We start from the raw sequence: 57,671 nt of genomic DNA, 5'->3' as shown, positions 1-57,671 counted from the left end.
TGGGTATAGGTAATCGCTCAGTCAACCTGGTAGCCAACTTCCTCACACTCACCGCACGATTGACAACCTCACGTAAATTTTGGGCGAGATCCTGAGGATTAAGCAGACTGGGTAAGACATCTGCAACCACAAACTTAAAACTAGAGTCGGAGATAATGATGTAATCCTTGGTGAGGGCCATTTGGTGGGCCGATTGCAAGATGGGGATGGGCCACCCCCGTTCATCCACGATTTCCCATTTATCTGAGGCTTGAATTTCGGTCTGCTGTCCTCGCCAGCGGTAGAGAAATAACCCATCTTTCCCGCCGATACCAAACGCACTCAAAATAGAAATAAAACAGTGCGCGATCCACAACACCAACCTTAAGAGACCTGCCAATAAACGGTCTAGAAGAGAGGGGTGAGGATCGGTTTGCTTTGCCTTTGCCAGTAGGTCCGCCCAGGTGGATACATCAGCGCGTTCTGCCTCGTGTTCTGCCTGCAGTAAGTCCAGAAACTGCAAAAACCCCTGAATAAAATAGGGAATAAGTCGTGGAATCTGGAGCATACTCTTCAAGGATTTCGTCCCATTCACCAGATAGACTGCATCCTCATGCTGATCATAAACAGGATGAGCCGTGGCCAGAATCATCGGAAACACTTGGGACAAGATCGGGAAGCCATCGGGCAGACTGGTCATATCAAAAACGGGTTTCCAGTCTTTATTCAAACCAACTGGCGCTAGTAATCCCAAAGAACACGGATCAATTTCATAGGGACGACCCGCATCCCAAGTTGCGAGCAGACGCTCACTCTCTCCTTGTTTAGGCTTTAAAGGGAGCCAAGCCGTGTTGAGATAATTGCGGCCCCCCAACTTCAAAGATAAACGGGTGAGGGCAGCATCTTTAAACATCACTTGCGTATAGTCCGGCCAGGCTTGATATTTGAGCTTTGTTTCTAGTGCTTCATCAGCATAATAATCAGGGGTTTTAACCAATCGGGTTGCTAAATGTGCCCACCCGGGTCTGTGGAGCGGGAGATAAGCGTTTTGACCAGAAACCGCACCTGTATGCTTGGCATGGCGGAGAGAGGTGTGAAAATCTAGACGGTACATCATGCCATCGCCGGAGTAAATATGCTGCCAGCCCTCTTGGTTGGGGTAATAAATTTTCTCAGACTTGTTGACCGGATGAGAGTCAAAAGAAGCAGCAGTACCGATGATAAAAACATGGCCTTTTAATGCCGGGGGCAGCGGTCCTTGATCCTCTGATTCCTGGGGGGAATGTCGCTGCCAATACTTAGGATCGAGGAAAGCAGAACTACTGGGATCAACGTTATCTGCTTGCAGCGCATCATTCTTTCTGGAAAAGATATTAAGACCCAGCGGTTGCTGATAATGTTCTTGGCGGCTAACCGATAAGAGGGCTCTAGGGAAATAAGGCCCTGCTGTGGTTTCGGTCGAAGCTAAAGGTTCACTCACACTAACGTCCCCTTGCACTGATGGGATGAATACTGCCGTTGAATGATTTAGGCAGGTACACTTTTCTATCGATACTTTGAGTTAGTTTTTCTAGTCTGAAATCAAAGCACTCAATGTTGTTTATGCTAATTTTTGACTGAATTAGAGTGAGTGGATGACCCTATTTTTTTTAACTTTGCGACAAAAATATGGGTTGGTTGAGCCAGCCATTCTTAATCCAAACTAATATGGGACCCCCAGGCATCTTGAGGCAGAAAGGTGCGATCGCACGCAATAGACGCTACCGGCTCCGTTAAGGTAAAGGTCCCCAACTCAATCCACTGCTTCAGTTCCAGCGCTACCTGCCGAGCCAGGGCCATACTGGCTAAGGGGGCAGACCGAACTTTAGTATTCTCTACCTTAATTTTTCCAGACTTCAGTTGGGCATAGCTGACTAAGCCAAAGGTAGGGCGTACGCGACGGGGAATTGAAAAATCAATAATGGGGGCCACTAAGTCCTCATCCGTGACTGCACAGCAGCGGACGACTTCTTCATCAATCACAGGTAAAGGAATGCCGACCCCCAGCATCAAGGAGGGGCCATACTGCTTGAAATAGCAGCCCCGCACCCATCGCGGCTCCATCTGCTTGGCATCTCCAATCAGTGCCAGGGTCGCCGCTGGGCCAATGGGAGTCTCGTTGGGCAACCGCTTTTGGAGTGGAAAATGCTGGGTGCCTTCCCAAGTGACATAGCCCACTCCCCCACCTAAAAAAATGCGAGTGCCTACGCCAATCAGCCGTAATTTGGGGTCATTGAGAAGGGGCGATAAGGCCCCCGGATTGGAGTAGATGGCATTCCCCAGGCGGGGTTGCAACGGCCCTAAATAGGTATACAGCAGATGATCACCGCCATTCACCCCCACAATAAAGTTTTGGTAAAGATTGCGGGGATTAAACAGATAAAACTGATTGATAGTCTCCTTGGTAATCATCGTGTCCAAGGTGGCCCGAGGATAGCAATCAGTCATTTGCCCCAACGCCCGTAGATGCACCGCTTTCCCAGCAATCAAATCCTCAATCACATGGCCGCCCCCTTGCATTTGGATATCTTCCGTTTCAAATAGCTCGGAGGGCTGCTTGCGATCCGGGGCTTGGGAAGCCCCTAAGTAAAGATCAACGGCCCCAAATCCTGAGTAGGCAGCCACTCCATCCAACCAGCATTGGCGAATTTTGATCGGTGGATCCGTATGTCCCAAGTTAAGAATGGCCCCAGAGGATTCCATCGGTTCAAAAGTACCCGTGGTAATCACATCAACAGCTTTGGCAGCTTTGGCAATCCCTATATCGGCCACTTTGGCTTTTAGTTCTTCTACCGTCCAAACCACGGCTTTGCCCGCCTCGATTTTGTCGTTAATCTCAGCAATCGTGCGCATAGGGGAGAGGGGAAGTCACGGACGGTTACAGCCTATCACTGCGGCTGAAGATTGGAGACTCACGCTAGGCTAAAGGCAGGCGGCGTTTCAAGAGGTTTTAACGATGGCTCAGATACAGAAAAGGCGATCGCAAAACGTTACGGGTGATGTGTACGTTGATAGTACTTGCATTGACTGTGATACCTGCCGATGGATGGCCCCCAATATTTTTCATCGGGATGGTAGTCAGTCCGCAGTCTTTGCCCAGCCCACGCACGAGAAAGCGCGATTGCATGCCTTACAAGCGTTACTCGCTTGCCCCACAGCTTCAATTGGCACTGTAGATAGACCCACGGAGATTCGACAGGTCCACCAAAGCCTACCCATTTTAATTGCCGAGAATGTCTATCACTGTGGCTACCATTCTGAAAAATCCTTTGGCGCTACCAGCTATTTTATTCAACGGGATCAGGGCAATGTTCTAGTGGATTCACCTCGATTTTCACCGCCCTTGGTGAAACAGCTAGAAGCGATGGGAGGTATCAAGTATATGTATCTCACCCATCGGGATGATGTGGCCGACCATGCCCAGTTCCAATCCCATTTTGGCTGTACGCGGATCTTGCACCAAGACGACATATCCACCGGAACCCAAGATGTGGAATTACAGATTGAAGGAACTGAACCTTATCCTTTGGCTCCAGACCTGCTAATTATTCCCGTACCGGGTCATAGCAAAGGCCATACGGTATTACTGCATAAAAACTTTCTATTTACAGGAGACCATTTGGCTTGGTCGGCAGGGGCTAAGCGCCTAGTGGGTTTTCGGCGCTATTGTTGGCACTCCTGGGATGAACAAATTCAATCGATGCGCAAACTCCTCAATTACAACTTTGAATGGATTTTGCCGGGGCATGGACGTCGATATCATGCCAGTTTGGATGAAATGCCTCAGCGGCTTCAGGATTGTATTGCCGAAATGCAAGCAGCTGCGTAAGCCATGGCCCTCACCCCCAGCCCCTCTCCCAGATTTGGGAGAGGGGAGCAAGAAATCACAAACATGCTGCATTGCTCCCCCTCGCCCAAGGTTGGGAGAGGGGGCCGGGGGGTGAGGGCCAAAATATCCTGCACCACTCATCACCCTTGACTTGATATATAGTGACAAATCGCCGCTCAAACCTCTTGAAGACTGGTTTCCACTGCAGCATTCTTAAAGTGGAGTACGGTAAGCTCATACTTCTCCAAATGCTCTGTTCTAGCCAAATCATAGTCCTGTTGCTGCTGATGAATTTCGCCATCAACCTCTACCACCAACCGGCAGGACGGACAATAAAAATCGACGATAAAGTGGCCAATAGGATGTTGTCGTCGCCAGCGAAGCCCCTTGAGCTGACGATTGCGCAAGGCCTTCCATAACAATGCTTCTGCTTCAGTTAGATGGTGACGAAGTTGGCGAGCCGCTCGCTCAACCTTAGGGATAGTACCTCGAATTCGGTTATTAGCCTTCGCCATCCACTGTCACGCTAAAAGCATCTTGCAACATTCTGTTCTCTAAAATCCCACTCAAACCCAGAAGAGAAGCATCAGAATCTTAGTTCCCCTATCTTATCCTTGCGCCCAAGGGCAGAACAGATTCAGTGAGATCGTTCCTGTTCAGTTTTTTTCAATTCAGCAATCAACCACCGAAAAGGGGCAGCCGTCCCTTGGGGATGCAACGTCACACTGGCCCCGAAAGAAATCAATGGAATTGCAGAGGTAAACCCGTGGGCGTTAATCTGATGACTGCGTAAATCCTGAACAAACGGTTGGAGCTGCTGCTTCAGTTGACCTCGATTCCGCTCTGTTGGCAATAAATCAAACTTGGTGAGGATAACGGCTAAAGGATAATGAGGGCGATTCGACTGGGACTGGGGCAGGAATTGCGCCAATTGCGCCATTACCGTTTCTACCTTTTTTTGATAGGAACGCTCCCTAACAAAGGCTGGGGCATCAATCAGTAAACAGCAAGCATGGGAACTCAATAGCAATAATTGCAAATCAGCATTATTGGGCTGGTAAAATTCCCCCGGCATATCCCACCAATGCAAATGGCAACGCGTTTTCATCCCGCATAACGTTCGAGTTTTAACACTAAAATTAAAATCTGTAATTTTCAGAGTTGGCGGTGGATACTGTTGGGTTTGAGAAATATGGTGCAACAATCGATCCATCTTCTCCTGAGACGCAGGATCTTGGCACTCCAGCCATTCTTGGTGCAGTCGGGCCTGTTTACGGTTGAAGTGCAAAGAGGTATAGCTCCCTGCCAGAAAAACAGTTTTCCCAGCCCCCCGAAACCCAATACTCAAGATGTTGTAAGTAGGAGGGGGTTGCCTCGAAAAAAATTGGGCTAAGCGTTGCATTGTTGAGGCTAGGTCAGTGTCGCCAATATAGTGTTCCAGTCAAGGGTGCTAGGTCGAGGCCCCTCACTCATTATTTCAAAAATTTTATTATCCATGAGAGAATTTTGCAGACAGGCTACACAGGCAGCAGCCAAATCAATCCGACTGGTTTCTCCTGACAGCTGATCTCCTGTACCCACAACAATACCCAATTGACTTTCCGTCTTGGCTTTTAGCAGCGTATTCAAATCATAGGAGGTATAGGGGCCATCAATTAGGCGACCAGGACGCACAATCGTATAGGGCAAGCCCGAATTACGAAGAGCCGTTTCACCCACCAGCTTGGCATCCAACACCCCAAAAGTATTAAGAATACTGAAGGGCAGCTTATCTTTGCGCTCAATGCCACAGGCAGACACCAGCAGAAACCGCTTCAGATCCTGAGGCGCAGCATCAACCAAATTCTGTCCCCCCACTGCGTCTACTTTCTCCGGGCTATTGTCTGCCTGGGCTCGGCAATAACTGGGTCGGGCATATCGCTTAAACCATTCCCACCGAGTTGAGGCTGCTCGAAATTCCCACCGAGCCGTGGGGAAAGCCGTGCTACCCGTGCAGGAAATAATATGAGTTACACCGGGCATCGCCGCTGGTAAGGTGTCTGCTTCTCGGGTGTCTCCCACCACAACATCGACTTGCTCGGCAAACATCTGCCGAGCCTTGTCTTCACTGCGGGCTAGGATACGCACCTTGATGTTTTGAGCCAGAAGCTCTCCCACCGTCAACTGCCCCACACCGCCTGTGGCACCCACCACTAAAACCAGATCAGAATCAGGATTTAATTCACCAGAATGCGACATGCTAGGGCCAAACCAATCAAGACATCCCCTTCAGCATAGCGTTGCTCCACTCTCCCTCAGCTAATTTAGGCAGCTAAGTCGGGGAAGACTTGCTGAACGGCAGGGTGAACCAAACGCTGTTGATAAACATTCAATCCCTTTTGCAAAGCAACATCCTGCTCTAGGGCCTGTAAGCCATCCTTTGCCAGCTTGGCAACAAACGGGAAGGTACTGTGATTTAAGGCTTGGGTCGCTGTCCACGGCACTGCCCCTGGCATATTGGGAACGCCATAATGGAGAACTCCTTCGGCTTCATAAACGGGATCGGTGTGGGAGGTCGTGTGTAGGGTTTCAATGCAGCCACCCTGATCGACGGCCACATCCACAATCACCGAACCCGGCATCATTGTTTGGACCAGTGAACGGGAGACTAATATGGGTGCCCGCTTACCCGGGACTAATACCGCTCCGACTAACAAATCCGCCGTGGGCAGCACCTGTTCTAAATGCCGAGGATTGCTGTAGAGCAACTCTACCCGAGAGCCAAACAGGGTCTCTAAATAAGACAACCGCTCCACATTAATATCCAAAATCGTGACTTGAGCCCCCATGCCCACGGCGATGCGAGCCGCTTCGGTGCCCACGACTCCGCCGCCCAGAATCACCACTTTGCCAGGTTTAACCCCGGGAATTCCCCCGAGTAAGACACCTCGTCCGCCTTGCTGCCGCTCTAGAAACCGTGCGCCAAATTGAATGGAGAGGCGACCCGCGATTACACTCATGGGGGTGAGTAAGGGGAGGGAAATCCGATCGGGCAAGGTCACTTCTACGGTTTCATAGGCGATCGCACTGACATTGGCTTGCATTAACTGCTCCGTCAAGGTGCGATCGGCCGCCAAGTGCAGATAGGTAAATAGGAGTTGCCCCGACTGCAGCAAACCATATTCTGCGGGCAAAGGCTCTTTAACTTTGACGACTAACTCACGGCTCCAAGCTTGCTCGGCGCTGGTGACGATCTTGGCCCCTGCTTGCAGGTAATCTTGATCGGGGAAGCCTGCCCCTATCCCAGCGCTGGTCTCGACAAAAACTTGATGACCTTGTTGACTTAACGCTTGCACGCTAGCGGGGCTCAGACCAACCCGAAATTCTTGATCTTTGATTTCCTTCGGCACACCAACTTCCATTCCCCACCTCATTAACCGCCTATCTAAAGGGTAGACGATGCAACTGGGAAAAACAGCTGTTTAAACACCGAGAATCGCGAACAATCCCAATAATCAATATGGCTACAGACTAAGCCAGCCTCGTTGAGCTTCAGTTCGCTACGCCCCGTAATGGCCATCTGTGGTTTCCAGGGGAAGGGCGCTTGCCAATACAAGGTCCAACGGGTGTTAATCTCGTTGTCTTGTTGCTCAATCCCATGCACTTCCATGCGGGTGTTGATAAACCACTTCTGGATAAAGCCAATCATGTCCCGATACTTGGCAACACCACGAAACTGGTTGAGGGGATCCTTGAAGTAGACATCCTCTGCATACAGGTCAAAAGACTGGTTTTCAGGGAAACGGTCGTAGTCTGCTTGCAGTCGCTCCAGAATCGTCATGGTCGTCCCTCATACCTCTACTCGAACCGTAACTTATATTCGATACGCTTGGGCAAACCGAGGAATATCCGCTAAATCTGGATAAATTTGGATCTGTTCATATTGGCCTTGGTTTATAAGGAGTGCCTCAACCGCTTTATCTTGACCAGACATCATCTCTAGGAGCAACACACCACCAGGTTGGAGGTATTGAGGTGCGATCGCAACAATCTCCCGCATCGCCTCTAACCCATCTGTGCCGCCATCCAACGCCAAATGCGGTTCATACTCAAACACTTCAGGTTGCAGAGTCGGCAAAACCGCCGTGGGGATATAGGGTGGATTACTAACAATCCCAGAGAACTGGCTTTCTAGACCGACTAAAGGTTGAAACCACTCCCCCAAATGAAAGTGAATTTGCTGGTCTAGGCCATAGGTTTGGCTATTGCGTTGGGCCATCGCTAGGGCTGCTTGACTACAGTCCACGGTATGAACCGTCGCTTGCGGAAAAGCCATTGCTAGCCCTAAGGAAATGGCTCCACTCCCCGTACCCAGATCGGCCCATAAATTGGCTTCTTGAAGACGAGCAGAGTTGTGAGCGGCATCCATTGCCAAATCAATTAGCAATTCCGTTTCCGGGCGAGGGATTAAAACATCCTTCGACACCTGTAAATGAAACTGACGCCAATGGGCCGTTCCCGTCAGATGCTGAACGGGCCTATTTTCTGCCAGCCGTTGCTGCCAGAGCTGCTGCAGTTCTGTTAAGGGCATCTGCAACTGAATCTGCTGAGACTCAGAAGGGGTCAATCTTAAATCCAGAGGTTCCAACTCTGAAACCTCTAGTAAAAGCCAATCCAGTTCCTGCTTTAAATCAACACGCGATCGCAACTGCTCTTGAGACAGATCTGCGATCGCGTGTTGGTACCACTGCCAAAGCCTCTGACCCGAGACTTGGAACCTGTTATTTAGATTCAGGCTTTTCTGGGGCTGCACTGGGTTGCTGGGGTTGAGTACCACTTCCCTTCTGCTGGTTAACCGCGTATTGCAAGGAGTCTAGATCAGGCACAAACTCAATTTGCTGTACGGAGGTTTGATCCGCCTTGAGTAGAAATCCCAGCATATTATTCAGGGACGTGACCTGAATTGCAGCTGTTGGACCTAGTTTTTGGTCACTTTTCTTGAAATTATTCACCATGTTTTGCGCGTCTTGTTGGCGGAAGAAGACGGGCATGACCGACTTTTTATCTTTTTCAATAAATAAGGGCTTTTTCTCCTTCTCTTCGCCGAAAACGGCAAAAAACATAGGCACGCCATTAAACTGCTTCACCTCTTGCCCACTTTCTTTCAAAATGGTCATGGCAAAATCAATTTGCTCTTGGGTCGGAATAAATTGAAAGACAAGCTCATTCTGCTTATCTTTATTTTGCTTCGCAATTTCAAGCGCACCTTTAAGGGAGAAAACCGTGACTTTAGCCGATTTACCCAGTTCTGGTTTTTGCTTTTTTAGGTTAGTGACCGCATTCTGAGCATCTGTATGGCTCATATAGAAGGGGGCCAATTGCAGCTTCTTGGACTTGTCCTTGGGATTAGGGACAACCGCTAGTAATGGCTCTCCTTGCTCACCCGTCACCATAAACGTGGGAATATTTTCTAAGCGCTTAACTGCCTCAGCTTCGGGAATTGCGATCGCAGCCGATTGTCGCACGAGCGAGGTACTGACAAAGCCACCTCCAGCCAGGCTAAAGATCAGGCCCCAGCGAATTAATCCTTTCATAGCTCCTCTTTATAAATAGCTCAGCAAATTTGACATTGAAATCCAAGCAAACCCGACGTTAGTGACCTCAAGCGATTGCAGATATGCGTTGAGGATGCACTAAGTAAAGTTAAACCTTAACATCGATCACTTTTCTGTCAAGTTATGCGTTGAAATGACGGACATCATTATCTCTGCGTTATCTATACTAAGACGGCTGAAACGATCCCATGTTCCAGCCGCAAAGGTCCAATCTTAAGGACAAAGACGAGATATTAATTCAACGCGAGAGACTTAACCGGTGCAGGATCTTTACCCAAGAATTTTTGCCACAGTTGGGCTAACTGTTGAGCATCCTCCTCTCTGCCCTCAGCCACTTGATACATCCGTCGAGGCCGACCGCGGCCCGACTCATTTTGCCAGTATCCACTCAACATCTGCTCATCAATCAGAAAGTTGAGCGCTGCATACAGGACGGTATCAGAGATCCGATAGGGTGGATAATTGGCACGAATATGTTTGAGGAGGGCCGTGCCATAGGTATCCCCTTCATCAATTAAGACAGATAGGATGTAGCAAACAGCTACTTCCTTGGTGATGTATATCGGGGGAGGGTTCTTGAAATATTGATAGATATCTTGGACATTCATAGTCATACCCCTTGGTCTGTATAGGACATGTAACGGACTCACCAATCGTCAGATCAAATGGAGAGAAGCGTTTTCCTTTAGTGCTGACCTCAAAATGATGCAAATTTTTATCACTCCTCCTAGCCTAACAAATATATTCAGGGGATAAAATTAGAATTTTCTTAGGGAATCAGGAAATCATAACTTGATTTCCGCGAGGCAAGATGTATTGAAGGTCTCTATTTATTTTTGTAAATGAAATTTTACTAAAACTATCGTTCTCTTAAATATGAGACTGCTGAAATCGCTCAAACACGGTGCGTCATGCAAGAAGAATAGCTTTACCTATCAACTTTTATAGTCAGGAATAGTAATCGTTAATAACACTAAAATAACAGTTTACTTATCGATCCAAGAGGCATCCTGAATCGTCTGAGATTACATACTTGATTATCACAGCATACTCAGTTGCAAAGTTAGGGTAGAAAGATACGTGTTGATGGCCTAACCCAGCTCGGCTATCCCGCTGAATACGCTACTCCATAAACATCGGAGCTTCAGGTGAGATCCAAAGCTCCGACAGCCTGGGCATTTTACTGAACACCAGGAGGAGAATTAACTTTTAGATGATGGCAGCCCGGACGAACGGATGTTGCTCTGATGGCAGCCCCATTCGGACCACAGGCCACTAGCTTAATCCCGTCTGCATCATCACTCCCTTCAACTCCACCGATGTTGGTATCTGATTCTGTCGCATCAGCAGGAGCAGTGCTATCAGGCGTAATGGTCTCCTCGGGTGAAGCGGCGTCTGGCTGAGATTCAGGCGTCATCGTCTCATCTGGAGAAGGAGACAGGGTCCCGTCGGGACTTGCGGGTATAGAGTCAGGGCTAGACTGCGCCAACACGGTAGACGTGGATAACAGTAAGGACAACCCTAAACTGACCGCAGTCAGTGTTTTGATATTCATATTTGCTGATCCTCCATAGGATGAATCAATAAAAAACTGTGTACGAAGATACAAAAATTCAGTGAAAATGTGGTGAACAGCGCTAGATGCAGTTTTTTGTCTTCAGCGAGAGGGAATCACAGCCAGGCGCTTGGCTAACGCTTGATAAAGCTTTGTAGCAGGAATAGAGGAACGAGAAGCGAGTCCACTAAGCTTGATAGTACCTTTCCTGAGCAATCAGTCAGTTTACTAAGAGATGATAAGGAAGGTTGGCCATGATACATCAACGTCTATTTTCGTGGAGCCTATTCGGCGTTTATGCTGTGCTGGCAGGCTGCCAGTTGGCTCCTCAGTCGACAGAAGAAGATACACTCAAAATTGGCACTTTGTTACCGATTACAGGTGATTTGTCTCAGTATGGAACGCCCATGCAAGAGACCGCTAATTTACTGGTCAAAACCGTTAATGCTTGCGATGGCGTCTTGGGTAAACCCGTGACGTTAGTCAGTGCAGATACCCAGACAGATCCAGCCCAAGGCACGCAAGCTATGACTAAGTTAGCAGAAGCCGATCGGGTGGTGGGCGTGATCGGAGCGGCCTCTAGCGCATCCACCAGTGCCGCGCTTCCCATTGCTGTGCGCAATCAAGTGGTGCAAATTTCACCCGCTAGCACCAGTCCCGTCTTTACAGAGCGGGCCGAAAAAGGAGAATTTAAAGGATTTTGGGCTCGCACTGCCCCCCCTGATACCTTTCAAAGTCAGGCTTTAGCCCAACTGGCCCATCAAAAAGGGTTCAAGACCGTCGCCATTCTGGCGATTAATAATGACTATGGCAATGGATTAGTGAGTGCCTTTATCCCAGCCTTCAAGGCGTTAGGGGGCACCGTTGCCAATGAAACCCGCCCCACCTTCTACGACCCCAATACGTCTACCTTCGACTCAGAGGTGAATCAGGTGTTTAAAGGGCAACCCGATGCCGTGTTGCTCGTTGCCTATCCCGAAACAGGCAGTTTAATTCTCAAGTCAGCCCAAGAGCTGGGCAAATTAGGCGGCAAAACCCAGCTGATTGCCACGGACGGCATGAAAGAAGCCAATATTGCCAACTTGGTGGGCAAAGACGCCCAAGGGAAATTTATTGTAACCGGCATGCTAGGCACAGCATCGAGTGCGGGTGGCCCGGCCTTGAATGCCTTCCAAGCCCGCTATCGAGAGGCCTTCAAACGAGACCCCAGTGTGTATGACCCCAATACCTGGGATGCTGCAGCACTTTTAGTCCTAGCGGCTGAAGCTGCAAAAAAAAATACTGGTCCTGATATTCGTGATCAGCTACAAACCGTCGCCAATGCACCTGGACAAGAAGTGACCGATGTCTGTGAGGCTTTAGCCCTACTCCGCGAAGGCAAGGCTATCAACTACCAAGGCGCTAGCGGCACGGTCGATCTCAATCCCCAAGGAGATGTGACGGGCAGCTATGATGTCTGGACCATCGATCAGCAAGGCCAACTGCAAGTCCAAGACACCCTTGAAATTGCTGGCACTGAATCCTCTAAGGAACCGAAATAGTAGCCGTTTGAGTTCAGGGTGATTGCCCCATTGCAGTTCAAGGTTCGTTGTTCAATCTATGGGGCATATCCAGCACCAGAATTGAGCATAGCGTTAAGGAGAAGAATGGGTGATCTGGAGTTTGTCTTGCAACTCCGTTTTGATGCGGTTCAGGATAGTGGTTTGGTCTAAGGAGGAGAGAATTTCGTTCACCACTGTTTTAGGCCCCTGAGGCCCCCAAGACGCTCCATTAACCAAATACCGTTTCGTTACCTCACCAATGCCATAGGAGGATACTCCTGCTACCGCAGCTTGCGATACGGCAACCGAAACATAGGGTAAAAGAGAGGCTCCCCCCGTTGCGGGTGCAGCCATACTCAGTAGACCTTTGAGGGAGCTGAGACCTAAGGTGGTCAATAATTCAGTTGCCCCCACGCCACCCATGGTCAGGGCGATTTTCCGTAATAAATCAACGGCTCCTTTTTGGGTCATGGAAATCCCGTAGAGCTTAGACAAGGTCAAGATCATGGCAATATCGATGGCCGCACTACTCAGGACATCAACCACGGTGACTGGGTTAAGTGCAATCGCCACGGCTTTGGCCATTACCCCCCGCCAAATGATTTGGTTGGCACTGCGATCGCGAATCTGCATCTTCCGTTCAATCAGTTGCTCGTTGATATCATCGGCATAGAGCATCGTGTTCAGGGCGACTAAGGATTTACCTTCTCGCTCCAGTACTTCTAAAATTTTTAGCTTTAGATCTTGAACTTGGGGTGGCCCTGGTACCAGTTCAGCCCCCAAGCGGCCATCGGGATATTGAATTGCTTGCGCCACCAGCGGCGCTGCCGAAGCCATTACAATCTCATCCGCAGAGAGCAGTTCTCGCACGCGCTCATCCCGAATTTTTTCATAAATAGCATTGCGATCCGCTTCCGGGTATTGGTCCACCTTATTAAACACCAGCAGGATTGGTTTGCTAGCCTGCCGTAATGCTGCTAGGGCCTCAAATTCTACCTTGGTGATATCTCCGGCAATCACAAACAAAATCAAATCTGCCTGCTGAGCAATCTGGCGAGCCAATCGCTCTCGGACTTCACCATCCACTTCATCAATACCGGGGGTATCAATCAATTCAATCCGGGATTGCCCCACGCCTTGCAAAGAAACTCGAATGGTATCGGCGTCTTCTCCCGTTTCCTGCTCCACAAACCAACTGGCCTGTTGGCTCTGTTGGGTCACCCCATGTACGGGACCCGTCGCAAACACAGACTGCCCCAACAGAGCATTGAGGAGAGAGGATTTGCCCCGACTGACCATCCCAAACACGGCAATATGCACCACCTGTTTTTCCAGTTTGTCCAACATGGATTGCAGCGAATGAATTTCTGCTTCCAGCCCTGCCCGCTCCCGTGGAGACAAATCCAGTTTTTGCACCAAATGTTGCAGCGAAGAGTGGGCCTGCTGATATCCCAACTCAGCCTGCATCTGTTCAAAATCCTGAATGGTTTGTTCTAGTTCGGCTTCTAGCGCATCCGGATCAGAATGGTCAAAGGCATAAGGGTTGGGGAATCCAGACATCATACAGTAGCCACCAGAAAGGGTATGAGTGGGATCTATAGCGTAGCTCACTAATCGTTCTAGCTATGCAGTTAGCACTCGGCCCTATTCCCATTATCGTCCCCCGCAACACAGTTGTTCAGCGACATGAAAGCCCAGAAGATAGGCAGCTATGCAGTTAGCACTCGGCCCCATTCCCATTATCGTCCCCCGCAACACAGTTGTTCAGCGACATGAAAGCCCAGAAGATAGGCCGTCATTTGCGGACTTACACGGGGTAAGGGCACCGAAGACAAGTCCGCGACATGGACATTATGGGTTCCGACCACTTTACCCGTCTCTTCGGGGTTGTCTAAGCCCTGGTTCAGGACTGAGCCATAGAGACAGCCACCGGCTAAATGCTGCTCGGTCAAGAGAAATTTGCGACTATAGGTTTCCACATAGTCTTCTACTTGTTCTGGGGTGTAGGGAATCCGAGTCAAGCATCGCAGCAACCCTCTCACCAACCAATGGGGTTGATCGCCCAGTGCATTCAAAAAGTCCATATGATCCTTGATTACCGTTTTGGCGACTTCTTTATCCTGGTTAAAGCGAGTGTCCGGATCTTGAGCAAAGAAATCTAGCGTAATTTGTGATTGATCCTCAACGTAATATCCGGCCGAGCGAGGTTTGAACTTGAGGATGGCCGTGACCAGTTCCAATTCGTGATGTTTCGGTTTCCTGGTGAGACAATTCCATACAATCCGTATCCCATTAATCAAAAAGGCGACTATCTGAATCAAAATCCGCACCGCATTTTTGGTGATAAAGAAGAGCTTGGGATATTTAATCACCTGCCGTTTAAGCCAATTCGGTAACAGGAGGGCAAGAAACAGATGGGACACTAAAAAGATCAGACGATCAAATTCCCCCGCAAAGAAGTCAAAGGTGCAAACGGTTGCTTCCGCACTGGGATCCTCTCGCCATAAGGTCGTTGCAAATACGGGAACGTAATTATCCTTGGGTGTCGTATCAATCCCGTCCTTGGGGAGGTAGAGCCCTAGCGGTAACAGGATATGGTCACTTACCTGATGACCGATTTCACCCTGACCGATTTTGTCTTTGTGGGGCAGTAATAAGCGAGGCGTGCCTGCTCCCGCGCAAAGAATGACTTTCCCTTCCTCTGCTAGGGCAAAGGATTCAGTCGTTTCTTCCACTAGATTGCTGGCATGGACTGCACAACACCGCAACTCACCCATATCAGTTGTCTCAAACTCTAGTTGCTGGACACGACATTGGGTTCTGAGCGTAATCCGGTCATCAAACCAATTGACAATAGAAACGCCACTGTGGGTGCGCTGACCAAAGGGATTAAACAGCGTGGGAAACAGGTGGAGGAGCTTTTCGTCCTGTTCTGGATGATTGGGAATATTCGCCAATCCGTCCTTACTTTGTCGAAAGCCAGCCTGCTCAGCTGCCTGCAAGACCTGCTCAGTGATAGGAGACAAATCCTTAGTAGGATCCTCTCTTTTGAATCGTTGATTTAACGACTGCTTCAACGCTTGCCAATAGTTAACCGGCTGCCCCACATGGGCCGACAACCATTCCGAGGATTCATGGATCATTGTGTAGTTGATCGATCCACCACCCCCCATCGTGCAAGCCCGCCCAGAAATAATGGGAATGCCATTAGGCGTCTGGGCATTATGCAGCTTATAGATTTTTCCTTCAGCAAAAGACTTAAGCCAATTGAGCTGATGGGCAATATCACTGCTGTAGAAGAAATTCTCGCCTTCTTCTAAAACCAGAACTTTACCCTGGGATTGAGAATCTATATACCGACTCAGAAATCCACAAGCTCCATTTCCAGAGCCAACTACAATATAGTCGAACACCATTTTTGCCTCCCCAGCCTATGGCTGTGATTCACTAACAGTGCCAAACCAACCTTCGAATCGCTTGGATAGAGTGATCTGCTTAAAAACGATACGCAGCATCAGTGAGCCAGTCACCACTCTTCGCGAATACCATTAGTTTGGCATACGCGACAGGTTGCTCAACAATCTCTCCATCAAACTTTCGCTGGTGTTGTCAGGTGACCAGATGCTCTCAGGCGTACCACAGCTCTGGATCAGAAGCTCTGAATAATCAATTCAAGAACAGGCTGCCAGCTAGCGCTTCTTTTTTTTCTTCAGTTCTTTGAGAAATTCTGGATCTTCCCGCATTGTCCGAGATACCGTACGAAACGCATGTTCAACATGGGGTAAGGGCAAATAGGTATCGGCTTCCAGGGCCAGCATCACCCTACTGCCATCACTCAAGGGCACTAGATAGATTTCTACAATGTTATAGCCCCGATTCGTCCGCTTATATTGCAGCTCTCCGGTCAGCGTTTGTCCCAGAAATCGGCGTTGATGATATTCACGAGCCGGGGCATTGATACTGAGATAAGTGGTTTTGACATATCCCAGTAACTCTTCATCTTCCATATTGAGCAGTTCTAACCACTCAGCATTCAGCGTTGCCATGCGAATTTTGAGTTTGCGGCTGCCTTTTTGAGCCACCACGCCCACCGTATCATTGCCCAAGGATTTGACTTCGGAAAACCCCTTAGGTGTCTCAAAGATCAGACCATTGGCAGCGTGGGTTTGTCGCTGGGTTTGCCGCCGGGCTTGGGTTTCTGTGGCTGGCGCTTCCTGGGCCAAGCTGGAGAGCGGCACTAGGGGAGTCGTCAGTGCCAATAAGCTTGCGATCGCAGTCGGCAACATCCAAAGTTGAGTCATAGCATTAACCAAAAATAGTGAATGATGGCAAGGTCCAGATTGTGCCGCCCGTTAACCCGTGGGATGAGTCATCTGGGCGGGCTGCACCGATTGGTCAAATTCTGCTGCAGTTAAAAAGCCCAGGGCAACACAAGCTTCTCGCAATGTTTGCCCCGTTTGGTGGGCTTGCTTGGCCACTTGCGCCGCGCGATCATATCCAATTCGAGGGGTCAAAGCAGTCACCAGCATCAGAGACTGATTCAAATAGGCTTGAATTTGAGACGAGTTCGGCTCAATGCCAACCACAAGATACTGGGTGAAGGCACCACAGGCATCTGCCAACAGACGAATCGAATGTAAGAGATTGTGAATAATCACAGGCTTAAAGACATTCAGCTCTAGGTTACCCTGACTGCCCGCAAAACTAACGGCCGCATCATTGCCCATCACCTGGGCACAAACCATCGTTAAGGCTTCGCACTGAGTGGGGTTGACCTTACCCGGCATAATCGATGACCCTGGCTCATTCGCAGGCAGCCTTAACTCACCTAACCCACACCGCGGTCCCGATGCCAGCCATCGAATATCATTAGCAATTTTCAGCAGGCTACAGGCTAACGTTTTGGTGGCAGCACTGGCCATCACTAACGCATCATGAGCAGCCAAGCCAGCAAACTTATTGGCAGCCGTCACAAAAGGCAAATCGGTCAAGTCCGCTAGCTGACCAGCAACCCGTTCTGCGAACTCAGGATGAGTATTCAGTCCAGTCCCCACGGCGGTCCCCCCCAAGACCAATTCATACAAATGGGGGAGCGTACTTTGAAGCCGCTCTAGATTGTGATCGAGTTGGGTGACATAACCGGAAAACTCTTGTCCCAAGGTTAACGGTACGGCATCCATCAAGTGGGTGCGGCCAATTTTGACAATGCTTTCAAATTCCTGAGCCTTAGCCGCTAGCGCATCTCGAAGTACTGTTACTTGAGGAATTAAGCAATGCACGACTTGTTCTGTGGCCGCAATATGCATCGCTGTAGGAAAAACATCATTGGACGACTGCGACAGATTGACATGGTCATTGGGATGACAAGGCACTTTACTGCCCAACGTGCCTCCCACTAGCTCAATCACTCGATTGGCAATGACCTCATTGGCATTCATATTGCTTTGGGTACCACTGCCGGTCTGCCATACCCGTAAGGGGAACTGATCATCCCACTGGCCTTTGACCACCTCCGTCGCCGCCACAATCATCAGATTTGCTAACTCTGGTGCTAACCGTTCCAGAGAAAGATTCACCATTGCCGCCGCCTGTTTAACCAGACCTAAAGCCCGAATCATGGCCCTCGGCATCTGGTCATCTCCAATCGCAAAATGCATTAAAGACCGCTGGGTTTGTGCGCCCCAATACCGATGGCTCGGCACCTCAATTGAACCCATACTGTCGGTTTCAATCCGAACTTGATTGTCGATCTCAGCGGGGGTAGACATGGGCAGTTCTGGCCTTTTTTCGAGAAATGTCAGCAAATTTTGGAGTATGGTACAACCTTACGGTAAACGTGGGTATCCTGACTGAGAGGAGGAATTTAATCAACTCAAATATTCAATTTTGGCTCCATCCTCCCAGATCTAAAATGATGTTATCTGAGTAGTGGTCTTTCAGACCGGGAAGTGTTGATTGTGCCCAAAAAAGTGGGTATCCTCCCAACAGAATCAAACTGTTCCTCAAGCATCAAAAATTTAGATTTGCATATTTTGCCCATATTGTTATTCAGCCTGTAGCGGACATACCTGTGGTGACTTCATTTAAAAGTCTGTTTTCGAATTCGAATCAGGGGGTAGGCGTAGAGTTAACCCCAGACAGCGTGAATATCGTTCAACTCAAGCAGCAAAAGCAAGGGACAAACCTCAACACCTTTGCCGCTATTCCTATCCCGGAAGGCGCATTTCAAGACGGACGGATCACCGATCCAGATGCCATTGCCGATGCGATCCGCCAAGGAATTACTGAACACAAAATCAAAGCCAAAACGGCTATTAGCGCTGTCCCCATTGGAGAAGCCGTCATTCGGTTGATTCGATTGCCTGCCGAACTCGATGAAATGGAACTGCGGGATATGGTCTTGAACCAAGAAGCCGCTATTTATCTTCCCTTCCCACGAGAAGAAGCCGATGTCGATTTCCAACGGTTGGGAACAGACATTGATGAAGACGGGATTGAGCGGGTCGAAGTCCTATTAGTCGCAACTCCTAAGGACATTACTGAAAACTACCTCAACGTTTTTCAACAAGCAGGCCTCGATCTTAAAGTTCTAGAAGTCAGCAGCTTTTCTCTGATTAGAACCCTACGAAGCCAGCTTCTCCAATTTATGGAAGGAGAAGCAGTGGCCTTAGTTAATATCGATTTTGACGGCACAGAAATTAGTATCGTCATGGATGGGATTCCCCAGTTTAATCGGAAAGTACCGATTGGGACGCACCATCTCCAGAACGCACTGAGCCGAGCCATGAACCTACCGGGTGCCATGGGTGCAGATTTATTACAAGGCATGACGGTCCCTCTGGATGTCACAGACAACACGGCTAATAATCCCAGCTCTGCTGCAATTTTGAGGATGTTAAGCGACTTATCAGATGAATTACGTCGCTCAATCGATTTTTACTTGAATCAAGGTGAGAATCTGGACATTACGCAAGTCTTTGTCTCAGGACCAGGCGCCAGTTTAGGACAAATTGATGAATTTTTAACCCAGCGTTTAGGACTAACGACCACTTTAGTCGACCCCATTAATACGCTCGGTATTCAGAATTCGGAAAGCATCCCAGCGGCACAACGTCCTGCTTTAAGTGTTGTTATGGGTCTTGGGATGCGAGAGGTATAAGTGCATGTATTCAATTGATATCAACCTATTAAATGATCGCCCAGAGTATAGCCAGCAAATTGTCGCCGCCAGTGGTTACGACAGTGACGATAAAACACCGATGTTTATTGGATTGGGGGTCGGTGCCGCAGCACTCGGACTCGTTTTGGTTAGCTTCGGCGTGATGACGTTTATGAATCAGCGGCTCACAGCGGAAGAAGAGAAACTCGATGACGAGCTGGCTCAACTCGCACCGGACCTTTCAAGGGTAGACAGCCTCAAGGCGCAGGAACAGCAAGTCAAAGCTGAAACCAAAGCCTTGGCAACGATTTTTAATCAAATCAAACCCTGGTCGGCAACGTTGCAGGATATCCGCGATCGCGTCCCTCCCACGTTGCAAATCACAAAGATTCAGCAAAAGGCAGCAACGCCTCCTAGCCAACCTCAACAGGCTGGCAAACCCAATACTCAGGCTGTAGCCGCCTTATCAGCACCGACTCAGTTAAGCATTACCGGGAATGCGATTTCCTTTAACGATGTCAACGACTTTGTATTGACCTTGAGAAAGTCTCCTTTTCTGACAGTTGCACAAACACAACTAATGTCATCAGAGCGCAAAACGAACGACAGAACCCAAGTCTCATTGGTCGAGCATCAATTAGAGACCACCATTAACGATGTTCCTGCCTCTGAATTATTGCAAGTTCTAAATGCAAAAGGAGCATCAGGTCTAGCTGCACGAATTGGGGTACTGAAACAAAAAGGAGTAATGAATCCATGACGGCCACGGGCGGATTTGCACGAGAAGATGAGTTATTGGGGCCTTCCTATCCCACCTTGTTTGGGATTACCTTTACCCCAACCGTGTCAGGAATTTTGGCAGCAGTCGTGGGCATAGGTCTAGCCGCCTATGTCGGGACTCAACTGGTTTCCCCTAAGTATGCTGAATACCAGGAACTCCAGGAAGCTGTAGACCAAAAGAAAACAGACCTAGAGCAAAAAGAAGAAACCACCCAGCGAGTTGACGAGATTGTTGCTCAACTCAATCGTGCCAAGCGAGAAAATAATGACGTGCGTACGTTGTTTTCTGATCAGCAAGCATTAGACACATTATTGCTGGATTTAAACCGGGTGATTGTCTCTAGTAATGCCCAATTACAAACCTTCAAGCCGAATTATCAAACATCTGGCATTGTCAAAGATAGTTCATTGGGTGCCCCGCTTAACAATAAGATTAAGCGACAAGTCACGTCTGTTTCCTTTCAAGGAAACTTCAATCAAACCCTGCAGATTATGCAAGCCATTGATCGCCTGCAAACCGTCTTAGTTGTGCGGGATTTGTCTATGGAGTTGCAACAAACGGACAAACCAGGGCAACCGCGTAATCTGGTGAAATCCACTTTCAATCTGCATGCTTATGTCCCTTTAAGCGCAGAGGAGGCTGCTGCTGCCGCCCAGGCTGCTGCTGCTGCGAAAGCCAAATCTGAGGCGCAGGCGAATTAATATGCTGCCCCATGCAGCTTAATCGACGACAAACATTCATCATCCATTATTTTTACAACGAACAACAGAGGAGTGTAGGGTGAACTGGTACAAAGGAAAATCTGGAATTGTGATGGGCTGCACAGCCGCCGCTCTCGGGGCAATGATTCAGCCGGTCTGGGCTGCCGAAACTGAAGTGACCAACGTTCAATTGAATCCCACATCTAAGGGGTTTGAGCTGGTCCTGGGCACTCAGGGCGACAATCGTCCACCCATCTTTACTGTGAACCGGGGGAATACATCCATTTCAGATGTCAGTAATTCACTCCTCCGCCTGTCTGAATCAGGTCCGTTTCAACAAAAAGACCCGGCCCCTGGCATTAAATTTGTAGAAGTGCGTCAACTGGATCCTGATACCGTTAGGATCACGGTGGAAGGGGTTCACGCTGCCCCCATTGCCGAAACCATTCGTAATGATAATCGAGATGGGGTATTAGCCATTAAATTTGATGGTGCACCCGGCAGCACCGATGCCACAGCAACGTCCTCTCAGCCCACTAATCCTCGCTCTCGGGCGAGCGCTGTACCACCCTTTAGAAGTCGGGCTAAGGCACCCCCCGTCGGTGATATGGCAATTGCGCCACTCAATGTTGAGCCTGAGCGGATCGATTTAGGTAGCGATCAAATTATTCCTAAATTATTATTGCGTGAAGCGCCTGTTCGCGAAGTTCTCACGCTTCTAGGAAGAGCAGCAAATGTCAACGTTGCCTTCGCTGAAGATGGCGGAGATGGAGAGGAAGGGGCTGCTTCTTCTACCATTACCTTAGACATCGAGAACGAATCTGTAGATGATGTCTTCAACTACGTCTTGCGCTTATCTGGCATGCAAGCCAACCGAGTCGGTCAAACCGTTTTTGTCGGTAAGACACTGCCTGGTGATGCTCAAAACCGAGTTGTGAGAACGATTCGCCTTAACCAGATGAAGGCAACAGCGAATATTGAAAGAACGAGTTCACTTGCAACTGAGGCGGTTACTGGCGGCAATATTACCCCAACTGGCTCTGAAAATGAATCATCAACCACCACCACAGGGATTACCCGCAAGAAAGATAGTACAGAGACGAGTAAATTACTGGGCGCTAAGGAAATTTTAGAATCCTATGGTGCCAACGGCAGTAGCTCAGGAGAGGCCGGTAGCTCTACCCTGTTAGAAGGGTTAGAAGTGGTTGCAGAAGGGCGGACGAACTCTGTCACCCTGATTGGAACTCCCAAAAAGGTGGAAACGGCTACAGCAATTTTGACACGGTTAGATGTACGGCAACGCCAGGTAGCGATCAACGTCAAGTTTATTGATGTTAACTTGCTAAAAGGTAAAAACTCTAATGCTGATTTACAATTCCGTGCCAATAATTCACTAGGCATTGGCATTCAGAATGGTACCCTGGGCGCGGTTTTTGGCACAGGTAATGCTCTAGCGAATCAAAATGTTGTCACATTGACTCAAACTTTTTTGGGAAATCTGTTAGTCTCTGTCACCAACCAAGATGCCAAGATCCTGACTAATCCTACCCTACTCGTCCAGGAAGGAAGTTCTGCTCAAGTTAACTTAACTCAACAGGTGTTCTCTGGATTTGAAGCAGAAACTGAATCGACCGCAGCCGGTGGTGCTGTATCCAGCTTAAAACCCATCATCCAAAATGCTGGGGTGATCATGAATATTGATGTTGACCATATTGATGACAATGGTTATGTCACCCTGAGCTTATCTCCTGAAGTTAGCTCTTTATCGGGGCAGCAATTTACAGATCAATTTGGCGGAGAAGCCCTACTGTTACAACAACGTCGCATAGAAACAGGCAAACTCCGTCTGCGAGATGGTCAAACTTTGGTGTTGACAGGTATTATTCAAGACCAAGATCGAGTAGACGTTACCAAGGTGCCCATTCTGGGTGATATTCCTTTACTGGGTCGCCTATTCCGTCGTGAGAACAATACTCGTCAGAGAAGTGAATTGGTTGTTTTGGTCACTCCTCAGATTGTGGATGACTCGGATCAAAGCACTTATGGCTATCGCTATACTCCCGGTGAAGAATCCCAAAAGCTCTTGAAGCCTTAGATTCATCTCCAAGCAGATATCAACGAACCCTCCATCTCGTTTTTCAGGATGGAGGGTTCGTTTTGGGAATGATAAACTAAAGACCCTAAATTTAGGCTGTGACTAATTCAGGTTCAGGTCGCTTGCTATTGCGTATAGCTTTGATCGTTTCAGCATAGTCATCCGCCTTGAACACTGCCGAACCAGCCACAATTGCGTTGGCTCCTGCTTCGAGAACTTGCCAAGTATTGTTCGCTTTCAAGCCTCCATCCACTTCAATCCAGGGATCTAATCCGCGCTCATCACACATTTGGCGCAACTTGCGAATCTTGGGTAGAACTCCAGGAATAAAGCTTTGCCCCCCAAAACCGGGGTTAACGCTCATAATCAATACGAGGTCACAAAGTTCTAAAACGTACTCAATCTGTTCAAGAGAAGTACCGGGATTCAAAACGACCCCTGCCATTTTGCCTAATTCCTTAATTTGACCTAAGGCTCGATGTAAGTGAGTTGTGGCACTGGCTTCGGCATGAACAGAAATGATATCGGCCCCTGCTTTGGCAAAGTCAGCAACGTATCGTTCTGGTTCCACAATCATCAAATGAACATCCAATGGCTTTTGGGTCACGGGGCGCAATGCATCGACAATTAAGGGACCAATGGTGATGTTGGGAACAAAACGACCATCCATGACATCTACATGAATCCAGTCAGCCCCAGCTTGATCGACAGCTCGAACCTCCTCCCCTAAACGGCTAAAGTCCGCAGAAAGGATAGATGGAGAGATAACGGTCGACTTGGGTGAAGAAGATAGAGTCATGGTAAAAGATCCGGTTATGACGACTGCTTAGAGAGACAAAGTGGAAAACTTGAGCACTTTTGCAGTAACCAGTTTAACAAAATCTTCAACTTTGACCTACCCTCAATACTGAATCAAACTCCAGTGTCATCCGTTCAGAGCGGAATGGGCTAAGCATAAGCCTGTTGGGCCAGGTGGATCGCTTTCCGACGGGCTTCAATAATTTCATCCATCTCGCGAGCCAGTTGGGGCGTGCGATCGATGATCACCTGCATCGCTTCTATTTCTAAGATCATCACGTCGACATCACTCAAGGCAACCACCGAATTCGAGCTGGGTTCTTGTGATAGCAGAGCGGTTGCACCGAAAAAGTCTCCTTTGGACAGCGTTAATACCTCTTGTTCACGATTCGCATAATTGAGCACCTTCATCTGCACTTGTCCTGCCAGTAAGAAGTGCAGTTTGACCTCTTCTTGGCCTTGGTAAAGAATCCGCTCGCCTTGGCCAAAGGACTTAAACTCAGCATTGGTGACCAGTTGCTCCAAAATCTCTGAGCGGGTGGCGATGAAACAAGGGAGCGATCGCAACTCTTCTACCACCCGACGATTACTCCCATTCAACTCTTCCCTGGGCGGTCGCTCATGAATCAGGGTACGAATCGGAAATGGAATCGTTAAGTGATGACGCTGAGCCGCATACCAAATCCGGGTCATAAAGGCATCTCGGATTTGGGGAACCCGCTCATAGTCCCGTAAATACAGCCTTATATAATAATTAATCGATGAGTCAGCATAGGCAGTTGTCTGAATCACAGGTTCTGGATCAGACAAAACACCCGGCGTCTCTAGCGCTGCTTGCCTGAGAACACGCTTGACTTTATTCGGCGGATCATTATAAGAGAACCCTACTTCCATTGGTTCCCCATGCAAGGGTTGGGGACGGCGGTAGTTGTAAAACACTTCCTTTGCTAACACGGAATTGGGCACAATCAACATTTCCTGGTCACGGGTAATTAAATGGACCGCCCGCCAGTTAATTTCGATCACCTTACCCACAGTGTCCCCAAACTTGAGCCAATCCCCGATCACAAACGGTCGCCCAAACAGGAGCGCAATCCCTGAGAATAAATTACCTAGCGTATCTTGGAGGGCTAAACCAATGACAATCGAGCTCACCCCCAGCGCCGTTAACAATCCGCCTAAATCTGTTTTCCAGACGAGAGACAGAACAAAAGCCGTCCCAATCAGAATCAGGAAAAATCGAGTTAAGTCTCTGAGTAACTTCGGCACCTGAGCCTGCCAGGTATTTCCCCCCGCCTCTACAAATAGCAATACATTGACAAAGGACAAAGCAGCATGGATCAAAGAGACCCAAAGCGACGTCTGTAGTAAGCGAAGGGCTGTTTGCTCGGTATCTAACCCAATAATTTTCGTTAGCACAATAAACGCAACGAAAATGGGTAATACCAGATTTCGTAAAATCCTCAGCGTATGGACAAGAGGTTTCCCTTGCTTTTGCAAATACACGATGGATTCATTTAAGACCAGCATCAGGAAGGGGAAACCCACCATAAGCCCGCAGCTCCAGAGAAACCACGGTTGCTGAAAAAGAGATGGAGTCATACTTGCGCGGATAAGACGTCAAAAAAGAGGTACAGCAGCCAAGGGGCTAGATCTTGAGCAACCAAGCAGGTAGTTTATGCTCATCGCTAATTTCTACCTCGCGGCCATTGTCAAACTCGTAAATATCTCCAAGCTGATCGTAAACAGACTGGCTCACTTGGACCGTATCGCCCTCACCCGCAGTTTGCATCCGATGAGCAATATTGACCGTATCTCCCCACAGGTCATAAATAAATTTGCTGCGACCGACAATCCCAGCCACAACAGACCCTGAATTAATCCCCACACGAGCATGCAAAGCCGTCTGGTGGGTTTGATTAAAACGCTGCACAAGCCGAGTAATTTCGATGCCGAAGTCCATAATCCGCTTGGTATGGTCTAGTCGAGGAACAGACAGACCACAGACCGCCATATACCCACTACCAATGGTTTTGATCTTTTCCACCCCATAGCGTTCAGCAGCTTCATCAAAGGCCCGCACCAACTCATTCAATAAAGCCACAATTTCATTAGCAGGCAATACTTCTGATAAGTCTGTAAACCCAATTAGATCGGCAAAGAGTACCGTGACATTGGCATAGCTATCCGCAATTTGTTCTTCACCACTTTTAAGGCGCTGAGCAACGGGATCAGGCAGAATGCAAGAGAGTAATTGAGCATTTTCCTGGCTTTGATTTTCTAAAAGCTGGGCTTTCTGGGATAAATTCGCGACCATCTGATTAAAGCAAACGGCCAAATCATAGAACTCGTCCTGAGAATTCACGGTAACCGTCACATCTGTCTCGCCTTCGCCAAGCCGATGGAAACCAGCCATCAACGATTGAATCGGTTTAACAAACAAACGAGAGAGGAAGAGGGCCAAGACTGTAATCAATAGGATTAAGATGGCGGTAGAAATCAGCACCTGTTTCTGCAGTTCAGTGATAGGCGCAAAGGCTTCTTCAGCATCCATCTCAGCGAGGATAGCCCAATCGGAACCCTCTACTTGCAGGGGGCCATAGGAACTCAATACCGCAACGCCACGATAGTCATCGATAATATCAATGCCAGAATTGCCTAGCAGTGCCCGCTGGGCGGCAGTCGTTTTGACTTCCTGTTCCAAAATTGAATTTTTCTGCCGTCGCATCCGTTCCACTTTTGTGGGTTCGACACCCTTTTGAATTAAGGTTCGGAAATAATCAGGAGAATTCTCCAATAAGAAGCGCGAATTGGATCGCAAGAGAGAATCAGCCCCCACTAAGTAGGTTTCACCACTTTTCCCCAATCCCATCTCTTGCCACCGTTGACCATTGGTCATCACTTGGTCAATGTCACTGATATTAATTTGCAGTGCCATGACGCCAATCAACGTGCCCCCCTCAAATAAGGGACTAGCAACGATTGCTGCCGGTTGATTATGAGAAGGACGATAAGGTTCAAAATCGGTGAACGTGACGAAATTAGGTTCTCCCTCTTGGATCACTTTACGAAAGGCTTGGGCTAAAACACTTTGAGAATAAGGACCCGAGGCTAAATCGGTACCAAAATCCACTCCTTTATAGGCGCTATAGATCACTTTCTCTGTTTCAGGATCGATTAGAAAAAGATCTTCATAGGCAAATTCTGACACTAACGATCGAAACGCAGGATGATATTGCCGATGGACTTGGGTATAGTTGCTCCCGTCTCCTGGGTCATCTATTTTGACTTTTTGGTCAAAGTCGGGCGTCTTGATCGTGTAGTGATATTGCAAGTAGCTACCACTATTAGCAAGGGGTAAATAAGTCTGAACCTGGGGTTCTCCCTCAATATTGGCCGCTAAGGGGCGAATAAATTCCTGCTGATAATAGGTCTGAATGGCCTGTTGCCATTGGCTCGGAATTTTTTGGCTATTTAACGCTTTATGAGCTTGCTTAAAGGCTTGCATAGCCTCTTTGGTGGTAGGGTCATCGCTCACAAAGCGGACTTGGCGATTGAGTTGATTAAAAAATGAGCGCACCTCATAGCTCTTAGTTGTCCGTAAACTGGTGAGCTGGTGAAAAATCCGGCGAGTTAAAGCCGCTTTGCCCCTGTTATAGCCAATCAGGGCAATGACTAATATAGAGCTAACACTGACCCCCAACAGCATTAAGGTCAGCTTGGATTGAATACTTAATTTCTTCAGCACTCGTTGGATCTTCCTCAGACAATTGGTCAATGTCTTACACTTGGCTTGTTTTTACCATGCTTCGTAGCGTTTATAGCTGGTAAATCTTGGTTTTTACAACAGCGAGAGACAAGTTGAAGCTCAAGTCTGACATCAGGGAATTATTAAGGTGACCTCCATCCGCTTGAAATGTCAGTTTGGCAATCTAAGTTTTCCATGCTTTAAAGCCAGGAATGTCATGGCTATCTCTGGTGTAGTACTGGAGAATAGGACATCTTGGCGGACTACCATCGCTCTCTTTCATCAGAGGGAAGTCTTTAAGACTTTATGTATCTTTACCTAAAAAGGATTTAATCTGTACTTTCTTATACTATATTTAAGTTAAGAAAAGATAATCTTAAGCACTGTTGCCAGACAGCTTGTTTTGGGCTGCAAATTTAGGGTTGGGGAAGTGCCAAAAACGTTTAAAAAAGCTAGATTTGCAATGGCTTAAGGGTATTTAGAACACAGTTTTGGAGTTGTGAGGACAACGCGACGTGATGCAGCAACAATTCATGTCATCTCCCCCATCTGTCAATCGTGCACTGCAACGGTACAACGCTCGTGAGATCGCAGCCTACTACCGCTGGCGTCCCTGGAAAGCATTATGGCGTTTACTTTACATTATTTGGTCCTTCGGCGGCTTTGTCTGGGGACTGCTATGGGACCGATGGACGAATTCCAGTGCAGCCCATTCTCCTCAACGGGCCATTCAAATTAGGCAAATTCTGACCCGTTTGGGTCCTACCTTCATCAAGGTCGGCCAAGCTTTATCTACACGTCCTGACTTGATTTCGAAGGAATTCTTGGCAGAGCTGATGTTGCTCCAAGATCAACTGCCTCCTTTCCCCAACGACAAAGCCTTTGCCCTGATTGAATCTGAACTGCGGCAGCCTGCTCGTGACGTCTATCAAGAAATCTCTGCAAAACCTGTCGCAGCAGCCAGTTTAGGCCAGGTTTATCGAGGTCGGCTATTCACAGGAGAAGAGGTAGCCATCAAGGTCCAGCGCCCCAATCTGAAGCCGAAGCTAACGTTAGATCTCTATCTAATGCGGCTGATGGCTGCTTGGTTTGGCCGTTTCTTGCCTCTCAATCTCGGCCATGATTTAACGCTGATTGTGGATGAGTTTGGCACCAAACTCTTTGAAGAGATTGACTATATCAATGAAGGGCAAAATGCCGAGCGGTTTGCAACCAACTTCCAAGAGTATCCTGCTGTCGAAGTGCCTAAGATTCACTGGGCCTACAGTAGCACAAGGGTCTTGACCCTTCAGTGGATTAATGGTTTTAAGTTGACCGATAGTCAATGTGCCGTTGAGGCCAATATGGACCCAGATCGCCTAGTGCAGATTGGGGTGATTTCCAGTTTGCGTCAGCTCTTAGAGTTTGGATTTTTCCACGCTGATCCTCATCCTGGCAACCTATTTGCCACCTCCCAAGGCAGTATGGCCTATGTGGACTTTGGCATGATGGATCAGCTGGATCAAACGACTAAGAATACCTTGGTCGATGCGGTCGTCCATTTGGTTAACAAAGACTATGAACTGCTGGCGGCTGATTTTGTGAAACTGGGTTTTCTGACGCCGGAAACGGATATCCGCCCGATTATTCCAGCTTTGGAAGATGTGTTTGATGACATCATTGGGGCCAAGGTGGGAGATTTCAACTTCAAAACCATTACGGATCGGTTCTCGGAGTTAATGTATGACTATCCCTTTCGGGTACCGGCTAAGTTTGCGCTGATTATCCGTTCCTTAGTGACGCAAGAAGGGGTGGCCCTTTGCCTGAATCCCGACTTCAAGATTCTTGAGGTCAGTTATCCCTACGTAGCTCAGCGCTTGCTAGCGGGAGAAACGCCCGAATTTCAGCGTCGCCTCCTGGAAGTACTGTTTAAGGATGGCAAATTCCAATGGCAGCGTCTGGAAAATCTGATTGCGATCGCACAAACGGATCAAAGCTTTGATCTCCTCCCCACGGCTCGCTTAGGCATGCAGTTTCTCATGTCTGATGAGGGAGCTTATTTACGCCGTCAAGTGGTTTTGGCTTTGATTGAAGACGATCGACTTCATACCGAAGAAATCGAGCGGCTGTGGCACTTAATTAAAGATGATTTACAGCCTGGAAAACTGTTTGATGTTGCCTTAGGGGCTTTAGCTGACTTTTCAGAATCAAATCTTCCCGAATGGTTACCGATTCCTAACCTATCAGCATCCTAACGTCTCTTATCTCCCACTGCACGTTTCACTTCGATAGGAACCACTGAAAAGCGGCAATCAGTTAGCAGTTCAAGCAGACTGCACACCCTCGGGATCTTTCTGTAAATCTATAACCTTGACTGCATTGATGTGTTTTTCAGTGTAATCATCCCCACCTATAATCGTCTACCCATCTTGCAGAAATGCTTGCATGCCCTTTCCTACCAAGCGTTAGCGGCTCATCATACCTATGAAGTGATTGTGGTTGATGATGGGTCGACGGATGATACCGTTGCCTGGTTACAACACCAGGCATGGCCCGTTCGCTATATCTGCCAAGCCCACCAAGGAGCAGCCATCGCTCGGAATTTAGGGATTCAGGCATCCCAGGGCGATACCTTCGTATTTATTGATAGTGATTTAGTCGTTACTGAGCAGTTTTTGCAAGCCCATGCCCACGGATTAGAACAAGCCCAACACCGGTTGAGGCATGATCGTCTGTTTTCCTATGGTCGTGTTATTCAAACTTGTAATTTTGAGACCCCAACTGCCGAACCCTATAAAATCACTGACTTTTCAGCCGCATATTTTGCCACAGGCAATGTGGCGATCACTCGGCACTGGTTAGACGTTGCAGGTGGCTTTGATCCCAGGTTCAAGGAATATGGCTGGGAAGATTTGGAATTAGGAATGCGTCTGAAAAGACTTGGTTTAGTCTTAGTCAAAACCCCAAAGGCAGTAGGCTATCACTGGCATCCACCCTTTTCCCTAGACCAACTTCCTCAGTTAATTGAACAGGAGCAACAGCGGGGCCGCATGGGCATGCAATTTTACTTAAAACACCCGACAGCTCCAGTAAGGCGAATGATCCAAATGACGCTTGGGCACCGCCTCCTCTGGGGAATGCTCACTGCTAATGGCTGGTTAAACGAACACACCCTATCCTCCCTATTACAATTTTTGATCAATCGTCATCATTCGCAGATGGCCTTAGGCATTGCCCGGATTTTTCTCAACTGGTATCAGGTGCAGAGTGCTTATGCGGCCTACATGCAGCTCATCAACAGGGATGTTAGCGACAATGGATGACATCAGAGAAGGGGGACTGATAGAGAAATGGGGAACTCTGGGTATATAGATCAATACTTACCCTAATGCTATGGCTACTTCTGGTGCTGATATCCTCCAAAGATACGCTCAAGGTGACCGCTCCTTTGTTGGGATTAACCTAGAGGCCAGTAATCTCAGCTTGCAAGATCTAACTCATGCCTCATTTGCTAAAGCTAATCTCAGCCATGCTATTTTGCATGGGGCTACCTTGATTGGTACCTCCTTTCATCAAGCCAACTTGCAGGCATCCGGATTCATTGCAGGCGACTTAGCAGGGGCAAACTTAAAAGACGCGAACCTCAGCAATGCTCTATTCAGTAACTCCAATTTGACGGGCGCCGATCTTCGGGGGGCTAATTTATATCAAGCCGTCTTTGCCAATGCCAGTTTGCGAGGAGCCAATCTCCGAGGGGCTAACTTACAAAAGGCTGATTTGCGAGAAGCCGACCTAACAGGCGCTGATTTATCTGGAGCTCAAGTAAATCTCCAATCTTTAGAGGACGCGATCTTAGCAGATACGGTCCTTCCCGATGGCCGGATCGTCAGTTTTGCGCAAGAGTAGACTGGCTTTCTTATCACAGATAATATTGCCATCATCGCGGACTGGGGAAGAGATACGATCGCCAACACCAGGCCCTCGCTAATCCTTACCGCAGAAAACTATCTACCAACCACAACATCACAAACATCACACAGCTCAAGATTGATTCAGGCTTCACAGGGTCTGTTTGCAAGCCCGTTTGGAGTAATGCTGAACCCACCAGTGCCCCAACAGCTAAAGCAGCCACTGTTAGCAAAAAGGCTCGTCCCAATTTTTGTTCTTTACGATTCAGCCAATACAGGCTAAAACCGACCCCTAAGGCCAACAGAAAGGCTAGGGTGTCTACAGATTGAGAGAACAGCGCAAATCCTGCCAAAGCGGTGTAGCAAGCTCCGACAATCGTCACTTCCTGTAAATCGGGCTGATCGAGGGATTGTTGGACCCAATTAGAAGAGGAGTTGAGCTGCGGCATACTCAGCTTGGGTGGCTTTTTCTCCGCCAAACGCTCTGCAAAGCGAATCCCTTCTGGCACTTTAATTTTGCCCTCTTGTCGCTTGCGCAATCGATCCATGAGCACGGAGTCATAGGCAGCTTCTACAGTCTGCCGGCATTTTTCGTCCTCTGGATGCATTTGGATGATGCGATCGCGGGCAGTCTGGATATCTTCGAAAGAAGCATTCTCTGCAACTTCCAGGATTTCATAAGGATTTTGCTCACTCATGCGTTTTTCTTCCATTGCCCTAACAACTTCAGCCAACTCATTCTGGGGTATATTTCAGAGCGCTTGGTTAAGCCACCCTGATTGAGTCTGCAATTTTAACAGATCTACCCTTCCACCCTAATATGCTTGATTTACTCTTGCACACAACTTTCAGATTCTTTTCTAACTCCAGAGGTAAAAGTCTGGCATCTAGCGCTAAAACTTAACATTTTGTATTAGAAAGGAGCTTCATCCTCATTCACGTTAGATTGCAAAAAATCCAGAAATTCTAGCAGTTCTTGATCTGTGAGGTGCTGCCGCGATCGCTTATTGTAAGTCTGCTGCAAATGCCGACGGCCTTGGGTACTCGTCCATCCTAATCGTTTTAATTCCACATCAGTCTGAGCAATGATATCCGACAAATCGATCGGCGATTTCGCAGCGGGTGCAGCTTGAGCCGCTTTACGCTTTGGAGACGTCGATTTCGTCTTTCCCCGACGACTCCCATTTGTTGATCGTTGCTGAGCAACTGGTTCATTCTCAAATTCGGGTATAGACATCTCAGGTAGCAAGCCAGGATCAGCCCCCTCCCAATTTGCTTCAGCCGCTAGGGCGCGCTGGGCAACATCTTGCAGATCCACTGATGAAGAAGCAGGCTGGAGCCGAGCCGGATCTTGGTTGCCCATTAAATGGGCCTGTGATTCAAAGGGAGACGGCTCTAGTCCCAAAGTCACCAAGGCTCGCACCCGTGCATGGTCCTCCGCTTCCTCCACCGTTGAAGCAGCAGACAATCCAGTCGCTAACGTTGTTTCTCCCACTTGAACCAGAGCACGGACAATATAATGATCCGGCTCCGCTTTCAATAATTCAGATATAAGACTCCCCGTCGGATATTGAGCCCGAAACTGCGAGTACATAAAATGCCTCCCAGCAATCATGTCGATCGAGTGAACATTAGGGCGGGCATAGAAGATAACTCTATAGACAACCGTTAACCCTGCATCTTTTCCCATCCATTATGTACAGGATTGGAGCAGAATGTGCTTTGAATAACTAACACATTTTCAGATTTTGCCTAGACTCTAATATTAGGTGATTCTTTGACCCATAATCGCTAGACTTGCCTGGAACCGAGCACGGGTCAGTTTCCCCCTATTGAATGGGCAGTTTTTGCCACTCTTAGACTGAGTGGGCAAAACCAGCATCAGCTCAAGGATCGTAGATCATGGAAAGCATTAATTTACCGTTTTTTTCCTGTATCTCCACAATATGGACTGCGGATTAGACTGGATCCCTTAAGACGATAAAAATCTATCGTAAGCTTTTAGCAAAAGATTTAAATTAAAAAAATAATCAGTATATAACCCAAAAATGTTCATTCAATCCTCCTGGCCCAAAGTGACTAAACCGATCAGAAGTCAGTTTGAGCGGCAAGTGCAAACCATTCAGAAAGATGTCTTACGAATGGGGACGTTGGTTGAGCAATCTTGCCGCTTGGCCCACACTGCCTTATTTAGTCGCAATTTATCGGTGGTCGATCCCCTCTCCAAGCAAGACAAGGAAATTGATCGACTGTACAAGCATATCGAAGTGCAATGCCTACAGTTAATTGCTCTCCAATCTCCAGTAGCCAGTGATTTAAGATTAATTGGCACTCTAATGCAGCTCGTGCGGGATTTAGAACGGATTGGGGACTATGCTGAAGATATTGGTGAAGTAGCAGTCAAACTGTTTCCTTATCCAGTAGCCACCTACATGTCTGAAATTGAGCGGATGTCAACCTTATGCCAAGACATGTTAGCCCTAAGTTTATCGGCGCTCACCGAATTAGATGCAGAGGTGGGCTTACAGGTCAAAGTTGAAGATGATACCGTTGATGATTGTTATGATCGCCTATACACCATCCTCGCGAGTCAATCGGCACCTAACACAACAGAGCCTTTATTGTTATCTATGCTTGTTATTCGGTCCTTAGAACGGATGGCAGACCATGCCACCAACATTGGTCAGAGAGTTGCATTTATCGTCACCGGGCAACGTTAGCGTTCAGCAATAGGCTCATCCTTCATTGTCTAAAGCATTTCGACTATATAGTTCTAATTTTGTTTGACAGCTGTTCCTCTGTAAGGAACGATCAATAGGGCATACAATATTCATAGGGCACTTTAGGTTTTCTCACACTCATGCCCGCATAGCACTGCAGTTTTGCCCATCTTCTGAACTTTATGCTGCAATCGCCAAAGGTTCAGCGAGGATCATCACAAACCTCGTTGGTTCGCAAATCTGCATATGTTACTCACTTAGGTTTGATAGACCCATTGCCTAAGGAATAACAATGCTGATGTGCTTGAGTTCGGGTTGCCTCAGCAGTTGAGTTCTTGCTGGATCCCAACAAGCGGACCATTCTAGGAGAGCTAATACTCTACGAATCATAGCTAGATAATCAAGCAAGACTGGCACTGATTAAGAAACCAAGCCCTAGCCACAATGAAGGACTAAAAATTGCATGGAATTCTCGATTAGCGCGCTACTGAATAATTTTGCAGAGGATAAGCTACTTGCTCCTAAAGCCTTAGAAAAAAAGCTAGATTGTCAAGCCATCAATAGTGCCCAACAGCTCCAAATTACGCTAGAGGCCCTAGAAAAAGTGGGCATCCTGACAAAGGAGCGGGGAAAGTATAAACGTCTCCCAGAAGAAGGTATCGTTGAAGGCAAACTTCGCTGCTCCAGCAAGGGATTCTGTTTTGCCATTCAAGATCAGGATGATACAGAAGACATTTATATTCGTGAAAGCCAGCTGAATACAGCGTGGAATGGCGATCGCGTTTTAGTCAAAGTCACAAAAGAAGGACGACGGCGGCGCAGTCCAGAAGGAGAAGTTCGGCTAATCTTAGAGCGATCAAATCCTTCCGTCATTGCCCGGGTTAAGAAAACGGAAGCTGGCGAATTTCGGGCCGTTCCCCTCGATGATCGACTGCTCTTTGAACTCGTGCTCCACCCCGAGCCAGAAGGGCCTGATCTAGAGGCAGCGATTGATCAGCTGGTGCATGTCGAGATTGTCCGTTATCCATTGGGACAATTGTCTCCCCTAGGGCGGGTGACCCAAGTCCTCGGGAGTGATGCCAAGTCTGCTGCTGATATCGAACTAGTGTTTTGTAAATATGATTTACCACGCTCGTTTCCCGGCACTGCCTTAGAAGCAGCAGAAGCACTCCCAAAGAAACTGAGAAAGGCCGATCAAAAGAAACGCTTAGCCCTTCAAGATATACCCACCGTTACGATCTGTGAGAATCTCCAACCCGCAGAAGACAATGGTAAACCCAATCCAAAGCAACTTGACCATGCCTTTTCTGTGGAGAAACTGAAAGGAAATCAGTGGCGAGTTGGGGTTCATGTCACCGACTTAGTTCATTACATCCCCTTAGAGTCTCCCCTTGACCGGCAAGCCAATCAACGCAGTGCCTCAATGTTCCTGGGAGATTCTACGCTTCCTCTTTACCCCGATGTGTGCATCGAGCGGATTGGTGCCCTGACCGCGGGGAAAGAACACTTAGCCATTTCCATCTTGATTACCCTCAATAAAAAGGGTGAGGTCCTGGAATTTGAGCTCCAACCCTCCGTTATACAGGTCGATCAGAACTTGGATTACGAGCAAGTGCAAGCCATCCTAGATGGGGACAGCACCCAGGGAAAGAGTCTTTCAGACGCTATCGGTCATCTCCATCAAATGAGCGAAGCGATCCGACAACATCGATATGAGCGCGGTAGTTTTGATCTCCATTTACCCGCACCGCCACCGCAAATCATTGGTGATGAAGGCGATTTAGGGGCTGTTATTGTGTCGGCCCCAGTCCCAGCCCACAGTATGGTGGCCGATCTTTTAGCGCTTGCCAACCATCTTGTCATTTCTCACCTGCAAGCCTTGGCCGTCCCCGTCATTTACCAGATTCAGGCTCCTCCCGATGCTCAGGATCTACAAGATTTACTGAAACTAGCAGATAATATCCAGCTATCTCTAAGCTTGCAGCAAGGAGATACTGCTCAACCTCATGATTTTCAAACCTTTTGCCAGACCTTTCAAACTTCTGAGTTGTCTCCGATCCTTTTTGAACTCTTACAAGCGACCCTCAAACCCGTCCAGTACAGCACTGTATCCGGTCCCCATTTTGGCTTAGCGTTGGTTAATAACTACGGGCACTTCACCTCTCCTCTCAATCGCTACAGTGACTTAATCAATCAACGTGTCCTCCATGCGGTCTTTACCGAGGGTCGAGATCGCCGTACGTCCCGGGCCAAAGACCGAGTGAACCTTCGCCATAGCTCTTGTCATGGACAAATCAGTTGGAATGTTCTGCCCCCAGAGAGCCAGCGGGATTTAGAGGCACTAATCACGAACGCAATTCCCACGCTGAATGAACAAGCAACCCTGGCTCGACAAACCTCCCAAGACTTAACCGGATTACAGAAAACGAAGAAAATGCAAGCCCATACTGGGGAGGTCTTACAAGGGATCATTACTGGGATTCAATCCTATGGGTTCTTTGTCCGCATTGAAACGTTAATGGTCGAAGGATTGGTCCATGTTAGTTCTCTTAAGGATGACTGGTATGAGTATCGGTCTCGTCAACAGACCTTAGTCGGCCGTAAGAACCGCTGTCAGTATCGGCTGGGCGATCGCGTTGAAGTGGAAGTTAAAAGTGTTGATTACTACCGCCAGCAAATTGATTTAATTGTCGTCGGCGGAGGGAGTGAAGCCCCAGCAGACGAGGAGACACCCACTCCCCCAGATGAAGCAGGCGATGCTCAGCCAACCGATGATTCAGAAGAATCAGCCGATGGCTAAAGTATCTCACGGTTATGGGACACACCTTAGTCAGCCAAGAACAGTCATGAATGCCATAGAATTTTTTCAGATGAGTGAAGGGATATGGCGTTCCCATCGGATCACGCATCATCTATTACTGAGGCGATCAGAATCTGGCAACACAGAAATCGAAGTCAAGGTTTTAGCACCTGACGATCCGAAGGTGATTGAAATTTGTCAATTACATACTGTGCAGCCGGAGCAGGCCATTGGTGGCTGTTTTGTCCAGTGGAAAGGCACAATGGCTTGGGATCGCGACGAGGAGGACACCCATCAGGGATCAACGGTATTTGTCCTCGTCCCAGACAATAGGCACTCAGGCCAGCTGTTGCGTGAACGCGGCTACGCAGAAAATATTCCTGTGATCGGCCAATATCAGGTGGATGCCCACAACGGATTAGTCCTAACCACTGAATATGACACGATGAGTTCTCAAGAACGGTTTTGGTTTGCAAATCCCAACCTACGGCTGCGAACCACAACGGTAAAAAGTTTGGGTGGGTTTAACACCACTTCTTTCTGTGCAGAATCCAAGCTATCGGCGCTGACGCCACCTTCCTCACCCGCCACAACGGCCGATGCCCTTATTCCTGCACACTCTTGGCTGGGGTGGTAGCTAACTCGAAATCCCCAACGAGTCCACCTCTTCCACATTGTCAAGGTCTACATCTGAAGTGTTCTTAGCTAAATCTTCACGATAGATATTGAGGTCAAACCAAAAGGTCGTACCGACCCCCGCTTCACTGACCAGATTAACGCTGGCGTGGTGTTTATCTAGAATATTTCTGACAATGGAGAGACCTAGCCCTGTGCCTTCTAAAGTATGTACCCGATTTTCCACGCGATAAAAACGATCAAAAATCGCAGCTTGATCATCAGGTTCAATGCCAATGCCCGTATCGGCAACCTCTACTCGAATTTGACTGGCACGATGCTCCAGCAGAGGATAGGCCCGAATCACCACTTTCCCTCCCTTGAGCGTAAATTTCAGAGCGTTGCCAATCAGATTGGTGAGCACTTGCAGGAGTAGATCATAATTTCCCCAGATGGGAGAGAGGTTGGCCTGAATTTCATGACTGAGTTCGATGCCTTGATCGCGAGCAGTGAGTTGATAGGTGCGTAAGGTTTGTTCAACGGGTTGGAGTAAGTCAACGGCTTCAAACCGATATTGTTTACCGGATTCCAGCCGTGAGAGATCTAAAACGTCGTTCACCAAACGGGTGAGGCGATCGGTTTCCCGATTCGCGGTATCCAAAAACTCCTGACGATCTTCGGTACTGAGATCATCACCATAATCATGCAGGGTTTCAATAAACGATTTGATATTAAAGAGGGGGGTTCTCAACTCATGGGAAATATTGCTAATAAATTGGCTCTTGGCCTCATTTAGCTCAACTTCGCGGGTAATATCTTGAACCGTCATCGCAATACCCTTGACCTTTTCGCGCTGCTGATCCAAAACCGTCGTGAGCAGAATCCGAACCGTTCTGGGCGTTGGGCCTGCTAGCGTAATCCGAAACTCACTGCCTTCTCGACCTGCAGCACTTTGGTAGAGAGGACGGGTCAGCTCAATTTGGACCGATTCGGGCAGCCGGTTGAGAACATTCTGCCCCACCACCTCACTATCCCAATTAAAGAGGCGGCGGGCCGTGGGATTGGCCAGAATAACTGCTAGGTCCGTATCCAACAACACGGCTCCATCTGCGATAGTGGAGACGAGCGTTTCTAATTTCGCCTTTTGGGCCGTCAACTCTTCAATATTCTGTTCCTGATAACGCTCTAAGCGTTCAGCCATATCGTTAAAGCTGAAAATAAGGTCACCCAATTCCCCGCCAAAGGGCAGATCCACTCGCTTCTTAAAGTTGCCAGAGGCGATCGTCTTCACCCCAAGCACTAACTCTTTAATCGGATTAGTGATGATCAGAGCATTAAAGACGGCCCCCAAGATCACCATCACCCAAATGGTAATAAAGACCGCAATGGTGACGTCTCGAGTCAAGTGGGATGAGGTGACCACTGCCGGATTGGGATTAATGCCAATGGCTAGCACTCCCAGGTATTGATCCTCTTGCAACAGTGGGACAAAGACATCGGTCACTTCCCCATCAGGAGTGGCATGCTCTCGGACCATGACTGACCCGGAGGTGGGTGAAAAGTTATCCGGTAGCTGCATTAACCGTCTTAAGGTCAAGGAGCTGTTAACCTGGGTTTCGGAATACGGGATACCGTAATAAATGCTGCCTTCCTCGTCTGCATAGATCATGTAGCGAATGCTAGAGGTGCGGCTGTAAAATTCCCGAGAGAGTTTGGCTAGATCCCCATAGTTATGATCCGCTACTAACGGCGCTACATTGGCGGATAAGAGCAGTCCCAGGTCTCGGCCAAAGCGGTTGTCCTGTAAACGAGCATCTTGCTGAATACTATTCACGGCCCAGAAGGTTAAGGCACTCATCAGCAACGAGACGACGAGGGTCGCTGCCACCATCAGCCGGGTTTGAATATTAGAATCGGCCCACCAACTGACAATAACTTTTCTGAGCTTTTCAAAAAAGAGCTGCATCAAACATAGAACCTAAATGAACTTAAAAACATCATGGATATGGCCAGTTCATTCATCCATTCCCAAGGAGTGCTGAAAGGATTTAGCCTCATTCCTTATTTTGGCATGATCTGAAAACATCAGGCTCAACGATGGCAGGAACGCAGGTGGGCCAAGGGTTTTTAGATCCTACGAGAGAGAATCTCATGTCTAGCAACCCCTGTGATCAACGCCAAATACGGAGCGAGAATCAGGATATTCCTCCATCAGTGGCAATTGCAGAGTAACATCGAGAAGATTGCTAAGTAGCATCGAGCGTGCCATGAAATTTTCTGCCCCTCGCCAACAGCTTTACCGTTTGCTCCGTCAATCCTCTGAGCTGAATTTGGCTGAGGCTGCGCTGTACATTGCTCAAGAAGATAATCCCACTCTAGAGGTAGCGGCTTACCTCAATGCCCTGGATACCATGGCGCTGGAAGTGGAGGAGCGGTTACCCACTTCTCTTTATCCTTTAAAGGTCTTACAAACCATCAATCGTTATTTGTATGAGGATTTGGGCTTTGCGGGCAATACTCAGTTCTACTACGATCCCCGGAATAGCTTTCTGAATGAGGTGATTGATCGACGTCTAGGCATTCCCATCACCTTGTCCTTGGTTTATATGGAAATTGCCCATCGGCTTGATTTCCCAATGGTGGGCATTAACTTTCCTGGACATTTTCTGATTCGTCCGGATCGTGAAGATATGAGTATCTATGTCGATCCCTTTTACAAGGGCGAAATTTTGTTTGAGCAGGATTGTTGCGATCGCATTACTCAAGTCTTTGGTCACCCTATGGAACTCAAACCTGAATTTTTTCAGGTCATCAGTCCGCAGCAGTTTCTCGTCCGGATGCTGACCAACCTCAAACAAATTTACCTAAACAATAACCAACTGGAAAAATGCCTCAATATCTCTGAACAAATTCTTCTGGTCGATCCAAAGTGCGGTGGAGAGCTGCGAGATCGGGGTATCTTGTACTATCATGTAGGCCGTTGGTCCGAAGCCCAACAAGATTTACAAGACTATTTAGCCCAAAACCCTTCTCCTGAACAGATTCCCTTGGTACATAAGCTGCTCAACCAAATGAACGATTTTTCCTAACATGGCGAAGAATATTTTACAATAGGTATAGTTTCTTATTGATATGAATCGGTTCCCCTTATTCGGCTGTCAACGATTCACCTAACTTCTGACCTCCTCTGATGCAACACGTTTGTTCTACCTCTCCTGAACTAGTTTTTGCTGGTTTTCATGCCCTCGCTGACCCTCTCCGCACCCACGTTTTAGAGCTATTACGGCACCGCGAACTCTGTGTTGGTGAGTTATGCGAGTCTCTAGATATCAATCAATCTAAGCTATCGTTCCACTTAAAAGTCCTCAAAGATGCTGAATTGGTCCATACACGCCATGAAGGTCGCTGGATCTATTACAGCCTCAATTTGGCCCAGTTTGTTGTCCTAGAGCAATACTTAGCTGAATATCGCCGCAATTCAGAAATTATGCCCCCTCGGATGTACGCCTCGCCCACCGCTCCATAGATCTGGCCCATCACAAACCTTATTAGGGAGACACTTGAGCTTTCGTCTCTTCCGCCCTAACCTGCTGCAGGGTTTGACTGCGTTCCACCAACTGCATAAAGGCCGTGCGATAGCCTTGGAGATCTTCCCCTTTAGCCTGTTCCGCTAGGTCCAGGACTTGGTTCAAGGTGGCTTCACCCTTGTAGTTTGAATCCCTGAGGACCATGCCATACATGGCAACGGCGGCAGAGAATTTGAGGTTGTCGGTGGCAGCTTGAATCGAGCGGTTTTTATCTGCGATCGCAGTACTGATCAGCTGACTCTTACTGCCCGTGGGCTGCTTATACCGTAGCTTTAGGTTCATTAGATCCGAGCTATTACTACTGCTCGTCGGCTTTTGGAACTTCAGCGGATCGATATCGGGAAGCTCGACATCACTTTTCACACCAGCGGGGATGACCTCATAGAGGGCGGTGATAGTATGGCCGGAGCCTATTTCCCCCGCATCCTTCTGATCATCGTTGAAATCCTGATCGCGCAACAGACGGTTCTCATAGCCAATCAGGCGGTAGGCTTGGACTTTCTGAGGGTTAAATTCCACCTGAATTTTGACATCCTTGGCAATGGTAAACAAGGTTCCCCGCAGGTCATTGACGAGAACTTTTTGGGCTTCTAGCAGGGTGTCGATATAGGCATAGTTGCCGTTGCCCTTATTGGCTAATAGCTCCATTTTATTGTCTTTGTAATTGCCCGTGCCGTAGCCTAAGACGGTGAGAAACACACCGCGATCTCGTTTTTGTTCGATCAGACGCTCTAGTTCAGCATCGCTGGATTGGCCGACATTAAAGTCACCATCCGTTGCTAGGATTACTCGATTATTGCCATTTTTGAGGAAGTGGCGTTCGGCCATATCGTAGGCCATCTTAATGCCAGCAGCACCTGCAGTGGAGCCACCGGCCTCTAGCCGATCGATGGCGTTCATAATCGTGGCTTTTTGGGTGCCCGGTGTAGACGGTAAAACAATGCCAGCCCGCCCTGCATACACCACTAAACTGACCCGATCTTCAGGCTTGAGCTGATGGACCAGCAAACAGAGGGATTTCTTCACTAGCGCCAGTTTGTTGGGGCGTTTCATAGACCCCGACACGTCAATTAAAAAGACTAAATTGCTGGGCTGTTCTTTTTCCAGTTCCTTGCCTTTAAGGCCAATATGCACGAGCTTATGCTGGTTATTCCAAGGGGCAGTAGCGACCTCGGTACTCACAGAGAAAGGCTGATCACCTTTGGGAGAGGCATAGTCGTAGTCGAAGTAGTTAATCAGTTCTTCGAGACGCACCGCATCTTTTGGCGGCAGTTGACCTTGGCGAATAAAGCGCCGCACATTGCTATAGGAGGCTGTATCCACATCAATGGAGAAGGTGGACAGGGGCGTGCGCTGCGGCAAAAAGAACGGATTTTCGTTGATGCGCTGATAGTCTTCGGTGTTAAAGGTACCGGGTAAATGACGGCGATCCTTATCCTGGAATCGGGGTTCAGGAGTGGGTGGAGAAATGCTGGTGGGGGCAATCGGCTGAGCTCGTCCAACTTGGTCACGACTGACTTTGGATTGGGCAACGGCTTCTGCCGGAGCAGGTTGTGCTCCAGTTAGGGCAGGGGGCAGGCCAGTGGGTCGAGGACGACGGGACGGGAGCCCAAACCATCGATTCCTATCATCACGGGGTTGATCGACTTGACGAAGCTCGGTGGCATAGTCTTGCTGCAAGCGTTTAAGGAGGGCTGCATCTTCGGAGCTAAGGGATTGCTCTGTTAAACGCTCTAGGCCAGCGGACAGTTGAGCCAAACTTTGAGCAAATTCGGTGCGGGATAGCCCTAACTCGATCTCTACTGGTGTACGACCAAGATACTGTTCATAGAGCTTGCGTAATGCTTCGACATCCTTATGGGCAGGCAACAGCAGCGACTCAGCATTACAACCCTTGATTCGGGTTTGGGGTTGTGATTTCGCCTGGGCAATATTGAGTGGTTGGCAAGCACTCATCGTCATCAGTAGAGCAGCCGATAGAGCACTAGACCGCTGCCAGTTAAACTGCTTCATTGCATCCTTCTCCTCAATTCCAAGGGATTCCAGCACGAGTCTGGATTGATTTCATCCTAGTCGTTGAATTTAGGATGACCCGTCTCGTTTCCAAAATTGAAATGGCTCAATTTGAGTTAAAAGTGCATCAAATGCATGAAACAAAGCCGCACTGCTCGTCTCTGCAGATATCCATCACTCTGCAAGTGAATCACCCAACAGCTTTTTTAATAACCTATAGACATCTTTTTTATCGCCATCCTTTCTGCGTCCCACGCCCACAACAATAACTAACACTTGATCGACTTTGACTTGATACACAATTCGATAGCGTTGACCCACAGCACGAATACTATACAAACCCTTGAGATCGCCCGTTAGCGGCTTACCTTGTTGAATGGGCTCATGCGTAAGTTTTTGAATTCGCTGAATAATGCCTTGTTGTTCACGTCGATCTCGCACCTTACCCATCATTTCCAGCGCGAGTTCTGTTAACTCAATGCGATAATCCACGATGAGACATTACCACCCCAACCGTGCGATCGCATCTTCTAGGGCAATCGTTTCTCCCTTCTGTGCTTGAGAAACACTTTGCCGTAAAGCATCCATCAAGTCTGAATCAGAGAGAACATCCAGCGTTTCCATCAAGCTTTCAAACTGCTCATAGGCCAGCGCTACCATTGCTGGCTTACCGTGCTTAGTAATAATGACAGGCTCATCGCTCAACTGCTCGGGCAAGTTCAATAATTGCTTACGGGTCTCAGTAATGGTTAAAAACTTAGGCATAACAAAGTGATCATAAAAATGTACATTCTTATGTACTATTCTGCCTTAGCCACGCCTCAAATGCCTCTCTTATCCAAGGTTTTCTGAGAGACACTCCATCGCGATCAACGTCTATTCAGCACAACTCAAATCCAGCGTTTTCGTTAAGCTGGGACTTGCAAGCTGTCCGGGCGGAATTAATGTTGCAGTCAACTGCACTTCGGAATAGCACCGATACTCCGCTAGGAACGGAAACGAATAGCTAAACTGATCGTTGGCACTGACAGCGATGGATCGCGTTTGCACCGTATTCCAAGCAGGAACAGGCCCTGTGGCGGGTGAATCATACCCTTTGGCATTGATCGCCAGCACTAGATTGGTGCCGGGTTGAGTGGCTTGTGTACCGGGTTTAACTTTGACAGCAATCAGTAAGTCCATCCCTAAACCATAAGGATTCCAGGGCTGATTCAGGGGGACAAGCTGATTCTTGAGACGATTAAATATTTGAACATCAATGGCCTGGAGAGCTGCGTTAGCAGAGGTTGACCCTTGGGAAGTGGGAGCTGCTGTAGTCTGCGCAGGTACTGCCCCATCCGTCGTGGGGGTTGACGAGGCATTGGGGAAGACATCCGAAACGCTGTTTTCTCCGCTTAGCGTTGGCAGTGGAGCACCCTCCACAGAGGTCTCTGTAGAGGTCCCAATCGGAGTACTAGAAGCTTGAGGCTGAGCAACCACAGGCTTTTCTAATTCCGAAATGGCGAATTTACCGACCCTTTTATTGATCAGTGAGCCTTTAGATGCCTCACCATCGGCAACGAAGTCTCCATCCGTATCAATTAAAACAGCACCCACGGGAAACACACATTGCAGCTCTAACCGATCGATGTCTTTGCGGGCGCGGAATTGCAGATCTCCCCCTAGAAAACCACATTCATTTTGGCTCGCCCGAACGGGCTCTGGGAAGCGAGCATTTAAGGGTTCGGTATAGCGAGAACGGCGGGGCAGCGGCGGTAGAAACTGGGCTTCATCGCCTGGGTAGGGAAGAGTGGAGCGAGATAAACCATAGCGATCGCCTTTTTTGACTTCGGCATCCCAGCAGGTGACTTGCACCTGTCGTCCCCCTCGGGTGTTCTGAAAGACGCGGAGAGATAGGATGCGATCGCGAGTACAATTCAGCTTCGCCGTCGGCCATTGACTGCGGAGAGTTTGCAGGAGCTGATCACAGGTTTGCTCGGTGCCACAGTCGCCTTTCACAGTGGCGGGAATGGCTGATTCAGGAGCGGATTCCGTCGGCGCAGAAGACTGGGCTAGGGCGGGAGACCCAAGTGCAATAGTCCCCAACTGGCCTGCGGCCATCGCCAGTCCCCATCCCCAACTCATCCCATAAAATATCTGCATGGCCTCTCCTCATACGTGATGTGTCCAAGGGTGACGACATCGTAGATATCGTCTACCGATAGCCTGGTATTGTTCCGTAATTTATCCTTTTCAGAGGCTACCCAAAACTATTGCGGTCCCCCTCTCTATCGAAAACTGCAATAGACTACTGCCCCAACACCGCAGTGTATAAAGCTGAATAATCCGCCTCAGCAAATTGAGCCATTGCTCTTTGGATTATGATTTGGATGGCTTCGGTGTTTTCGGTCGGCAGTCCTTCGGCCTGGGCTGCTTGCTGAAATAAAGTCATGTCTTTGAGCAAGTGTTTGGTGGGGAAATTGGGATTCTCAAAGTTTTGATCCAGCATTCGGGTCAGTTTTTTATCGAAGGTGGGAGCGTAGAGAGCACTGTTTCTCAGAATCTGCATAAAGGTCTCAACTTCGACCCCATAGGTTTGGCAGAAGGATAGGCTAGTGGCAAAAGCCGTGGTCAGTCCACCAATCATCTGGTTGAGGGCGAGTTTAAGAGCAGCGGCGGTGCCTACCGGGCCAACTAATAAAGGCTCGGGTCCAAAGGCTTTGAGGAGGGGAAGTTGGGTCTCAAAATCTTGGGAGGCAGCTCCCGCCATCACCAGTAACTTTCCGGCTTTAGATTCGGGGATACTGCCTAATACCGGGGCTTCTAAATAGGTGCCACCGGCTGCCTGGACCTGTTCGTGAATAGCTTTGCTTTCAGCGGGGGCAATGGTGCCCATTTGAATAATGGTCCGTCCAGATAGGGCGGATGCCGTGGGCGCCAGCAGTTCCTGAATAGCAGCAGCATTGGTGAGCATCAGAATGATGACGTCTGCAGATTGAATGACTTGGGTGGGGGAGGGAGCAATCCCAACTCCTAATTCTCTTAATGGCTCCAACTTAGAAGCCGTGCGATTGTAGGCCGTAACGGCATGCCCCACTTCCACTAACCGGGCCGCCATAGGAGCCCCCATCAATCCTGTACCGATAAATCCAACCTGCATGGCCCTGCCTCTTTCTCAATAGGTTTTTTCTGATGGTCTGTAGTGATTGTCGCTCGGCTGCTGCGCCGGGGTTGGGGAAAAGATGGATCCCAAGATGATGATCAAGGCCGACAGGGCCACGATGGGGACAACGGGTAAAAAGCCCAGCATCCAGCTAGTGGGAATCACTTTGGTCTGCACCCCTAATACCGCCAACTCACCCACGACAATGGAGACGAGACAACTCGAAGCCCTGATATTGCGGCCATACAACGCTGCAATCACGGTGGGGAACAGCACTGATAGTCCAGTAAAGGCTTGGGTGGCAAAGGCCAAAATGGTCTCTGGAGGGTTGGCAGCAATCCCTAAGCCGATGCCAGCTAAAACAATGACCCAAATTCGACCGACTAGCGTCTGTTCCGTTAAAGAAGCGTCTTGACGAAAGTAGGCGGTATAGATATCACGGGTGAGCATAGAACTTAAGGCCAAAAGCTGGGAGTCCATCGTTGACATAAAGGCTGCCAATGCCCCCACCATTACCAGGGAAGATAGCCCAGCAGACGTATATTTAGTTAGCATCATCGGGAAAATCTGATCCGCTGCTTTGCCCACTAAATCCGGGAAAGCAATATGTCCCCAAACTCCAATCAACACCGGGCAAATAAACAGCACCCCAGCCACTATCGGATAGAGCAAGACCGAGATCTTTAAGGGTTGAGGGCTTTTCGCGCTGTAAAAGCGCATAAACATCTGCGGAAACATGGGCAGGGTAAAGGACCACAGACACATGTAGCTAAACCAAGTCTTGGGGGTAAAGGACTGATCTAAGCCGCTCCGCGAAAATAATGCGGGTTTGAGGTCGTAGACGGTTTGGTTGGCGACAGAGAAGCCCCCTAACCCCTGGGCAATGGCAAATACGGCCACTAGCATCAGCACGCACATCAGTACTCCTTGCAGCACATCCGTCAGGGCCACACTCTTCATCCCGCCCAAAAACACATAGAAGACGATGGCCACGGTCAGTAAGGAGGCCCCCCAAAGATAGGGAATGGCTCCACCCGTTAGGCTTTCGAGGAGATATCCGGCTCCAATGGGTTGGAGGGTGAGATAGGGCAAAGTAAAGATGACCATTACGGCCATAAACAGGAGCTTGAGAGGCTGGCTAGGCAGGCGATCTTGAATCAGTTCCGAGGGCGTAATCAAGCCTTTCTGTTTGCCAAGCAACCAGGCCTTGTAGCCAATATAGTAGAAGCTAAGGGCGGCAAACCCCGTGCCAAAGGCCATCATTGGATAGTAGCTAATGCCAATGCGATAGCCTGCTCCAGCAAACCCGAGGAAAAAGAAGGCGCTGAAGTTGGTGGAGGCTAGGGTAAAGAAGAGAAGAATAGGACCAATGTTGCGGTTGGCCAAAAAGAAATCCTCGACAGTATTCTTTTGTTGGCGATACCCGATCAGGCCGATGCCTAGGGTAACGAGTAGGTAGATTGCAATGGCAATGTAGGGAATCAGTGTTTCCATAACCTACTGGTCCCTCTCCGCTTCTTGCCAAAGGGTGTAAGAGACCCCTGCGACGGCCAGGACAAGCCCCCCTTGCAAGATCACAAAGTAAAAAAGCCAGCCCGGTAACTGGAACCAAGAAAGGGGTATCTCTTGATCCCATCGCCAAAAATCGAGGGAGAGCAAAAACAGAATTGTAAACGAGAAAAACCAAAAATAGGGACGGTGCAGCAGGCTCATCAATCCATCAAATTCATACCCAATCAGATTAACCTGTAGCGGGATTATCCATAGATGCTCGAATTATTTTGGCTAGTTTCCAATGATTCGTAGCACTCAGCTGACAGGGATCCAAGAATCTTCTACGCTGGGAGGGTGAGCCACATCATATTTGCTAGTCACTTCCCATGGCCAACCTTAAAATCATTGATAACTTTGATGGCAGTTTCACCCTTGATCCTGAGATCAAAGCAGCTTTGTTTAATCTGCTCAACAATGAGGGATTCCTCCAGCAAGTCGCCCGTGAATCTCAGTCAGAAGCCGTTGAGTTTACCGAATTGATTTTTCAGCCCGTTCCCTACAGCGCCAATACCCCCAAAGGGATGCCCCAACTGTTTGAGCAGTATCACGAGTCAGAAGATTACGTGATCATTAACGTGCCACCCAACTTTATGTTCCAAGCCAAAGTATTTTCCCCCAGTCGCCTTTGTGCGATCTACCGCCGGATCTCGTAAAATTAGTTAACGTGGCTTTAAGGCTTACATGGACTTGGATTGACAAAGTTAAAGTCCACAAGCCAAGATTGAGAAACGTAAAATTGTTAACAGTTTGTATAAAGGTCTATGGACTGGATTTCGTTAGACACTTTGCAAACATTAGCCCACCAATACGGCTATTGGGTTGTCTGCTTCGGCATCTTATTTGAAAATTTGGGATTACCCTTACCTGGGGAAGCAATTGTCCTAGTGGGCGGCTTTCTGGCGGGTGAAGGGGATCTGAATTATTTTGGCGTATTGGGCAGTGCGATCGCAGGTTCAACCATCGGCGGCACCTGTGGCTACTGGGTAGGACATTTTGGCGGTTGGTCTTTGTTATCGAGAGCGGGTCGCCTCGTCAATATGTCTGAAGAGCGTCTTTTAGAAATTAAAGAAGGGTTCAGCACGAATGCTGCTCGAACCGTCTTAATCGGACGATTTGTGGCGCTGCTGCGGATTTTTGCCAGTCCTCTAGCGGGTATTGCAGAGATGCCCTTTCCCCGCTTTGCGTTTTTTAATACTTTGGGGGCCTGCTTATGGGCTTTGGTGATGGTAACCCTGGCTTACTTTGCAGGTGAAATCATTCCCCTATCCCGCTTGGTTAGCAGCGTGTCTCAGTTTGGACTATTTGTATTGTTGGCAATTGCGGCTTGGCTACTCTGGCCTCGTCTCCACAACCTGATTCGTCGCACCGCCTTACAAGAAGCGAGCGAGTCTGACGCGCCTTAGTACACCTGCCAAACGAGTACACCTACCAAAACGGTTCATCATCCCCGTGGAACAAACCCCTTTTACGCCGCAAGAACGGGTTGAGTCGCTCAAAGCCGGGGGATTGTCCGCTAGTGGGGCAATATTTGTTTTTACGATTTTGCTGATCCTGAATGAGTGGCTAGCACAATGGCCCATCGCGGCCTCAAGATTGCCTGGAAGCTGGATTAGCCTGAGTGGTTCTCTTGCGAGTGTAGCTATTTCTGGGCTGCTATTTGGGGTGACCTATCGCTATGCCATTCGCCAAGATACGAACCCCCAACTTAAGTCAGGCGTTGTGTTGGCTTTTAGTCTGGTCCGAGGGCTGGCTCAGGTTGATACGGGATTTGGTATCACTGATACGGTATTGCCGTTTGTGCTGATGGCTGTGGAGAGCTGGGTGGTGTTTAGTTGCGATCGCATCCTCCTCGATCTATCTCTCCAACGAGGATGGCTTAAACCCTTTTCTCCAAATTCACTTGCTCCATAACTCACCCGAGCAGGTACATTCATCTCAGAATCGAACCTACAGATAAATCGTTTCGCTATTGGTGATGGGAACATCATCACAAATCACAGGCTCAGGCGCGCTATAGGTTGTTTTTGGGGTATGAGTCAGTTCTTCAGCCTCTGGGTGGCAAGAAGTCCAAACCTCTCGCATCACTTGCATGGCAATCTCTTTAGGGAGTTTCTCAATGGTATTGCTGTGATGAAATTTGAGCGCAATAGCTAGCTGCTTTTTCAGCACACCAATTTCTTGAGTTCGATCATGATGAGAAAAGCCTGCTTGCTCAGACATATTGAGTGAAAGGGTGTAACAACGCATTTACATTCTAAACAGAGAATAGTTGATAACTCAATCATTTCTCTTCTTTTCTGTTCAGCATTAATGTTAAACGCCAAAATTAATTTGTTTGAGTTATTTTGTACTCTTCGATACAACCTATAGTCCACACCTTACAACGCTTCAACCTTTGTTAAAGCAATGTCTTTTGAGCCTCCATAGCCATTTCTAAAAATGTTTGCGGCGAAGGAATAGAACTATTGCCCTCCTGCTGTAACCATAACAAGAACTCGATGTTGCCTTTCGGACCCGGTAAGGGAGACCAAGTTACGCCTGCATAGTGCCAGCCCAAAGCCGATGCAGCTTGGTAAACCTGTGCGATCGCATCTCCATGCGCTTGGGAATCCCTTACCACACCATGCTTCCCCACTCGGTCCTTCCCCACTTCAAACTGAGGTTTCACGAGCAAAACCATTTCCCGTGGCGGCTGTAAGAGCTGCCAGAGGGCAGGCAAAACTTTCGTTAGGGAAATAAACGAGACATCAATCACACCTAGATCAGGAATGGAGGCGTCTTCAGGATATAAATCGGCAGGCTGAAGATGGCGAAGATTGGTGCGTTCCTTAAGGATGACTCGGGGATCATTGCGCAGTTCCCAAGCCACCTGCCCATAGCCCACATCAATGCCATAGACCTGTTTGGCTCCAGCCTGCAATAGACAGTCTGTAAATCCCCCTGTTGAGATACCGCCATCCAGGCAAATCCGATCCTGTATCTGGATGGGAAACTCAGCTAAAGCCTTTTCTAGCTTATGACCACCGCGAGAGACAAAGGGAGATTTTTGTTTGACTTGTATCTCTGCCGTTAATTGAACCTCGGTCCCTGGCTTATCAATAATTTGGTCATTGACTTTCACTTTCCCAGCCCGGATGACCCGTTGGGCTTGCTGTCGAGAGGTGCATAACTCTAATGACACCAGTAAGGTATCCAGTCGCTGTTTAGCCAAGGCCCAGGGGATTTTCTAATACTACTTTTTCAATTCTAAGAGTCTGCCTACCCCTGCCGATACAAACGATGTGGGGATTTAAGGATCATTCCTATGGCAGGGGGCGAACTCACCATCATTCATAGGTTTGACACGAAGGGCACGGGGAGCTTGATTAAGTCCTGCCATGACAAATAAATATTCAAGAAGAGGAAGTTCTGAATCCGCTGGTAGCCTCATTTCTATACATCTACTGTTGAACTGATTGGAGGACGTTGAATTAGCCTTAATCGATATTGCTATCAATCTCATCCCCTCAATCTATCGTTTTGAATGCATTGACCCAATAGTAAGGCTGTACCTCTTTCAAGGTCTTAACCTCCCACTTTGTCGCATCACTAGGCGTGGGAACTGCCACTTCTACCTCTTGTCCCCAATGAAACAGCCGCTCTTGGCAAATACCGCACGGTGTCAGGATCACCATAGGCGAATCCCCTGTTTGTCTAGAAACACAAACGGACGCCACAATCCGTTTACCCAATTTTTCAGCTTCACAAATCGCACCTGTCTCAGCACACAGCATCGCACTGCCCCATTCAGGTTCAAAAAAGACGCTGGTCAAGATGTCTCCATCTTCGGTATACATAGCCGCAGCGATGCCTTCTGCCCCGGGGAAACGCTTCTCTAGAAGCGCAATAGCAGCATTGACGAGGGTTTGATCTAATTTCATCATTATGGAAGCTTACTAGCAATATAGAAGCCATAGCCAAAGTACGCCTTGAACTGTTTAAACACTTGAATTTCCTGTTTTTCAGCCTCTACCAAGGCTTTTGCGCTATCGCTATGGGCATAGTGATCGAGAAAGGCATCAAATCTTTGTTCGAGTGGATAGTAGTAATTGTCTAACCAACAGTGTTCTGGCAGTACAAAATAACCGAATGGAGCGTAGCCTGCTTTTTCTAGAAGTTTTATTTTCACCGAAGCAGTATCTATTTCAGGGTACTGAGCATCCCAGTAAGCTTGAATTTCCTCGGGTCGATGGTCTGTCAGCCAGGTAATTTCGGAAACAGCAAGCACGCCTTTGGGTTTTAGAAACGGTCGCCAAAGGTTAATGCCTTGCTCGAAGCCGATATTGTAAATCGCCCCTTCAGACCAGATAACATCAAATTCATGATCCGCAAATGCCAGATTATCGATCGATCCAACTTGGGGGTGAATACATTGGCTCAGATTGCTCGTGTCTGCGTTCCGTCGCAATATTTCAATAAACTCAGGTAGAAAGTCGACGGCAATGATGTCTGCATTGAGCTGGTTTGCTAAGCACAAGGTAGAGGCCCCAGTCCCACATCCAAGATCCGCGATTTTCAAAGGTCGTGACTGGTCGAGAGCGGCCAGCATAATGGCAAGTTCTGTTTCGAGTGCTCCACCAGGACCTTGACGGTCGTTATTCTGATGCAGATCGATTAAAAGTTCTAAATTCTCCACCAGATCTTCCTGAGTTCTTCAGTAGTAACCCTCATGTTAAAGCTGTATGACATTAGCGTGGCGCAGGACAGTGAATGTCCATAACAACACTTTGTTTTATGGATTTTCAGCTAAGTACCGTTCAAAAGAATCATACTTTTCAATTTTTCCATGCTTATCACAGGTTAGATATATACCAGGATTGGTGAGCAATTTATGAATAAGCAAGTCTCTATGTTGGGCTGGGCAAGCAGATCTCAGTAATTTCATGAATTGCTCCTGCCTCTGTATTGTAAAGTGACATTCACAATCATCATGGGTCTTCAATATCCCTATATCCTTTATTAAAATCTCACACTCAATTAAAGCTATATCGCCTTCATTCCCTAAGAACGATAAGAATGCCCCAACAGTTTTGACTATCGGCACATCATTTTCAGTGGCCCACCCATAGTCTTTATAGCAAGTCGCACCAAGGGCCGTGATGGTGATTTCGTTTTCTTTTTCAAGCAACGACAAGCCATCGCTAGTGCAGAATTGCCCAAAATACAGCTCAAAACCTGCATCTGTTGCATTGTAGAGGTACACACTTGGGTTCATGATGTATGGCACATAGTGGGTGGTGGAGTTGTGCTCTTAAGTAGGGAGAATCTCACTATTATGCTGCAACCAAGAAGCTAGTTTCTCCATACTGCTCTCCTGTGTCTCAGAAGTTGCAGCTAAAGCGAGGAAAAATTTTGCTGTATCTACCTCTGAGGCCGTTAACTCAATTCCATTCACTGATAAGAATGTATAAACAGCAATAAGAGCAATCCTTTTATTACCGTCTACAAAACAATGATTTTTAACCAGCCCATAACCATAAGATGCAGCTAGGTGATACAAGGTGACATCCTCACCATAGTTATAAAGGTTTAGAGTTGACTCCAAGGCTCCCTTATCCAGTACACCTGATGTACCACCCGATTCGGCAAGGATTTCACCCTGTATGGCACAGACATCGTGCATGTCTAACCAACAAGGCTCCATTATTTAGCCAGCTCATTTAATGCATTGCGATACTTTTTCATACCTCGCCGAGCGGCTTCCATTTTTTTCTCGAAATTAGGGTCATAGGCTGATATTTCATACCCAGAAGGCGTTTTTGTTGCAAACAGCTTATCTCCATCCTCAACCTGCATATTCGCTGCCATTTCTTTAGGAACAATGACACTTAGGGAATTACCGCGCTTTTTCACATTGAGAAGCATAATCGCCTCCTGCGTAGACTGTGCTTATACTTCTCTACGTTACTACAAATGTTGCAACGCACAAGATTTGTTCAAAAAATACACTTGGGCAAGCTGATATGCAACATCTGAACTCAGCGCCGCTAGCTAAAATCTAACGTTTAGCATCATCGGCATCAGTAAAATTCAGAAAAGAGGTTGTAGAAGTATTTTCAGGACTATGTTGTTTCCTGAAAACTAACCTGGAAAAGTGTGTGACTGGCGTATAGGGTGGACATAACCACGAGGAAGCACACCAGCTATTTTCCGCGCGCCTGGGCAAAAGACTTTGAAGCATCAAGGCTGCCATGAACATACCGAGCTTTGTTACCCATTACCATCCCACTGAAGATCCACCCTTTAGGAATTTATCAGAGGTACCAAAACCAGAACGTGACAAGGTAATTGCCATGTTGGCCGAACGTCGACAACAACAGCCAAGGTCCCATAGAGTATTCGGCGCTAAATACATTTTGCTCAGACTGGCAACCGAAGAGAAACTGAGATCATTATTCTTGGCTGCTGGAGGTAGACCCGAGCGCAAAGCACCTCACTATTTTGTTTTAGGTAGCTCGAAATGGTTCGAAGGGCTTTATCCCTCAACAAAAAGTGTTGTCCTTCCTCTAGATGAGCTGGACAGTTTAACGACTAGCATCACCTTTCCAGACAGCTTTACGGCAATGAGACTCAGTGAAACTTATGGCCTACCCATGGAACCACTCAAGCCATATCACGAGAAAATTTATCTTCTATCCCAACTCTCTGAATTGATTAGAGAATTTGGAATTCCAGAAGATGCTCCTAATCCTGACTACTTTAACTATGCTCAAAAATCCTTTGAAAAATATATCGAAGTACAAGTTTGGTCAGATATACCTGTGCAGAGGTTTCTGCAGGTGAATAGCATCAAGAAACAGAACGCGAACCTGCAAATATGACAGTGCTGGAGATGCTATCTAACGTCTGAGCGTAGCTACCCGCTTGATTGGGGGAACGAGAGGTAGTTCTCCAAAAAGTTAAGAATGCAAGAACAGAATAATAGAGTTTTCTATGCAAACCATCATCACTTGTAGAGGACTACCATTAAGAGGACTATTTATTTTTTCAGCTTATAGCCCGTCCTTGTCTTATTCATCCCTCAAGTTAGATAAACCAACCGTATCTATTTTTGACAGAACCCCTATGTTTGGCAGCTTTCAAACCAGCAAGCTCAGAATTGAAATTAATGCCTCAGAGGCCGCTTTGCGAGATGCCTTAACCCAAGGATCCCAAATCAAGCAATGGCTATGGCCCCAGACCTTTTCCGATGATTTACCCACAACCTTAGAACCAGGAGCCGTCTTTACCAGTTGGCTGGGTCCCGTGGAAATCCAGCACCATATCGATGTGGTGGATAGCAACACCCTACGTTTCATTTTGAGCAAAGGGGTGGATGGGTTTCAGGAATGGTCCTGGGGCGAACAGTGGGTGCAGTCCCGTTTGGAGGGCGTTTCCTTGCTCCCCCTCAATGCAGGTCAAAGTCTGACCCTTTTGCGATTGAAAACTTTCCTAGAATGGGGAAAATCCTAGGCTTAACGTACAACCATTACAGAGCAAGAGGCGTCACTAACCACTTGACTGCTGACCGATCTTTGTAAAATTCGAGTCACTCCTGTTAGCCCTCGGCTACCAATCAGAATCAAATCAGCTTTATAGATATTGGCGACTCGAACTATTTCTTCGGCAGGATCGCCCGTAACGATTTCTAGGCTACTGTCGCATGGGAGGGACGCTTGGTAGGTTTGTAATTCTTCTTCAATATGGCGAAATAAACCCACCTGGGGATCGGAATAAGGACGATCTGCGGGCTGCTCTTCTCCCGTTTCGTTGGTAGAAATTACGTGTGTGAGCACCACTTTATCCACAGCATCCAACTGGAAACTCTTAAGGGCCTGCATGACCCGCTCCGAAATTTCAGGGCTATCTAAGGCGACCAGGATGGTATTGAACACTCAACGTCACTCCTGTTGAACCAACAATTACGATTCGCAAATTAGTAATCCCAACCAATAGACTTGCATTGTCTCGTCGTCTTCCGGTTCTATTAACTACAATTCTTAATTTTGGCTAGAGAAGTAGACTATTAACTATGCTTTCTCCAGATTCCAAGCCCCGTTGCTTACTCCATATGGATGTCAGTGCCCGCGTTCAAGGCTCTTACTCCCGCCAGCTTACCCAGACGTTTGTTAACCAATGGCAACTAGCCAACCCCAATCACCAGATTATCTATCGCGATATTGGCAGTACTCCTATCCCCCATATTGATCAGGCTTGGGTTGCGGCTTACGAGTCAGAACCAGAAGACCGTACGTCTGAGATGCAGGCTGCGATCGCACTTTCCAATACCCTGATCGATGAGCTGTTCGCAGCCGACTGCTATGTGGTGGGCATGCCCATGTATAACCTAACGGTGCCATCTACGTTTAAGGCATATCTGGATCAGGTCTGTAGACGCGATCGCACCTTGCAGATCGTCAATGGCATCCCCAAAGGGCAATTAGCAGATAAAAAGCTATTAGTGATCACCACTCGAAAATACAATTACCGAGTTGGCTCCGGGCGAGAAGAACGAGATTTTCTGGCCCCTTATCTCAGTGCAATTTTCAATGTATTAGGGCTGACAGATATTACCTATATTCATGCCGACCAACTAGCGCTATCCAACATGGAAAGAGAGCACTCACTCGCCGATGCAACCACTGCCATTCACCAACTTGCCTTGACCTTTTGATTGCACCTATAGCATTAAGGCTGGCAAGTAGATACTTTCCAGCCCCATTGATTTCTTTAATTCCAATCAGTCGTTCCCCTCACCCGCAAAATCATCAAGACTGAATCGAAGGGTTAAGTCAATCGTCTTGTTGCTTGAGAATACCTGCAAATTGCTCCTTCACACCTTCCAATAGATTGGGTTGGTCGCCATCAACTTGAGGCAAAAGACCGGCAAGCTGTTTTGACTCTTCCAACGCCATAAACATAACGACCAATTTTTCTTGGGTTTTCTGCACCGCCTCCGCCAGTTGTTCTCGATTTTCCGTCATATTTTCGATCTGGTTAGTTAATGACGAAATTTGGTCTTGTGTTTCTTCCAGTTCTTTGTCTGTTACTTGTTGTTTAACAATGGATCGAGATTGTAAAAAGATGATGAGAATAATAGCCCCTATGAAAGCGAGGAACAGAAAATCTGGAGCCATGGTTTCGTTCGCAGTCATATTAACCTTCCTTGTTTATAAGTAATGCACGCGCTTACTTATGGGTTACCACTTTGGGTAATCAACTGTAAAGCGTTCACCTATATCATCTCAACACTATGCCCATACCCGAAATAGAAAAGTTTATTAATTGACATCCAAATTGAAAAAGGCCCCCTGCTGAGCAGGGAGCCATCCAAAGGAATCACTAGCTAGTGGTTAAACTGCCACAGGCTCTTCAGTGTTCTGCACATGGGTTTCAGGATGCACCTTCGCCAGCAAGTCTCTGAGGGAAGCGCCCTCAATCACCTCCGACTCCAGCAACTGCTCCGAAATCGTCTCCAGCAGCTCCTTATTCTCCTTGAGAATACTCAGGGCTTCT

56 protein-coding genes and 1 riboswitch (1 of these 57 running past the window's edge) are annotated in these 57,671 nt (G+C 48.0%); of the genes, 20 read left to right on the top strand and 36 right to left on the bottom strand.

Features of this window, described 5'->3' with window-relative positions; translation table 11 throughout:
* On the bottom strand, window positions 1–1,459 hold the start of the coding sequence (locus Q0986_RS01290) for a carotenoid oxygenase family protein (protein WP_299402554.1). It extends 1,769 nt beyond the left edge of the window; the window shows 1,459 of its 3,228 coding nt (coding positions 1–1,459); it begins with the start codon at window positions 1,457–1,459; its stop codon lies beyond the left edge, outside the window.
* Between the two features lie 212 nt (window positions 1,460–1,671).
* Window positions 1,672–2,871 (bottom strand): homocysteine biosynthesis protein, encoded by a 1,200-nt coding sequence (locus Q0986_RS01285; RefSeq protein WP_299402552.1) that lies wholly within the window; start codon window positions 2,869–2,871, stop codon window positions 1,672–1,674.
* Window positions 2,872–2,974: 103 nt separating this feature from the next.
* On the opposite strand from Q0986_RS01285, the gene Q0986_RS01280 reads away from it, so the two are divergent.
* Entirely contained in the window at window positions 2,975–3,847 is an 873-nt protein-coding gene (locus Q0986_RS01280; protein ID WP_299402549.1) for an MBL fold metallo-hydrolase, read from the top strand.
* A gap of 176 nt (window positions 3,848–4,023) precedes the next feature.
* Here Q0986_RS01280 and Q0986_RS01275 read toward each other — a convergent pair whose 3' ends face one another.
* From Q0986_RS01275 to Q0986_RS01235, 9 genes are all read right to left on the bottom strand, one after another.
* Entirely contained in the window at window positions 4,024–4,362 is a 339-nt protein-coding gene (locus Q0986_RS01275) for an endonuclease domain-containing protein (protein WP_299402547.1), read from the bottom strand.
* Between the two features lie 122 nt (window positions 4,363–4,484).
* The gene (locus tag Q0986_RS01270) at window positions 4,485–5,249 is read right to left on the bottom strand and encodes a hypothetical protein (RefSeq protein WP_299402545.1); all 765 of its coding nucleotides are present in this window, start codon (window positions 5,247–5,249) and stop codon (window positions 4,485–4,487) included.
* 8 nt (window positions 5,250–5,257) lie between these two features.
* On the bottom strand, window positions 5,258–6,085 hold the full coding sequence (locus Q0986_RS01265; RefSeq protein ID WP_299402543.1) for an SDR family oxidoreductase: 828 nt from the start codon (window positions 6,083–6,085) through the stop codon (window positions 5,258–5,260).
* 65 nt (window positions 6,086–6,150) lie between these two features.
* Window positions 6,151–7,248 carry an alanine dehydrogenase gene (gene ald, locus Q0986_RS01260; protein WP_299402541.1) on the bottom strand — a complete coding sequence of 366 codons (1,098 nt, stop codon included), beginning with the start codon at window positions 7,246–7,248 and terminating at the stop codon, window positions 6,151–6,153.
* A gap of 23 nt (window positions 7,249–7,271) precedes the next feature.
* Window positions 7,272–7,667, bottom strand: a complete 396-nt coding sequence (locus tag Q0986_RS01255) for a DUF2358 domain-containing protein (RefSeq protein ID WP_299402539.1) — start codon at window positions 7,665–7,667, stop codon at window positions 7,272–7,274.
* A gap of 33 nt (window positions 7,668–7,700) precedes the next feature.
* Complete coding sequence (gene prmC, locus Q0986_RS01250) at window positions 7,701–8,639, bottom strand: peptide chain release factor N(5)-glutamine methyltransferase (protein ID WP_366918486.1); 939 nt, start codon at window positions 8,637–8,639, stop codon at window positions 7,701–7,703.
* Window positions 8,608–9,420 carry a Tic22 family protein gene (locus tag Q0986_RS01245; RefSeq protein ID WP_299402535.1) on the bottom strand — a complete coding sequence of 271 codons (813 nt, stop codon included), beginning with the start codon at window positions 9,418–9,420 and terminating at the stop codon, window positions 8,608–8,610. The genes prmC and Q0986_RS01245 overlap by 32 nt, the downstream gene beginning before the upstream one ends.
* Window positions 9,421–9,674: 254 nt before the next feature.
* Window positions 9,675–10,049 (bottom strand): PadR family transcriptional regulator, encoded by a 375-nt coding sequence (locus Q0986_RS01240; protein ID WP_299402533.1) that lies wholly within the window; start codon window positions 10,047–10,049, stop codon window positions 9,675–9,677.
* A gap of 572 nt (window positions 10,050–10,621) precedes the next feature.
* Complete coding sequence (locus Q0986_RS01235) at window positions 10,622–10,996, bottom strand: hypothetical protein (protein WP_299402531.1); 375 nt, start codon at window positions 10,994–10,996, stop codon at window positions 10,622–10,624.
* Window positions 10,997–11,250: 254 nt separating this feature from the next.
* Between Q0986_RS01235 and Q0986_RS01230 the strand changes: the two genes are divergently transcribed.
* Window positions 11,251–12,537: an ABC transporter substrate-binding protein gene (locus Q0986_RS01230; protein WP_299402529.1), complete on the top strand. Its 1,287-nt coding sequence runs from the start codon at window positions 11,251–11,253 to the stop codon at window positions 12,535–12,537.
* Window positions 12,538–12,630: 93 nt separating this feature from the next.
* On the opposite strand, the gene Q0986_RS01225 is transcribed toward Q0986_RS01230, so the two are convergent.
* The 4 genes from Q0986_RS01225 to fumC form a co-directional block, all read right to left on the bottom strand.
* A complete protein-coding gene (locus Q0986_RS01225) occupies window positions 12,631–14,100 on the bottom strand; it encodes a DUF697 domain-containing protein (RefSeq protein ID WP_299402527.1) in 1,470 nt (489 codons plus the stop codon).
* 176 nt (window positions 14,101–14,276) lie between these two features.
* Window positions 14,277–15,953 (bottom strand): GMC family oxidoreductase N-terminal domain-containing protein, encoded by a 1,677-nt coding sequence (locus Q0986_RS01220; RefSeq protein WP_299402525.1) that lies wholly within the window; start codon window positions 15,951–15,953, stop codon window positions 14,277–14,279.
* A 273-nt stretch (window positions 15,954–16,226) separates the two neighbouring features.
* Window positions 16,227–16,838 carry a hypothetical protein gene (locus tag Q0986_RS01215; protein WP_299402522.1) on the bottom strand — a complete coding sequence of 204 codons (612 nt, stop codon included), beginning with the start codon at window positions 16,836–16,838 and terminating at the stop codon, window positions 16,227–16,229.
* Window positions 16,839–16,889: 51 nt separating this feature from the next.
* Window positions 16,890–18,305 (bottom strand): class II fumarate hydratase, encoded by a 1,416-nt coding sequence (gene fumC, locus Q0986_RS01210; RefSeq protein ID WP_366918483.1) that lies wholly within the window; start codon window positions 18,303–18,305, stop codon window positions 16,890–16,892.
* A gap of 302 nt (window positions 18,306–18,607) precedes the next feature.
* Here fumC and pilM point away from each other — a divergent pair, with 302 nt between their 5' ends.
* From pilM to Q0986_RS01190, 4 genes are all read left to right on the top strand, one after another.
* Entirely contained in the window at window positions 18,608–19,696 is a 1,089-nt protein-coding gene (gene pilM / locus Q0986_RS01205; protein ID WP_299402520.1) for a type IV pilus assembly protein PilM, read from the top strand.
* Window positions 19,697–19,700: 4 nt separating this feature from the next.
* A complete protein-coding gene (locus Q0986_RS01200; RefSeq protein WP_299402518.1) occupies window positions 19,701–20,456 on the top strand; it encodes a PilN domain-containing protein in 756 nt (251 codons plus the stop codon).
* On the top strand, window positions 20,453–21,178 hold the full coding sequence (locus Q0986_RS01195; protein ID WP_299402516.1) for a pilus assembly protein PilO: 726 nt from the start codon (window positions 20,453–20,455) through the stop codon (window positions 21,176–21,178). Before Q0986_RS01200 ends, Q0986_RS01195 begins: the two co-directional genes overlap by 4 nt.
* 79 nt (window positions 21,179–21,257) lie before the next feature.
* On the top strand, window positions 21,258–23,273 hold the full coding sequence (locus tag Q0986_RS01190; protein WP_299402514.1) for an AMIN domain-containing protein: 2,016 nt from the start codon (window positions 21,258–21,260) through the stop codon (window positions 23,271–23,273).
* Between the two features lie 91 nt (window positions 23,274–23,364).
* On the opposite strand, the gene rpe is transcribed toward Q0986_RS01190, so the two are convergent.
* The 3 genes from rpe to Q0986_RS01175 all read right to left on the bottom strand — a co-directional run bounded on the left by rpe (window position 23,365) and on the right by Q0986_RS01175 (window position 27,819).
* Window positions 23,365–24,072 (bottom strand): ribulose-phosphate 3-epimerase, encoded by a 708-nt coding sequence (gene rpe, locus Q0986_RS01185; protein WP_299402512.1) that lies wholly within the window; start codon window positions 24,070–24,072, stop codon window positions 23,365–23,367.
* 149 nt (window positions 24,073–24,221) lie between these two features.
* Window positions 24,222–25,673, bottom strand: a complete 1,452-nt coding sequence (locus Q0986_RS01180; protein WP_299402510.1) for a mechanosensitive ion channel family protein — start codon at window positions 25,671–25,673, stop codon at window positions 24,222–24,224.
* A gap of 46 nt (window positions 25,674–25,719) precedes the next feature.
* Window positions 25,720–27,819: an adenylate/guanylate cyclase domain-containing protein gene (locus Q0986_RS01175; protein ID WP_299402508.1), complete on the bottom strand. Its 2,100-nt coding sequence runs from the start codon at window positions 27,817–27,819 to the stop codon at window positions 25,720–25,722.
* Window positions 27,820–28,337: 518 nt separating this feature from the next.
* On the opposite strand from Q0986_RS01175, the gene Q0986_RS01170 reads away from it, so the two are divergent.
* The 3 genes from Q0986_RS01170 to Q0986_RS01160 all read left to right on the top strand — a co-directional run bounded on the left by Q0986_RS01170 (window position 28,338) and on the right by Q0986_RS01160 (window position 31,704).
* Window positions 28,338–30,053 (top strand): AarF/ABC1/UbiB kinase family protein, encoded by a 1,716-nt coding sequence (locus Q0986_RS01170; RefSeq protein ID WP_299402506.1) that lies wholly within the window; start codon window positions 28,338–28,340, stop codon window positions 30,051–30,053.
* 129 nt (window positions 30,054–30,182) lie between these two features.
* Window positions 30,183–31,121 (top strand): glycosyltransferase, encoded by a 939-nt coding sequence (locus tag Q0986_RS01165; protein WP_299402504.1) that lies wholly within the window; start codon window positions 30,183–30,185, stop codon window positions 31,119–31,121.
* A gap of 70 nt (window positions 31,122–31,191) precedes the next feature.
* The gene (locus Q0986_RS01160) at window positions 31,192–31,704 is read left to right on the top strand and encodes a pentapeptide repeat-containing protein (protein WP_299402502.1); all 513 of its coding nucleotides are present in this window, start codon (window positions 31,192–31,194) and stop codon (window positions 31,702–31,704) included.
* Between the two features lie 85 nt (window positions 31,705–31,789).
* On the opposite strand, the gene Q0986_RS01155 is transcribed toward Q0986_RS01160, so the two are convergent.
* On the bottom strand, window positions 31,790–32,419 hold the full coding sequence (locus Q0986_RS01155) for a CPP1-like family protein (protein WP_299402500.1): 630 nt from the start codon (window positions 32,417–32,419) through the stop codon (window positions 31,790–31,792).
* Between the two features lie 200 nt (window positions 32,420–32,619).
* On the bottom strand, window positions 32,620–33,300 hold the full coding sequence (locus tag Q0986_RS01150) for a hypothetical protein (RefSeq protein WP_299402498.1): 681 nt from the start codon (window positions 33,298–33,300) through the stop codon (window positions 32,620–32,622).
* Window positions 33,301–33,754: 454 nt separating this feature from the next.
* Here Q0986_RS01150 and phoU point away from each other — a divergent pair, with 454 nt between their 5' ends.
* The 3 genes from phoU (at window position 33,755) to Q0986_RS01135 (ending at window position 37,863) form a co-directional block, all read left to right on the top strand.
* Window positions 33,755–34,426, top strand: a complete 672-nt coding sequence (phoU, locus tag Q0986_RS01145; protein ID WP_299402496.1) for a phosphate signaling complex protein PhoU — start codon at window positions 33,755–33,757, stop codon at window positions 34,424–34,426.
* A gap of 463 nt (window positions 34,427–34,889) precedes the next feature.
* Complete coding sequence (locus tag Q0986_RS01140; protein WP_299402494.1) at window positions 34,890–37,226, top strand: ribonuclease R family protein; 2,337 nt, start codon at window positions 34,890–34,892, stop codon at window positions 37,224–37,226.
* Window positions 37,219–37,863 carry a phycobiliprotein lyase gene (locus Q0986_RS01135; protein ID WP_299402492.1) on the top strand — a complete coding sequence of 215 codons (645 nt, stop codon included), beginning with the start codon at window positions 37,219–37,221 and terminating at the stop codon, window positions 37,861–37,863. Before Q0986_RS01140 ends, Q0986_RS01135 begins: the two co-directional genes overlap by 8 nt.
* Here the strand turns inward: Q0986_RS01135 and nblS are convergent, their stop codons facing one another.
* Complete coding sequence (gene nblS, locus Q0986_RS01130) at window positions 37,864–39,807, bottom strand: two-component system sensor histidine kinase NblS (RefSeq protein WP_299402490.1); 1,944 nt, start codon at window positions 39,805–39,807, stop codon at window positions 37,864–37,866.
* 301 nt (window positions 39,808–40,108) lie between these two features.
* Here nblS and Q0986_RS01125 point away from each other — a divergent pair, with 301 nt between their 5' ends.
* On the top strand, window positions 40,109–40,930 hold the full coding sequence (locus tag Q0986_RS01125; protein ID WP_299402488.1) for a tetratricopeptide repeat protein: 822 nt from the start codon (window positions 40,109–40,111) through the stop codon (window positions 40,928–40,930).
* Window positions 40,931–41,031: 101 nt separating this feature from the next.
* Window positions 41,032–41,367: a metalloregulator ArsR/SmtB family transcription factor gene (locus Q0986_RS01120; RefSeq protein WP_299402486.1), complete on the top strand. Its 336-nt coding sequence runs from the start codon at window positions 41,032–41,034 to the stop codon at window positions 41,365–41,367.
* A gap of 22 nt (window positions 41,368–41,389) precedes the next feature.
* Here Q0986_RS01120 and Q0986_RS01115 read toward each other — a convergent pair whose 3' ends face one another.
* The 6 genes from Q0986_RS01115 to Q0986_RS01090 all read right to left on the bottom strand — a co-directional run bounded on the left by Q0986_RS01115 (window position 41,390) and on the right by Q0986_RS01090 (window position 48,077).
* Complete coding sequence (locus Q0986_RS01115) at window positions 41,390–43,441, bottom strand: von Willebrand factor type A domain-containing protein (protein ID WP_299402484.1); 2,052 nt, start codon at window positions 43,439–43,441, stop codon at window positions 41,390–41,392.
* A 174-nt stretch (window positions 43,442–43,615) separates the two neighbouring features.
* Window positions 43,616–43,933: a type II toxin-antitoxin system RelE/ParE family toxin gene (locus Q0986_RS01110; RefSeq protein WP_299402482.1), complete on the bottom strand. Its 318-nt coding sequence runs from the start codon at window positions 43,931–43,933 to the stop codon at window positions 43,616–43,618.
* A gap of 9 nt (window positions 43,934–43,942) precedes the next feature.
* A complete protein-coding gene (locus Q0986_RS01105; protein ID WP_299402480.1) occupies window positions 43,943–44,206 on the bottom strand; it encodes a type II toxin-antitoxin system Phd/YefM family antitoxin in 264 nt (87 codons plus the stop codon).
* Between the two features lie 111 nt (window positions 44,207–44,317).
* Window positions 44,318–45,583, bottom strand: a complete 1,266-nt coding sequence (locus tag Q0986_RS01100; RefSeq protein WP_299402478.1) for a hypothetical protein — start codon at window positions 45,581–45,583, stop codon at window positions 44,318–44,320.
* Between the two features lie 145 nt (window positions 45,584–45,728).
* Entirely contained in the window at window positions 45,729–46,580 is an 852-nt protein-coding gene (locus Q0986_RS01095; RefSeq protein WP_299402477.1) for an NAD(P)-dependent oxidoreductase, read from the bottom strand.
* A 15-nt stretch (window positions 46,581–46,595) separates the two neighbouring features.
* Entirely contained in the window at window positions 46,596–48,077 is a 1,482-nt protein-coding gene (locus tag Q0986_RS01090) for a sodium:solute symporter family protein (protein WP_299402476.1), read from the bottom strand.
* 386 nt (window positions 48,078–48,463) lie between these two features.
* On the opposite strand from Q0986_RS01090, the gene Q0986_RS01085 reads away from it, so the two are divergent.
* From Q0986_RS01085 to Q0986_RS01075, 3 genes are all read left to right on the top strand, one after another.
* Complete coding sequence (locus Q0986_RS01085; RefSeq protein WP_261891309.1) at window positions 48,464–48,790, top strand: hypothetical protein; 327 nt, start codon at window positions 48,464–48,466, stop codon at window positions 48,788–48,790.
* Window positions 48,791–48,898: 108 nt separating this feature from the next.
* Complete coding sequence (locus Q0986_RS01080) at window positions 48,899–49,540, top strand: DedA family protein (protein ID WP_299402475.1); 642 nt, start codon at window positions 48,899–48,901, stop codon at window positions 49,538–49,540.
* 46 nt (window positions 49,541–49,586) lie between these two features.
* Window positions 49,587–50,048 carry a hypothetical protein gene (locus Q0986_RS01075; protein ID WP_299402474.1) on the top strand — a complete coding sequence of 154 codons (462 nt, stop codon included), beginning with the start codon at window positions 49,587–49,589 and terminating at the stop codon, window positions 50,046–50,048.
* Between the two features lie 36 nt (window positions 50,049–50,084).
* Here the strand turns inward: Q0986_RS01075 and Q0986_RS01070 are convergent, their stop codons facing one another.
* The 7 genes from Q0986_RS01070 to Q0986_RS01040 all read right to left on the bottom strand — a co-directional run bounded on the left by Q0986_RS01070 (window position 50,085) and on the right by Q0986_RS01040 (window position 54,041).
* Window positions 50,085–50,357, bottom strand: coding sequence for a hypothetical protein (locus Q0986_RS01070; protein WP_299402473.1), 273 nt, complete (start codon window positions 50,355–50,357; stop codon window positions 50,085–50,087).
* Between the two features lie 178 nt (window positions 50,358–50,535).
* Window positions 50,536–51,348 (bottom strand): TlyA family RNA methyltransferase, encoded by an 813-nt coding sequence (locus Q0986_RS01065; protein ID WP_299402472.1) that lies wholly within the window; start codon window positions 51,346–51,348, stop codon window positions 50,536–50,538.
* Between the two features lie 295 nt (window positions 51,349–51,643).
* Complete coding sequence (locus Q0986_RS01060) at window positions 51,644–52,057, bottom strand: cytidine deaminase (protein ID WP_366918485.1); 414 nt, start codon at window positions 52,055–52,057, stop codon at window positions 51,644–51,646.
* A 2-nt stretch (window positions 52,058–52,059) separates the two neighbouring features.
* Window positions 52,060–52,812, bottom strand: a complete 753-nt coding sequence (locus tag Q0986_RS01055; RefSeq protein ID WP_299402470.1) for a class I SAM-dependent methyltransferase — start codon at window positions 52,810–52,812, stop codon at window positions 52,060–52,062.
* Between the two features lie 96 nt (window positions 52,813–52,908).
* Window positions 52,909–53,391 (bottom strand): hypothetical protein, encoded by a 483-nt coding sequence (locus Q0986_RS01050; protein ID WP_299402469.1) that lies wholly within the window; start codon window positions 53,389–53,391, stop codon window positions 52,909–52,911.
* Between the two features lie 36 nt (window positions 53,392–53,427).
* Window positions 53,428–53,823, bottom strand: coding sequence for a type II toxin-antitoxin system death-on-curing family toxin (locus Q0986_RS01045; protein WP_366918484.1), 396 nt, complete (start codon window positions 53,821–53,823; stop codon window positions 53,428–53,430).
* Entirely contained in the window at window positions 53,820–54,041 is a 222-nt protein-coding gene (locus Q0986_RS01040; RefSeq protein WP_299402467.1) for an AbrB/MazE/SpoVT family DNA-binding domain-containing protein, read from the bottom strand. The genes Q0986_RS01045 and Q0986_RS01040 overlap by 4 nt, the downstream gene beginning before the upstream one ends.
* 223 nt (window positions 54,042–54,264) lie before the next feature.
* A riboswitch (ZMP/ZTP riboswitch) is annotated at window positions 54,265–54,347 on the top strand.
* A 20-nt stretch (window positions 54,348–54,367) separates the two neighbouring features.
* Between Q0986_RS01040 and Q0986_RS01035 the strand changes: the two genes are divergently transcribed.
* Window positions 54,368–54,997: a hypothetical protein gene (locus tag Q0986_RS01035; protein WP_299402464.1), complete on the top strand. Its 630-nt coding sequence runs from the start codon at window positions 54,368–54,370 to the stop codon at window positions 54,995–54,997.
* Between the two features lie 244 nt (window positions 54,998–55,241).
* Window positions 55,242–55,628, top strand: a complete 387-nt coding sequence (locus tag Q0986_RS01030) for a hypothetical protein (protein WP_299402462.1) — start codon at window positions 55,242–55,244, stop codon at window positions 55,626–55,628.
* 2 nt (window positions 55,629–55,630) lie between these two features.
* On the opposite strand, the gene Q0986_RS01025 is transcribed toward Q0986_RS01030, so the two are convergent.
* Window positions 55,631–56,050: a universal stress protein gene (locus Q0986_RS01025; RefSeq protein WP_299402459.1), complete on the bottom strand. Its 420-nt coding sequence runs from the start codon at window positions 56,048–56,050 to the stop codon at window positions 55,631–55,633.
* Window positions 56,051–56,187: 137 nt separating this feature from the next.
* On the opposite strand from Q0986_RS01025, the gene Q0986_RS01020 reads away from it, so the two are divergent.
* The gene (locus Q0986_RS01020) at window positions 56,188–56,829 is read left to right on the top strand and encodes an NAD(P)H-dependent oxidoreductase (protein WP_299402456.1); all 642 of its coding nucleotides are present in this window, start codon (window positions 56,188–56,190) and stop codon (window positions 56,827–56,829) included.
* Between the two features lie 118 nt (window positions 56,830–56,947).
* Here Q0986_RS01020 and Q0986_RS01015 read toward each other — a convergent pair whose 3' ends face one another.
* On the bottom strand, window positions 56,948–57,310 hold the full coding sequence (locus tag Q0986_RS01015) for a hypothetical protein (protein ID WP_299402453.1): 363 nt from the start codon (window positions 57,308–57,310) through the stop codon (window positions 56,948–56,950).
* Between the last annotated feature and the right edge of the window lie 361 nt (window positions 57,311–57,671).

It is taken from the genome of Acaryochloris sp. IP29b_bin.148, from assembly GCF_028285565.1.
In the GTDB taxonomy this organism is placed as follows: Bacteria; Cyanobacteriota; Cyanobacteriia; order Thermosynechococcales; family Thermosynechococcaceae; genus Acaryochloris.
The sequence above is the reverse complement of the archived record's forward strand: the minus strand, read 5'-3'. Positions and strand labels throughout refer to the sequence as shown.

Excerpts from the sequence above, each read along its gene's own strand:
- Q0986_RS01255 (WP_299402539.1), bottom strand. The coding sequence starts at position 7,667 with ATGACGATTCTGGAGCGACTGCAAGCAGACTACGACCGTTTCCCTGAA.
- Q0986_RS01240 (WP_299402533.1), bottom strand. The coding sequence starts at position 10,049 with ATGAATGTCCAAGATATCTATCAATATTTCAAGAACCCTCCCCCGATA.
- Q0986_RS01265 (WP_299402543.1), bottom strand. The coding sequence starts at position 6,085 with ATGTCGCATTCTGGTGAATTAAATCCTGATTCTGATCTGGTTTTAGTG.
- Q0986_RS01015 (WP_299402453.1), bottom strand. The coding sequence starts at position 57,310 with ATGACTGCGAACGAAACCATGGCTCCAGATTTTCTGTTCCTCGCTTTC.
- Q0986_RS01285 (WP_299402552.1), bottom strand. The coding sequence starts at position 2,871 with ATGCGCACGATTGCTGAGATTAACGACAAAATCGAGGCGGGCAAAGCC.
- Q0986_RS01080 (WP_299402475.1), top strand. The coding sequence starts at position 48,899 with ATGGACTGGATTTCGTTAGACACTTTGCAAACATTAGCCCACCAATAC.
- ald (WP_299402541.1), bottom strand. The coding sequence starts at position 7,248 with ATGGAAGTTGGTGTGCCGAAGGAAATCAAAGATCAAGAATTTCGGGTT.
- Q0986_RS01215 (WP_299402522.1), bottom strand. The coding sequence starts at position 16,838 with ATGACTCAACTTTGGATGTTGCCGACTGCGATCGCAAGCTTATTGGCA.
- Q0986_RS01030 (WP_299402462.1), top strand. The coding sequence starts at position 55,242 with ATGTTTGGCAGCTTTCAAACCAGCAAGCTCAGAATTGAAATTAATGCC.
- Q0986_RS01035 (WP_299402464.1), top strand. The coding sequence starts at position 54,368 with ATGAACATACCGAGCTTTGTTACCCATTACCATCCCACTGAAGATCCA.
- Q0986_RS01160 (WP_299402502.1), top strand. The coding sequence starts at position 31,192 with ATGGCTACTTCTGGTGCTGATATCCTCCAAAGATACGCTCAAGGTGAC.
- phoU (WP_299402496.1), top strand. The coding sequence starts at position 33,755 with ATGTTCATTCAATCCTCCTGGCCCAAAGTGACTAAACCGATCAGAAGT.
- rpe (WP_299402512.1), bottom strand. The coding sequence starts at position 24,072 with ATGACTCTATCTTCTTCACCCAAGTCGACCGTTATCTCTCCATCTATC.
- Q0986_RS01020 (WP_299402456.1), top strand. The coding sequence starts at position 56,188 with ATGCTTTCTCCAGATTCCAAGCCCCGTTGCTTACTCCATATGGATGTC.
- Q0986_RS01200 (WP_299402518.1), top strand. The coding sequence starts at position 19,701 with ATGTATTCAATTGATATCAACCTATTAAATGATCGCCCAGAGTATAGC.
- Q0986_RS01235 (WP_299402531.1), bottom strand. The coding sequence starts at position 10,996 with ATGAATATCAAAACACTGACTGCGGTCAGTTTAGGGTTGTCCTTACTG.
- Q0986_RS01230 (WP_299402529.1), top strand. The coding sequence starts at position 11,251 with ATGATACATCAACGTCTATTTTCGTGGAGCCTATTCGGCGTTTATGCT.
- Q0986_RS01180 (WP_299402510.1), bottom strand. The coding sequence starts at position 25,673 with ATGACTCCATCTCTTTTTCAGCAACCGTGGTTTCTCTGGAGCTGCGGG.
- Q0986_RS01150 (WP_299402498.1), bottom strand. The coding sequence starts at position 33,300 with ATGTACTCGCAGTTTCGGGCTCAATATCCGACGGGGAGTCTTATATCT.
- Q0986_RS01280 (WP_299402549.1), top strand. The coding sequence starts at position 2,975 with ATGGCTCAGATACAGAAAAGGCGATCGCAAAACGTTACGGGTGATGTG.
- Q0986_RS01090 (WP_299402476.1), bottom strand. The coding sequence starts at position 48,077 with ATGGAAACACTGATTCCCTACATTGCCATTGCAATCTACCTACTCGTT.
- Q0986_RS01245 (WP_299402535.1), bottom strand. The coding sequence starts at position 9,420 with ATGAAAGGATTAATTCGCTGGGGCCTGATCTTTAGCCTGGCTGGAGGT.
- Q0986_RS01115 (WP_299402484.1), bottom strand. The coding sequence starts at position 43,441 with ATGAAGCAGTTTAACTGGCAGCGGTCTAGTGCTCTATCGGCTGCTCTA.
- Q0986_RS01275 (WP_299402547.1), bottom strand. The coding sequence starts at position 4,362 with ATGGCGAAGGCTAATAACCGAATTCGAGGTACTATCCCTAAGGTTGAG.
- Q0986_RS01135 (WP_299402492.1), top strand. The coding sequence starts at position 37,219 with ATGGCTAAAGTATCTCACGGTTATGGGACACACCTTAGTCAGCCAAGA.
- fumC (WP_366918483.1), bottom strand. The coding sequence starts at position 18,305 with ATGTCTACCCCCGCTGAGATCGACAATCAAGTTCGGATTGAAACCGAC.
- Q0986_RS01050 (WP_299402469.1), bottom strand. The coding sequence starts at position 53,391 with ATGAACCCAAGTGTGTACCTCTACAATGCAACAGATGCAGGTTTTGAG.
- Q0986_RS01220 (WP_299402525.1), bottom strand. The coding sequence starts at position 15,953 with ATGGTGTTCGACTATATTGTAGTTGGCTCTGGAAATGGAGCTTGTGGA.
- Q0986_RS01195 (WP_299402516.1), top strand. The coding sequence starts at position 20,453 with ATGACGGCCACGGGCGGATTTGCACGAGAAGATGAGTTATTGGGGCCT.
- Q0986_RS01095 (WP_299402477.1), bottom strand. The coding sequence starts at position 46,580 with ATGCAGGTTGGATTTATCGGTACAGGATTGATGGGGGCTCCTATGGCG.
- Q0986_RS01105 (WP_299402480.1), bottom strand. The coding sequence starts at position 44,206 with ATGCCTAAGTTTTTAACCATTACTGAGACCCGTAAGCAATTATTGAAC.
- Q0986_RS01120 (WP_299402486.1), top strand. The coding sequence starts at position 41,032 with ATGCAACACGTTTGTTCTACCTCTCCTGAACTAGTTTTTGCTGGTTTT.
- Q0986_RS01270 (WP_299402545.1), bottom strand. The coding sequence starts at position 5,249 with ATGCAACGCTTAGCCCAATTTTTTTCGAGGCAACCCCCTCCTACTTAC.
- Q0986_RS01225 (WP_299402527.1), bottom strand. The coding sequence starts at position 14,100 with ATGATGTCTGGATTCCCCAACCCTTATGCCTTTGACCATTCTGATCCG.
- Q0986_RS01085 (WP_261891309.1), top strand. The coding sequence starts at position 48,464 with ATGGCCAACCTTAAAATCATTGATAACTTTGATGGCAGTTTCACCCTT.
- Q0986_RS01170 (WP_299402506.1), top strand. The coding sequence starts at position 28,338 with ATGCAGCAACAATTCATGTCATCTCCCCCATCTGTCAATCGTGCACTG.
- Q0986_RS01155 (WP_299402500.1), bottom strand. The coding sequence starts at position 32,419 with ATGGAAGAAAAACGCATGAGTGAGCAAAATCCTTATGAAATCCTGGAA.
- Q0986_RS01040 (WP_299402467.1), bottom strand. The coding sequence starts at position 54,041 with ATGCTTCTCAATGTGAAAAAGCGCGGTAATTCCCTAAGTGTCATTGTT.
- Q0986_RS01140 (WP_299402494.1), top strand. The coding sequence starts at position 34,890 with ATGGAATTCTCGATTAGCGCGCTACTGAATAATTTTGCAGAGGATAAG.
- Q0986_RS01070 (WP_299402473.1), bottom strand. The coding sequence starts at position 50,357 with ATGTCTGAGCAAGCAGGCTTTTCTCATCATGATCGAACTCAAGAAATT.
- nblS (WP_299402490.1), bottom strand. The coding sequence starts at position 39,807 with ATGCAGCTCTTTTTTGAAAAGCTCAGAAAAGTTATTGTCAGTTGGTGG.
- Q0986_RS01100 (WP_299402478.1), bottom strand. The coding sequence starts at position 45,583 with ATGCAGATATTTTATGGGATGAGTTGGGGATGGGGACTGGCGATGGCC.
- Q0986_RS01060 (WP_366918485.1), bottom strand. The coding sequence starts at position 52,057 with ATGAAATTAGATCAAACCCTCGTCAATGCTGCTATTGCGCTTCTAGAG.
- Q0986_RS01125 (WP_299402488.1), top strand. The coding sequence starts at position 40,109 with ATGAAATTTTCTGCCCCTCGCCAACAGCTTTACCGTTTGCTCCGTCAA.